Annotated in this window: 54 protein-coding genes and 1 riboswitch (1 of these 55 running past the window's edge); of the genes, 29 read left to right on the top strand and 25 right to left on the bottom strand. The window is 55.4% G+C overall.

Features of this window, described 5'->3' with window-relative positions:
• Together HFD87_RS20160 and tdh are read left to right on the top strand one after the other, a co-directional pair.
• On the top strand, positions 1-808 hold the 3' portion of the coding sequence (locus tag HFD87_RS20160; protein ID WP_031292635.1) for a glycine C-acetyltransferase. The gene continues 389 nt to the left of window position 1, outside the view; the window shows 808 of its 1,197 coding nt (coding positions 390-1,197); its start codon lies off the left edge, out of view; its stop codon occupies positions 806-808.
• A 10-nt stretch (positions 809-818) separates the two neighbouring features.
• Positions 819-1,847 carry an L-threonine 3-dehydrogenase gene (gene tdh, locus HFD87_RS20155; RefSeq protein WP_010258251.1) on the top strand — a complete coding sequence of 343 codons (1,029 nt, stop codon included), beginning with the start codon at positions 819-821 and terminating at the stop codon, positions 1,845-1,847.
• Between the two features lie 28 nt (positions 1,848-1,875).
• Here tdh and HFD87_RS20150 read toward each other — a convergent pair whose 3' ends face one another.
• From HFD87_RS20150 to envC, 4 genes are all read right to left on the bottom strand, one after another.
• Positions 1,876-2,787: a hypothetical protein gene (locus HFD87_RS20150; protein WP_132500029.1), complete on the bottom strand. Its 912-nt coding sequence runs from the start codon at positions 2,785-2,787 to the stop codon at positions 1,876-1,878.
• Positions 2,780-4,009 carry a glycosyltransferase gene (locus tag HFD87_RS20145; protein WP_010258244.1) on the bottom strand — a complete coding sequence of 410 codons (1,230 nt, stop codon included), beginning with the start codon at positions 4,007-4,009 and terminating at the stop codon, positions 2,780-2,782. Before HFD87_RS20145 ends, HFD87_RS20150 begins: the two co-directional genes overlap by 8 nt.
• A gap of 104 nt (positions 4,010-4,113) precedes the next feature.
• Complete coding sequence (locus HFD87_RS20140; RefSeq protein ID WP_052271778.1) at positions 4,114-5,016, bottom strand: divergent polysaccharide deacetylase family protein; 903 nt, start codon at positions 5,014-5,016, stop codon at positions 4,114-4,116.
• A 3-nt stretch (positions 5,017-5,019) separates the two neighbouring features.
• On the bottom strand, positions 5,020-6,321 hold the full coding sequence (gene envC, locus HFD87_RS20135; RefSeq protein ID WP_029519509.1) for a murein hydrolase activator EnvC: 1,302 nt from the start codon (positions 6,319-6,321) through the stop codon (positions 5,020-5,022).
• Between the two features lie 252 nt (positions 6,322-6,573).
• On the opposite strand from envC, the gene HFD87_RS20130 reads away from it, so the two are divergent.
• From HFD87_RS20130 to cysE, 5 genes are all read left to right on the top strand, one after another.
• Entirely contained in the window at positions 6,574-7,005 is a 432-nt protein-coding gene (locus HFD87_RS20130) for a rhodanese-like domain-containing protein (protein WP_010258234.1), read from the top strand.
• 19 nt (positions 7,006-7,024) lie between these two features.
• Complete coding sequence (gene grxC, locus HFD87_RS20125; protein ID WP_010258231.1) at positions 7,025-7,279, top strand: glutaredoxin 3; 255 nt, start codon at positions 7,025-7,027, stop codon at positions 7,277-7,279.
• 38 nt (positions 7,280-7,317) lie between these two features.
• A complete protein-coding gene (gene secB, locus HFD87_RS20120; RefSeq protein ID WP_010258229.1) occupies positions 7,318-7,788 on the top strand; it encodes a protein-export chaperone SecB in 471 nt (156 codons plus the stop codon).
• Complete coding sequence (gpsA, locus tag HFD87_RS20115; RefSeq protein WP_170933492.1) at positions 7,788-8,804, top strand: NAD(P)H-dependent glycerol-3-phosphate dehydrogenase; 1,017 nt, start codon at positions 7,788-7,790, stop codon at positions 8,802-8,804. The genes secB and gpsA overlap by 1 nt, the downstream gene beginning before the upstream one ends.
• A gap of 68 nt (positions 8,805-8,872) precedes the next feature.
• The gene (gene cysE / locus HFD87_RS20110) at positions 8,873-9,694 is read left to right on the top strand and encodes a serine O-acetyltransferase (RefSeq protein WP_010258225.1); all 822 of its coding nucleotides are present in this window, start codon (positions 8,873-8,875) and stop codon (positions 9,692-9,694) included.
• Here the strand turns inward: cysE and trmL are convergent.
• The 3 genes from trmL to cpxR are packed head-to-tail and all read right to left on the bottom strand — an operon-like array spanning position 9,691 to position 12,274.
• Positions 9,691-10,164 carry a tRNA (uridine(34)/cytosine(34)/5-carboxymethylaminomethyluridine(34)-2'-O)-methyltransferase TrmL gene (gene trmL, locus HFD87_RS20105; protein WP_010258223.1) on the bottom strand — a complete coding sequence of 158 codons (474 nt, stop codon included), beginning with the start codon at positions 10,162-10,164 and terminating at the stop codon, positions 9,691-9,693. The genes cysE and trmL overlap by 4 nt on opposite strands.
• A gap of 35 nt (positions 10,165-10,199) precedes the next feature.
• Entirely contained in the window at positions 10,200-11,579 is a 1,380-nt protein-coding gene (cpxA, locus tag HFD87_RS20100) for an envelope stress sensor histidine kinase CpxA (protein WP_010258221.1), read from the bottom strand.
• The gene (gene cpxR, locus HFD87_RS20095) at positions 11,576-12,274 is read right to left on the bottom strand and encodes an envelope stress response regulator transcription factor CpxR (RefSeq protein WP_009088062.1); all 699 of its coding nucleotides are present in this window, start codon (positions 12,272-12,274) and stop codon (positions 11,576-11,578) included. The genes cpxA and cpxR overlap by 4 nt, the downstream gene beginning before the upstream one ends.
• A gap of 148 nt (positions 12,275-12,422) precedes the next feature.
• On the opposite strand from cpxR, the gene cpxP reads away from it, so the two are divergent.
• From cpxP to HFD87_RS20065, 6 genes are all read left to right on the top strand, one after another.
• On the top strand, positions 12,423-12,932 hold the full coding sequence (gene cpxP / locus HFD87_RS20090; protein WP_010258214.1) for a cell-envelope stress modulator CpxP: 510 nt from the start codon (positions 12,423-12,425) through the stop codon (positions 12,930-12,932).
• A gap of 455 nt (positions 12,933-13,387) precedes the next feature.
• On the top strand, positions 13,388-13,543 hold the full coding sequence (locus tag HFD87_RS20085; RefSeq protein ID WP_010258211.1) for a general stress protein: 156 nt from the start codon (positions 13,388-13,390) through the stop codon (positions 13,541-13,543).
• 238 nt (positions 13,544-13,781) lie between these two features.
• Positions 13,782-14,684, top strand: coding sequence for a CDF family cation-efflux transporter FieF (gene fieF / locus HFD87_RS20080; protein WP_010672078.1), 903 nt, complete (start codon positions 13,782-13,784; stop codon positions 14,682-14,684).
• Between the two features lie 207 nt (positions 14,685-14,891).
• On the top strand, positions 14,892-15,854 hold the full coding sequence (pfkA, locus tag HFD87_RS20075; RefSeq protein WP_003851263.1) for a 6-phosphofructokinase: 963 nt from the start codon (positions 14,892-14,894) through the stop codon (positions 15,852-15,854).
• 143 nt (positions 15,855-15,997) lie between these two features.
• Positions 15,998-16,987, top strand: a complete 990-nt coding sequence (locus HFD87_RS20070) for a sulfate ABC transporter substrate-binding protein (protein ID WP_010258203.1) — start codon at positions 15,998-16,000, stop codon at positions 16,985-16,987.
• 162 nt (positions 16,988-17,149) lie between these two features.
• Entirely contained in the window at positions 17,150-17,923 is a 774-nt protein-coding gene (locus tag HFD87_RS20065) for a CDP-diacylglycerol diphosphatase (protein WP_010672077.1), read from the top strand.
• Positions 17,924-17,950: 27 nt separating this feature from the next.
• Here the strand turns inward: HFD87_RS20065 and tpiA are convergent, their stop codons facing one another.
• The gene (tpiA, locus tag HFD87_RS20060) at positions 17,951-18,718 is read right to left on the bottom strand and encodes a triose-phosphate isomerase (RefSeq protein ID WP_163763303.1); all 768 of its coding nucleotides are present in this window, start codon (positions 18,716-18,718) and stop codon (positions 17,951-17,953) included.
• Positions 18,719-18,838: 120 nt separating this feature from the next.
• On the bottom strand, positions 18,839-19,429 hold the full coding sequence (locus HFD87_RS20055) for a DUF1454 family protein (protein WP_163763304.1): 591 nt from the start codon (positions 19,427-19,429) through the stop codon (positions 18,839-18,841).
• A 98-nt stretch (positions 19,430-19,527) separates the two neighbouring features.
• On the opposite strand from HFD87_RS20055, the gene HFD87_RS20050 reads away from it, so the two are divergent.
• Positions 19,528-19,962: a DUF805 domain-containing protein gene (locus tag HFD87_RS20050; protein ID WP_010258192.1), complete on the top strand. Its 435-nt coding sequence runs from the start codon at positions 19,528-19,530 to the stop codon at positions 19,960-19,962.
• Here HFD87_RS20050 and fpr read toward each other — a convergent pair.
• The gene (gene fpr, locus HFD87_RS20045; protein WP_163763305.1) at positions 19,953-20,699 is read right to left on the bottom strand and encodes a ferredoxin--NADP(+) reductase; all 747 of its coding nucleotides are present in this window, start codon (positions 20,697-20,699) and stop codon (positions 19,953-19,955) included. The genes HFD87_RS20050 and fpr overlap by 10 nt on opposite strands.
• Before the next feature lie 273 nt (positions 20,700-20,972).
• Here fpr and emrD point away from each other — a divergent pair, with 273 nt between their 5' ends.
• Positions 20,973-22,166 (top strand): multidrug efflux MFS transporter EmrD, encoded by a 1,194-nt coding sequence (gene emrD / locus HFD87_RS20040; protein WP_159227300.1) that lies wholly within the window; start codon positions 20,973-20,975, stop codon positions 22,164-22,166.
• Here emrD and glpX read toward each other — a convergent pair.
• The 3 genes from glpX to HFD87_RS20025 all read right to left on the bottom strand — a co-directional run bounded on the left by glpX (position 22,156) and on the right by HFD87_RS20025 (position 25,659).
• Positions 22,156-23,166, bottom strand: a complete 1,011-nt coding sequence (gene glpX / locus HFD87_RS20035) for a class II fructose-bisphosphatase (protein ID WP_010258186.1) — start codon at positions 23,164-23,166, stop codon at positions 22,156-22,158. The genes emrD and glpX overlap by 11 nt on opposite strands.
• A 96-nt stretch (positions 23,167-23,262) precedes the next feature.
• Positions 23,263-24,774 carry a glycerol kinase GlpK gene (gene glpK / locus HFD87_RS20030; protein ID WP_010258184.1) on the bottom strand — a complete coding sequence of 504 codons (1,512 nt, stop codon included), beginning with the start codon at positions 24,772-24,774 and terminating at the stop codon, positions 23,263-23,265.
• Positions 24,775-24,804: 30 nt separating this feature from the next.
• Positions 24,805-25,659 (bottom strand): MIP/aquaporin family protein, encoded by an 855-nt coding sequence (locus tag HFD87_RS20025; protein WP_010258182.1) that lies wholly within the window; start codon positions 25,657-25,659, stop codon positions 24,805-24,807.
• Positions 25,660-26,064: 405 nt separating this feature from the next.
• On the opposite strand from HFD87_RS20025, the gene zapB reads away from it, so the two are divergent.
• Positions 26,065-26,304: a cell division protein ZapB gene (zapB, locus tag HFD87_RS20020; RefSeq protein ID WP_003851242.1), complete on the top strand. Its 240-nt coding sequence runs from the start codon at positions 26,065-26,067 to the stop codon at positions 26,302-26,304.
• 53 nt (positions 26,305-26,357) lie between these two features.
• Here zapB and rraA read toward each other — a convergent pair whose 3' ends face one another.
• The 6 genes from rraA to priA form a co-directional block, all read right to left on the bottom strand.
• A complete protein-coding gene (gene rraA, locus HFD87_RS20015; protein WP_009088032.1) occupies positions 26,358-26,843 on the bottom strand; it encodes a ribonuclease E activity regulator RraA in 486 nt (161 codons plus the stop codon).
• Between the two features lie 158 nt (positions 26,844-27,001).
• Positions 27,002-28,339: an HslU--HslV peptidase ATPase subunit gene (hslU, locus tag HFD87_RS20010; protein ID WP_010258177.1), complete on the bottom strand. Its 1,338-nt coding sequence runs from the start codon at positions 28,337-28,339 to the stop codon at positions 27,002-27,004.
• Between the two features lie 10 nt (positions 28,340-28,349).
• Positions 28,350-28,880, bottom strand: a complete 531-nt coding sequence (hslV, locus tag HFD87_RS20005) for an ATP-dependent protease subunit HslV (protein ID WP_010258174.1) — start codon at positions 28,878-28,880, stop codon at positions 28,350-28,352.
• An 88-nt stretch (positions 28,881-28,968) separates the two neighbouring features.
• The gene (gene ftsN, locus HFD87_RS20000) at positions 28,969-29,964 is read right to left on the bottom strand and encodes a cell division protein FtsN (protein WP_033778435.1); all 996 of its coding nucleotides are present in this window, start codon (positions 29,962-29,964) and stop codon (positions 28,969-28,971) included.
• Between the two features lie 152 nt (positions 29,965-30,116).
• Positions 30,117-31,154, bottom strand: a complete 1,038-nt coding sequence (gene cytR / locus HFD87_RS19995) for a DNA-binding transcriptional regulator CytR (protein ID WP_088234246.1) — start codon at positions 31,152-31,154, stop codon at positions 30,117-30,119.
• A 164-nt stretch (positions 31,155-31,318) separates the two neighbouring features.
• The gene (gene priA / locus HFD87_RS19990; RefSeq protein WP_010258167.1) at positions 31,319-33,514 is read right to left on the bottom strand and encodes a primosomal protein N'; all 2,196 of its coding nucleotides are present in this window, start codon (positions 33,512-33,514) and stop codon (positions 31,319-31,321) included.
• 225 nt (positions 33,515-33,739) lie between these two features.
• On the opposite strand from priA, the gene rpmE reads away from it, so the two are divergent.
• A complete protein-coding gene (gene rpmE / locus HFD87_RS19985; protein WP_003851227.1) occupies positions 33,740-33,955 on the top strand; it encodes a 50S ribosomal protein L31 in 216 nt (71 codons plus the stop codon).
• Between the two features lie 79 nt (positions 33,956-34,034).
• Here the strand turns inward: rpmE and metJ are convergent, their stop codons facing one another.
• Positions 34,035-34,352 carry a met regulon transcriptional regulator MetJ gene (metJ, locus tag HFD87_RS19980; RefSeq protein WP_009088019.1) on the bottom strand — a complete coding sequence of 106 codons (318 nt, stop codon included), beginning with the start codon at positions 34,350-34,352 and terminating at the stop codon, positions 34,035-34,037.
• 273 nt (positions 34,353-34,625) lie between these two features.
• Between metJ and metB the strand changes: the two genes are divergently transcribed.
• The 3 genes from metB to metF all read left to right on the top strand — a co-directional run bounded on the left by metB (position 34,626) and on the right by metF (position 39,326).
• Positions 34,626-35,786: a cystathionine gamma-synthase gene (metB, locus tag HFD87_RS19975; protein WP_022624922.1), complete on the top strand. Its 1,161-nt coding sequence runs from the start codon at positions 34,626-34,628 to the stop codon at positions 35,784-35,786.
• A 2-nt stretch (positions 35,787-35,788) separates the two neighbouring features.
• The gene (locus HFD87_RS19970; protein ID WP_010672066.1) at positions 35,789-38,224 is read left to right on the top strand and encodes a bifunctional aspartate kinase/homoserine dehydrogenase II; all 2,436 of its coding nucleotides are present in this window, start codon (positions 35,789-35,791) and stop codon (positions 38,222-38,224) included.
• Between the two features lie 202 nt (positions 38,225-38,426).
• Positions 38,427-39,326, top strand: a complete 900-nt coding sequence (gene metF, locus HFD87_RS19965; protein WP_010258148.1) for a methylenetetrahydrofolate reductase — start codon at positions 38,427-38,429, stop codon at positions 39,324-39,326.
• A gap of 67 nt (positions 39,327-39,393) precedes the next feature.
• Here metF and ppc read toward each other — a convergent pair whose 3' ends face one another.
• Together ppc and argE are read right to left on the bottom strand one after the other, a co-directional pair.
• Positions 39,394-42,045, bottom strand: coding sequence for a phosphoenolpyruvate carboxylase (gene ppc, locus HFD87_RS19960; RefSeq protein WP_022624923.1), 2,652 nt, complete (start codon positions 42,043-42,045; stop codon positions 39,394-39,396).
• 353 nt (positions 42,046-42,398) lie between these two features.
• Positions 42,399-43,547, bottom strand: coding sequence for an acetylornithine deacetylase (gene argE, locus HFD87_RS19955; protein ID WP_031292638.1), 1,149 nt, complete (start codon positions 43,545-43,547; stop codon positions 42,399-42,401).
• A gap of 167 nt (positions 43,548-43,714) precedes the next feature.
• On the opposite strand from argE, the gene argC reads away from it, so the two are divergent.
• The 4 genes from argC to argH all read left to right on the top strand — a co-directional run bounded on the left by argC (position 43,715) and on the right by argH (position 48,216).
• Positions 43,715-44,719, top strand: a complete 1,005-nt coding sequence (argC, locus tag HFD87_RS19950) for an N-acetyl-gamma-glutamyl-phosphate reductase (protein WP_033786462.1) — start codon at positions 43,715-43,717, stop codon at positions 44,717-44,719.
• Positions 44,720-44,733: 14 nt separating this feature from the next.
• Positions 44,734-45,510 (top strand): acetylglutamate kinase, encoded by a 777-nt coding sequence (argB, locus tag HFD87_RS19945; RefSeq protein ID WP_010258140.1) that lies wholly within the window; start codon positions 44,734-44,736, stop codon positions 45,508-45,510.
• Between the two features lie 24 nt (positions 45,511-45,534).
• On the top strand, positions 45,535-46,752 hold the full coding sequence (locus HFD87_RS19940) for an argininosuccinate synthase (protein ID WP_022624925.1): 1,218 nt from the start codon (positions 45,535-45,537) through the stop codon (positions 46,750-46,752).
• 90 nt (positions 46,753-46,842) lie between these two features.
• Complete coding sequence (argH, locus tag HFD87_RS19935) at positions 46,843-48,216, top strand: argininosuccinate lyase (protein WP_010672061.1); 1,374 nt, start codon at positions 46,843-46,845, stop codon at positions 48,214-48,216.
• Positions 48,217-48,334: 118 nt separating this feature from the next.
• Here the strand turns inward: argH and HFD87_RS19930 are convergent, their stop codons facing one another.
• Positions 48,335-49,069: a glutathione peroxidase gene (locus HFD87_RS19930; RefSeq protein WP_010672060.1), complete on the bottom strand. Its 735-nt coding sequence runs from the start codon at positions 49,067-49,069 to the stop codon at positions 48,335-48,337.
• A gap of 124 nt (positions 49,070-49,193) precedes the next feature.
• Between HFD87_RS19930 and oxyR the strand changes: the two genes are divergently transcribed.
• Entirely contained in the window at positions 49,194-50,111 is a 918-nt protein-coding gene (oxyR, locus tag HFD87_RS19925) for a DNA-binding transcriptional regulator OxyR (protein ID WP_010258132.1), read from the top strand.
• Here oxyR and sthA read toward each other — a convergent pair.
• Entirely contained in the window at positions 50,094-51,494 is a 1,401-nt protein-coding gene (gene sthA, locus HFD87_RS19920) for a Si-specific NAD(P)(+) transhydrogenase (protein ID WP_010258130.1), read from the bottom strand. The genes oxyR and sthA overlap by 18 nt on opposite strands.
• Before the next feature lie 192 nt (positions 51,495-51,686).
• Between sthA and fabR the strand changes: the two genes are divergently transcribed.
• Together fabR and HFD87_RS19910 are read left to right on the top strand one after the other, a co-directional pair.
• Entirely contained in the window at positions 51,687-52,334 is a 648-nt protein-coding gene (fabR, locus tag HFD87_RS19915; RefSeq protein ID WP_010258128.1) for an HTH-type transcriptional repressor FabR, read from the top strand.
• Between the two features lie 14 nt (positions 52,335-52,348).
• Positions 52,349-52,702: a YijD family membrane protein gene (locus HFD87_RS19910; protein WP_010258126.1), complete on the top strand. Its 354-nt coding sequence runs from the start codon at positions 52,349-52,351 to the stop codon at positions 52,700-52,702.
• Between the two features lie 39 nt (positions 52,703-52,741).
• Here the strand turns inward: HFD87_RS19910 and trmA are convergent, their stop codons facing one another.
• Positions 52,742-53,845, bottom strand: a complete 1,104-nt coding sequence (gene trmA, locus HFD87_RS19905; protein WP_010672059.1) for a tRNA (uridine(54)-C5)-methyltransferase TrmA — start codon at positions 53,843-53,845, stop codon at positions 52,742-52,744.
• Positions 53,846-53,955: 110 nt separating this feature from the next.
• Positions 53,956-54,139: riboswitch (cobalamin riboswitch) on the top strand.
• 68 nt (positions 54,140-54,207) lie between these two features.
• Here trmA and btuB point away from each other — a divergent pair.
• Both btuB and murI read left to right on the top strand, forming a co-directional pair.
• Positions 54,208-56,085: a TonB-dependent vitamin B12 receptor BtuB gene (gene btuB / locus HFD87_RS19900; protein ID WP_122889929.1), complete on the top strand. Its 1,878-nt coding sequence runs from the start codon at positions 54,208-54,210 to the stop codon at positions 56,083-56,085.
• A complete protein-coding gene (gene murI, locus HFD87_RS19895) occupies positions 56,030-56,881 on the top strand; it encodes a glutamate racemase (RefSeq protein WP_033759179.1) in 852 nt (283 codons plus the stop codon). The genes btuB and murI overlap by 56 nt, the downstream gene beginning before the upstream one ends.
• Positions 56,882-57,188 lie beyond the last annotated feature (307 nt).

Raw genomic sequence — 57,188 nt, 5'->3', positions numbered from 1 at the left:
CTCTGATGCGCTGAACCACGCTTCCATTATCGATGGCGTCCGGCTGTGCAAAGCGCAGCGTTACCGCTATGCCAATAACGATATGGCGCAGCTGCGCGCCTGCTTGCAGGAAGCGCGCGATAAAGGCGCGCGTCATATTCTGATCGCCACCGATGGGGTCTTCTCAATGGATGGGGTAATTGCGAATCTGCCCGCTATCTGCGATCTGGCCGACGAGTTCTCTGCGCTGGTGATGGTGGATGATTCCCATGCGGTGGGCTTTGTCGGGAACGCCGGACGCGGAACCCATGAATATTGCGATGTGATGGGCCGGGTCGACATCATTACCGGCACGCTGGGTAAAGCGCTGGGTGGCGCCTCCGGTGGCTACACCGCAGCAAAAGCAGAAGTGGTGGAGTGGCTGCGCCAGCGTTCCCGTCCCTATCTGTTCTCTAACTCGCTGGCCCCGGCCATTGTTGCCGCCTCGCTGCGGGTGCTGGATCTGCTCAGCGAAGGCGACGGGCTGCGTCAGCGTCTGTGGGACAACGCCCGTTACTTTCGGGAGCAGATGACGGCGGCGGGCTTTACGCTGGCGGGAGCCGATCACGCCATTATCCCGGTGATGCTGGGTGAAGCCAGCGTCGCCCAGGAGTTCGCCCGCCTGCTGCAACAGGAAGGCATCTACGTTACCGGCTTCTTCTATCCGGTGGTGCCAAAAGGTCAGGCACGCATTCGCACCCAAATCTCTGCGGCGCATACCCAGCAACAGCTGGAACGTGCGGTGGCGGCCTTTACCCGTATCGGCAAACAACTGGGCGTTATCGCCTGAGGAGTCCGTCATGAAAGCACTCGCCAAACTGAAGAAGGAAACGGGCATCTGGATGGTGACCGATGCGCCGGTTCCGGAGCCGGGCCACAACGATTTGCTGATTAAGATTCGCAAAACCGCTATCTGCGGTACCGATGTCCATATCTACAACTGGGATGACTGGTCGCGCAAAACCATTCCGGTACCGATGATTGTCGGTCATGAATATGTGGGGGAAGTGGTTGCGATAGGACAGGAAGTGAAAGGCTTTACGATTGGCGATCGGGTCTCGGGCGAGGGGCACATTACCTGCGGACATTGCCGTAATTGCCGTGCCGGGCGAACGCATTTATGCCGTAACACAATGGGTGTAGGCGTTAACCGCCAGGGCTGCTTTGCGGAGTATCTGGTTATCCCGGCCTTCAATGCGTTCAAAATTCCCGACAACATTTCCGATGAGCTGGCGGCAATCTTTGATCCGTTCGGCAACGCCGTGCATACCGCGCTGTCGTTCGATCTGGTGGGTGAGGATGTGCTGATATCCGGCGCGGGTCCTATCGGCATCATGGCCGCCGCGGTCTGTCGCCATGTCGGCGCACGTAACGTGGTGATCACGGACATCAATGAGTATCGTCTGTCACTGGCGCGCAAAATGGGCGTCACGCGCGCGGTCAATGTGGCGAATGAGGATCTGCGAGACGTGATGCACTCGCTGGGCATGACGGAGGGATTCGATGTCGGACTGGAGATGTCTGGTGCACCGCCTGCCTTCCGTTCATTGCTGGAGGTAATGAACCACGGAGGGCGGATTGCACTGCTGGGCATCCCGCCGGGTGAAATGGCGATCGACTGGAACCAGGTGATCTTCAAAGGGCTTTTTATCAAGGGCATTTATGGCCGGGAGATGTTTGAAACCTGGTATAAAATGGCGGCGCTGATCCAGTCCGGGCTTGATTTAACGCCGGTTATTACCCATCGCTATGGAATCGACGATTTCCAGCAGGGCTTTGATGAGATGCGTTCAGGACGCTCGGGAAAAGTGATACTGAGCTGGGATTAAAACAACGGCCGCCAGGGCGGCCGTATGATTAGCTTTGTTTTTTCTCTTCATCGGTCAGGTAGCGCACTTTGCGCGTGTAGTCCTGGCCTTTGAAGTTCAACGGCTGTTGCGGATCGGCGAGGTATTTTTGCCATTCCGACAGCGGAAAGCCGCCATGTGCGCCTACCACTTCAGGCGGGATCACCGCCGACTGACCGCCAATTTTCTTTGATACCGGCCAGTTAGCCCATTCGCCCAGATTGACGGTTTTAATATCCAGCATGTCCAGCAATACCGCGAGCGGCAGCTGGTCAGTAGGCGGCTGGCTGTCGTTCATTAAATTCCAGGTATCATTAAACAGCGTCAGCCACAGCGGTGAAATACGCTGCCAGACTTCACGGGTGGCAGCCAGGTAAGCCCCATTCACGTGATCCACCAGCCAGGGCCGGATACTGTGCGGGTAGTAGGCGGGAATCGCCTCTTCCGGCGCATCAGCCAGCTTGGCAATCATTTTCCCCTGACGAAAACTGGAATAGAGATGGCCGGGCTTCATCATAATCTCGGGCATCTTAAGCAGATTGAGGTCGGAATCGATCATCAGAATACCGTCGCCTTTTGCCTGTAAGGGCGCCTGCAATTTAATCAAACGACTGCGATAGATCTGCTTGTAGCGATAACTCTCTTCCCGATGCGGGACATCCAGCGTCGCGACGCGGGTTTTTACTGGCAGGCTGCCAAAGGCGTGAGCCGGCTGATCGCTGACAATTACGATCTCTTCAGCCTCTGTCGCAAAGCGCGCTGCAAAATCGGCACTGAGCAGGGCTTCTTCGATATAGTCCACGCCGGTGCAGGGGATCACGACAGAAGTGACCGGTACAGTGCCCTGAACCTCTTTCTGCGAATAAGGCAGGTTATGACTCGCCCTGATATGGCGATAACGGGGATTTAAAAAATTAAGCATGAGGTTTCTTTTTCACGACGCTTTGCAAAATATTCTCGACGCCGCTGATATAAGTTTCAATAGCGTACTGTTCACGTACGCGTTTCGCTGCCGCATTGATCAGGCGTTGACGTAAATCCGCATCCTGCCACAGCGCGGTCAGATGCTGGGTCAGTTGCACCACGTTGCCATAATCAAACAGCAGCCCGGTTTCGTCATGACTGATCAATTCGGCAGTGCCGACCACGCGGGATCCCACTACGGCGGTATTCACCAGCATCGCCTCCAGCACAACCCTTGGTAATCCCTCACTGCGTGAGGCAAGAATAAACGCATCAAAGGCGGTGAGGTAATCCAGCGCGTTGTTCTGAAAGCCGGTAAAGACCACGTGCTGCTGGATGTTCTCTGCAGTAGCGAGTTGCAGCAGATGCTGAAGTTCCGGACCCGCTCCGACCACCACCATCTTCCAGTCGGCATCGGGATTAGCACGTTTAAAACGGCCCAGTGCCTGCAGAATATGGTGATTAGATTTACGCAATATCAGCGAGCCGATCGTGCCGAACACAAAGGTCGAAGGGGAGAGTTTAAAGCGCTGGCGTACTTCAAGGCGGTCGGGCAGAGGCTGGTGGATGTCGATAGCATTATTGACGGTAAAACAGCGTTCCGCATCAACACCGTGGCTGCGCAGGGTGTTATTCACGCCCTGTGACACGGCAATGATCGCCTGGCAATCCTGATTGACCATGCTGACCAGCCGCGGTTCCAGAACCGGATCGATACGGCAGTGTTGCACTACCGCAACATCCAGGCTGCGCGCCGCCAGATAACCTTCCACATTGGTGCTGGGCTGGTTATTCATATAGAGCGTGTCAAACTTCCCCAGCTGCAGCAGTGAGTTGATTTTGCTGGCATTGGGCATAATGCGCCAGTGTGTATCAATCTGATCGATGGCGCGCTTCTTGAGCTTTTTATTAAAAAACAGCAGTGCCCGCGCGACTTCTTTAACAAACTTTGCCCAGCGTGGTTGCCTGATTTGCGGAATAAAAAAGACCGGGATAGCCAGCGCATTCAGCGTGGCCTCAATGGTTTCGTCGTTGCCACGGCTGTAGTTGTGATAGAAGCAGCAGGTGATATCAAACTTTTGACGATCGATACGCTTCAACAGCTCCAGCATACTGTTGGTGCCGCCGCCCCACTCTCTGCCGTTATCCAGCAGCAGGATTTTTTGTTTAATAATCGTCATCCCTATCACTGTTCCCGCACAGCACGTTATCGCCCGACCCAGGATTATAGTAATTTCTGCGTATAAATGAACGCTAAGCTGAACACTTAGCATTCATAGCAAATTCAGAACAGATTTTTTAGCGTGTTAAACAGCGGGCTGTTATTCACGCTTTCAGCTATTACCGTTAAGGCTCGGGTGGCAGGAACCGGCGCCAGCGGCTGTTTCGGTTTACACAGGTCTGCAGGCTGGAAGCGCGGTGTCACCGGTTTTGCCGGCGCCACAGGCGGCCGTGAGCCGCTGTGCAGTGATTCGTTCAGCAGCTGACTGGGACGAACCAGCGTAACGTCGGCTGGCAATGTGGGTAACATCTGCTGCAGCACCCGCACGGTGTTAGGGTGGGGATGACCAATGGCAATGGCGTAACCGTCGCGCTGCGCCAGTTTCACCGCCCGACTGAACTGCTGGCGGATGGCATTAATATCCTGGCTGTCATCCAGAAATACCCGGCGTTTTAATACCCTGACCTGGGTGCCCTGTGCGGCAGGAACAGCCTGACTGTTAGCGATGGTCATGCTATCCAGAAAGTAGAGATTGTAGTGGTTCAGCGCCTGCATCACTTTCTGCATGCCGGGCAGGCTGGAGGTCATCCTGCTGCCCATATGGTTGTTCAGACCTACGGCATAAGGCACGTTGTTAACCGCATTGCGCATGATGCGGGTAACTTCTTCGCTGCTCATCTCCGGCGTTAAGGTATCTTTTTCCAGCGGCTGCTTGCTCAGCGGCGCCATGGGCAGATGGATCAACACTTCGTGACCACTCTGGTGCGCTTTGGTGGCCATTTCACGGGCATGTGGCGCGTTGGGCAAAACCGCCACTGAAATGGCCTGCGGCATCTGCAGGACCTTGTTCTCTTCGGCAGGGCGATAGCCTACGTCATCGATGACAATGGCCAGTTTGCCCGCCTGCGCAGCGTAGCTGAACAGCAGGGCGCTCAACAGAACGGGGATTTTTCGAAGTTGCAGCAAAACCTATTTTCCTAACCACGGGAGTGGATTGACGGCCTGTCCCTGACGTCGGATTTCAAAATAGAGCGACGGGGTACCGCGGCCACCACTGGTGCCCACCAGTGCGATAGGCTGTCCTGCCTTCACCTGCGTACCCACGCTCACCAGCGCACTTTGGTTGTAGCCATACAGGCTCATATCGCCTTTACCATGTTCCAGCACGACCACCAGGCCGTAGCCCTGTAACCAGTCGGCCATCAGCACGCGGCCATCGGCGATAGCTTTCACCTCGGTACCTTCGCGCGCATCAATCACCAGTCCTTTCCAGCGCAGTTCACCCTGCAGCTGTTCACCAAAGCGATGTTCAATGCGTCCGCGTACCGGCCACAAGGCCTGCCCGCCGGCGCGACCGAGTCCACCGGTGCGCGCCACCAGTTCGCGTTCGCTCTGAGTCGGCTGATAGCTGGAGCCTTTGGCTTTCGCCTGCGCCTGACGCTGACGCACTTTTTCCGCCTCACGCGCTTCACGGGCGGCGCGCTCGCGCGCCTCGCGTTCCGCACGGGCGATCTTATCCTGCAGACGGCTTTCGTTCTGACGCATCTCGACCAGATCGGCCTGATCTTTTTCCAGCGCGCTTTCCAGTGTCGTCAGGGTTTTTTTCCGCGCTTCGCTCGCCTGTTGCAGCTTCTGCTGCTGGCCCTGCTGCTGCGCTAATAAGCCTTTCTGCTGCTGTTGCTTCTGCTCCAGCGTGGCGCGTTGCTGAGCCAAATCCTGACGCGTCTGTTGCAGCGATTCGATACTTTTCTGGCGCGCCGCATTCAGATAGCCGAAATAGGCCAGAATACGCTCGCTGCGCTGACTCTCTTCACCGCCCATCAACAGCTGTACACCGTTGTGCTTACCCTGACGAAACGCCGCATCAAGCTGCTCTGAAAGCAGGTTTTCCTGTTGGGTTTGCTGTTTTTCAAGGCGGGCGATGGAGGTGGCAAGCTGTTTGATTTCGTCATTCAGGGCGTTGAGGCTATTGCGGGTGTCACGCAACTGACGGCTCGCCTGAGCGATGATTTTTTCCTGGCTCTGCAACTGATCCAGTAATTTGCTGCGCTGCAACTTTTGCGCTTTAACGCTTTTCTCTTTTTCAGCGATGTTTTGCTGAATAGATTGCAGCTGAGATTTGCTGTCTTCTGCACTAACGGCGGCGGCAGGCAATAACAGTGCCCCCGCACAAAGCAGGCTAAGGGAGAGGCTGGACAAGTGTGTGAACAACGGCAGGTTATCGCCGTTGGGACGGGTCCTTGTGTGCGAAACGGTTGTTTTTCCCTTCATAGGCCAATGATTATTCCACGATGAACCGCCGCTTACCAGTGCTCCCCACTGGCATTTGCTTTTCCAGTTATGTCCACTTTCACAATGACATGGATTAAGCCTTACGCCATTTTTGCTATTCAGCCACTTTTTTTGGAAAATGAAGCACAAATCGATACTCTGGCCGCATAGCATCTGTACATGCGAAGTGGCGCAGGTATACTCAGAACCCTTGTTTTAGCTTATTAGCCCGGTCTGGAGTCGTTACCCCTCATGCAAGAAATTATGCAGTTTGCAAGCAATCACCCCATCCTGAGTCTGGCATGGGTCGTTTTACTCGTTCTGGTGATTGTGACTACCGTTAAAGGAATGTTCTCTAAGGTAAAAACGATCAGTCGCGGTGAAGCAACCCGCCTGATTAACAAAGAGGACGCGGTAGTTGTAGACGTGCGTTCGCGCGACGATTTCCGCAGAGGCCATATTTCAGGTGCGCTGAATGTCGCAGCCGCTGAGATTAAAAAAGGCAACATCGACGAACTGGCAAAGCATAAAGCGCAGCCCATAATTGTGGTGTGTGCAACCGGACAAAGCGCGGGTGATTCTGCTGCGCATCTCAGCGCGGCCGGCTTTGAGCGGGTTTCAGTGCTGAAAGATGGTATCAGTGGCTGGAGCGGCGAAAATCTGCCGTTAGTTCGCGGCAAATAATCTTACAGAGGTGCTGATCATGGCAAATGTTGAAGTGTATACCAAGGCGACCTGTCCTTACTGCCATCGGGCGAAGGCGCTGTTAACGCAAAAAGGCGTATCGTTTCAGGAGATCCCCATTGATGGAGACATGGCGAAACGCGAAGAGATGATCAAGCGTAGCGGCCGCACCACCGTGCCTCAGATTTTTATTGATGCGCAGCACATTGGTGGCTGCGACGACTTATTCGCACTCGATAATCGCGAAGGTTTAGATCCCTTACTGCAGGCGTAATTTTACGCCGGACAATCTCATACATAGGATTTGGTCACATGTCAGAACATAACACCAACGAAATGCAATTCCAGATTCAGCGCGTATTCACCAAAGACATCTCTTTTGAAGCGCCAAATGCACCACAGGTTTTCCAGAAAGAGTGGGAACCGGACGTTAAACTGGATCTGGACACTGCATCTTCTCAGCTGGCTGACGAAGTTTACGAAGTGGTACTTCGTGTGACTGTAACCGCCACCGTGGGCGAAGAAACCGCTTTCCTGTGTGAAGTTCAGCAGGCCGGTATTTTCACCATCAGCGGTATCGAAGGAACGCAGATGGCACATTGCCTGGGCGCATACTGCCCGAACATCCTGTTCCCGTACGCACGCGAATGCATTACCAGCCTGGTATCACGTGGTACCTTCCCGCAGCTGAACCTGGCACCGGTTAACTTTGATGCGCTGTTCATGAACTACCTGCAGCAGCAGCAAGGTGAAGAAGGTGCTGAACCACATCAGGATGCCTGATGACAACTCACGCTTCGATTAGCGTCATCGGTGCCGGTTCATACGGCACCGCTTTGGCGATTACGCTGGCCCGCAACGGCCATCCGGTGCTGTTGTGGGGACATAACCCGGCGCATCTGGCGCAGCTTCAGAGTGACCGTTGCAACACCGCTTTCCTGCCTGATGTCCCGTTCCCCGACCATCTTTCTCTTGAACCTGATCTGACTAAAGCTATTGCTGCCAGCCGCGATTTATTAGTTGTGGTGCCGAGTCATGTCTTTGGCGAGGTGCTGCAGCAGATCAAGCCTCATCTGCGATCCGACTCGCGCATTGTCTGGGCGACCAAAGGGCTGGAAAAAGAGACCGGCCGTCTGTTGCAGGATGTGGCGCGGGAAATTGTCGGCGATGACATTCCGCTGGCTGTAATCTCCGGACCGACCTTTGCGAAAGAGCTGGCAGCCGGATTACCGACGGCTATCGCGCTGGCCGCAACGGATGCGCAGTTTGCTGAGGATCTGCAGCAGAAGCTGCACTGCGGTAAGAGCTTCCGCGTTTATAACAACCCTGACTTCATCGGCGTACAGCTGGGCGGCGCGGTAAAAAACGTGATTGCTATCGGTGCCGGGATCTCTGACGGGATTGGTTTTGGCGCGAATGCGCGTACCGCACTGATCACCCGTGGTCTGGCTGAAATGAGCCGGCTGGGCGCCGCGCTGGGTGCCGATCCCACCACCTTTATGGGGATGGCGGGTCTGGGCGATCTGGTGCTGACCTGTACCGATAATCAGTCGCGTAACCGTCGTTTTGGCATGATGCTGGGCCAGGGCGAGGATGTAGATAGCGCGCAACGCATTATCGGACAAGTTGTAGAAGGCTACAGAAACACCAAAGAAGTCAAAGCATTGGCTGCCCGTTTTGGTGTGGAAATGCCGATCACCGAGCAGATTTATCAGGTGCTGTATTGCGAAAAGCCGGCGAGAGATGCAGCATTGAGTCTGCTGGGACGAACAAGGAAGGACGAAAACAGCACTGGCTAACGCAGGACGCGTAGCATCATCACCTGCAGCGCCCATTCAGGCGCTTTTTTTATCGGGAGAAAACAGCAATGTCGTCTGATGAGTTAGAACTGGTCTGGAATAATATCAAAGCAGAAGCGCGCGCCCTGGCTGATTGTGAGCCGATGCTGGCCAGCTTCTTCCACGCGACATTGCTCAAGCATGAAAATCTCGGTAGTGCACTGAGTTATATGCTGGCCAACAAGCTGGCTAACCCGATTATGCCCGCCATCGCCATTCGTGAAATCGTTGAAGAAGCCTACCGTGAAGATCCGTCGATGATTATGTCAGCGGCGTACGATATTCAGGCGGTGCGCCAGCGTGACCCGGCAGTCGATAAATACTCCACGCCGCTGCTCTACCTCAAAGGTTTTCACGCCTTACAGGCCTACCGCATTGGCCACTGGCTGTGGAATGAAGGCCGGCGCGCGCTGGCGGTTTATCTGCAGAATGAAATTTCCGTCTCCTTTGCCGTCGATATTCATCCCGCCGCCAACATCGGCCACGGCATCATGCTCGACCATGCCACAGGCATTGTGATTGGTGAAACCGCCGTGGTTGAGAATGATGTCTCGATCCTGCAATCGGTTACGCTGGGCGGAACCGGCAAAACCAGCGGCGATCGTCACCCGAAAATCCGTGAAGGGGTGATGATTGGTGCCGGTGCGAAAGTCCTGGGCAATATTGAAGTTGGCAAGGGAGCCAAAATCGGTGCCGGATCCGTAGTGTTACAGCCCGTGCCGCCGCACACCACTGCAGCAGGCGTACCCGCGCGAATCGTTGGTAAGCCAGGCAGTGAAAAGCCGTCGATGGATATGGATCAGCACTTTAATGGCAGCCTGGCGGGTTTTCAGTTTGGCGACGGCATCTAGTCTTTAATCAGCGCGCCCGCATAATCAAGCTGGCGCCACGCTTCATAGACCACCACCGAGACGGCGTTCGACAAATTCATACTGCGGCTTTCCGCTTTCATCGGGATACGGATTTTCTGCTGAGCCGGTAGCGCCGCTAATATCTCAGCCGGAAGTCCACGGCTCTCCGGGCCAAACAGCAGATAATCGCCAGCCTGGTACGCTACGGCACTGTGTGCGGGCGTACCTTTGGTCGTCAGCGCAAACAGACGCTCAGGCGACTCTGAGGCGATAAATGCCTGGTAGTCGGCGTGGAATTTAATGGCAGTGAATTCGTGGTAATCCAGCCCGGCGCGGCGTAAACGCTTGTCATCCCAGGCAAAACCAAGCGGCTGAATCAGATGAAGCTGAAAGCCAGTATTGGCACACAGGCGGATGATATTGCCGGTATTCGGCGGAATTTCTGGTTCAAACAAGACAATGTTAAGCATAAGGCCCCCGATGACAGGGGCCGAAGCATAACAAATTATTGACGAGCGGAGGAGTAGAGCGGCAACCAGAGGGTCAGACGCAGGCCGCCCAATGGGCTGTCATCCGCTTTAACCCAGCCGCGATGTTGCTGCACTGCCGTTTCAACAATCGCCAGGCCAAGACCGGTGCCGCCGGATTCGCGATCGCGTGCTTCATCGGTACGGTAGAACGGCCGGAAAATCTGTTCACGATCTTCCGGACTCACGCCAGGACCATCGTCATCAACGTGTACCGTGATGCCGGAAATATCGACGGAGAAGCTGACGCTGATATGGGTGTGTGAATAGCGCAGCGCATTGCGTACGATATTTTCCAGCGCACTCTCCAGCGCATGGGGGTTACCATAAAGCGGCCACGGGCCAGGCGGATAGGGAATATCCATCTTCTTGCCCATCTGCTCCGCTTCGAAGCGGGCATCTTCCAGCACCCCATTCCACAACTGATTCGCCTTCATCGCTTCGCTGACCAGCGCATTTTTATGCTGGGTGCGCGACAGCACCAGCAGATCGTTAATCATGCCATCAAGACGCTGTGCTTCCATCTCAATGCGGCCCAGCTCTTTGCCTTCACCCTGGCGCCGACGCAGCAGCGCGGTAGCCAGTTGCAGACGGGTAAGCGGGGTACGAAGCTCATGGCTGATATCCGATAACAGACGTTGCTGACCGGTCATCATCCGCTCCAGCGCACTGACCATCTGGTTAAAGCTGGAACCCGCCGCCAGAAACTCCTGTGGGCCCGATTCCAGTTCCGGATGCTGACGCAGGTTTCCGCTTGCGACTTCGTCGGCAGCATATTTCAGCTTACGTGCCGGACGAGCCAGGCTCCAGGCCAGCCAGAGCAGCAGTGGTGAGCTGATGAGCATGGTGACGATAAGCAGTAACAGGGGACGGTCAAACAGCAGATTCACGAAATCGAGCTGGGAACTGTTGGCGGGACGAATCATGTAAAGCTGGTAGTTATCTTCGCCATCCCGAACGGCGAAAGGCCCTACCAGCTCAACACGACCATATTTCTTCTTCTGCGGATGATCGGCATTGTCAGACTGGCCGATAAAATTGCGGATAACCTGCATTTCGTTATGTTGCGCGCCGATCACCCGACCTTCACTGGTCACTAACAGCAGCCGCTGACCCGGCGGTGCCCACTTCTCCACTGCCCGAAACAGACGACGCCACCACATCAGATCGTTAGGGGGATCCTGTGACAGCTCTGCTTCGACGTGTTGCTCAATCATGATGCCCTGCCGCTGTTCACTTTCCAGCAGCGAGGTCATCTGTCGTGAATCGAGCTTGGGCACCATTAGCACCAGCATCAACACCAGCGCCAGCGTCAACCAGAAGATGGCGAAGATACGGGTGGTCAGACTTCCAATCATGATGCCGAAACCATCAGATAGCCGCGGCCACGTAAGGTTTTGAACCAGGGATGGCCGTCACGGCGTTCAGGCAGCTTGCGACGCAGATTGGAGATATGCATATCAATAGCGCGGTCAAAAGGCGTCAGGCGTTTGCCCAGCACTTCCTGACTCAGATGCTCACGCGACACCACCTGGCCCAGATGCTGCGCCAGCAGATAGAGCAGGGTGAACTCCGTGCCGGTCAAATCCAGCGTGACATCATCGAAACTGGCCTCCTGACGGCCGGGATTGAGACGCAGGCAGTCCACTTCCAGCGTGGGCGAGCTATTGTCGTGTTGCTGCTGCTGTTCACTCCAGTTTGAGCGCCGCAGAATAGCGCGGATACGCGCCACCAGTTCACGATCGTTAAACGGCTTAGGCAGATAGTCATCTGCGCCCAGTTCGAGGCCCAGTACGCGATCCAGCTCGCTGCCGCGCGCCGTTAGCATGATGACGGGGGTTTGATGTTGCTGACGCAGTTCTTTCAGGGTGTCGATACCGTTTTTCTTCGGCATCATGACATCCAGTAAAAGCAGATCAATTGAGTTATCGAGCAGGTTCAGCGCTTGTTCACCATCGCTGGCTACCACCACTTCAAACCCTTCCATTTCTAACAGTTCTTTTAAAAGCGAAGTTAATTCGCGATCGTCATCTACCAACAGGATTTTATTCATTTTTGTAGCCCTCCGCAGGCAAAATACCGTGTTCCTGGCGCACCTATCCATCGCTTTACGTAGTTTTACACCCCCTGACGGATGTTTGCAGCTGTCGCCGTACACTGGCTCTCGTTGAATCGCAAAACGGAACGAACTGGAGTACACGATGCGCAAATTAACCGCCGTCGTCCTTGCCTCAGCGATGGCTCTGAGTGTCGCCAGCGCAGGTGCTAAAGATGCGACGACGATTGACGAGATGCATCATGGCGGATTGCCGACAGGCAGTATGACGCAAAATCCGCAAAGCCACATGTTCGATGGCATCGAGCTGACCGAAGAGCAACGTCAGCAGATGCGAGACCTGATGCAACAGGCCCGACATGAGCGCCCGGTCGTCCATATTGACGATATCGCAGCACTACATGAGTTAGTGACTGCAGACCAGTTTAACGAAGCGGCCATCCGCGAGAAGGCGGAAGTGATCGCCAGAGTTCAGGTTGAACAGCAGGTCGAGATGGCGCGCGTACAGAATCAAATGTTCCAGCTGCTAACGCCAGCCCAGCAGTCGGCGTTACAGCAGAATTACCAGCGGCGACTTAATGAGCTGCGACAGTTTTCGAATTTGCAGTCAGCGTCATCGCTGCAGGCAGTGAGTAGTACCAGCAGTAACCAGTAACATAGTATCCCTGTTTTCCTTGCCATAGACACATCCCTGTCTTCCCCCGCCATGATGGTGGGGGTTTTTTTTATCTTTTTTTCACTTTTTTTATTTTGACTGGAATCATCACCCCGCAATAAAACCCCTGTTTGATTAGCGCTTGTTGAGCTTTTATGGGTAAGCCTCACCGATTCCTTACTATTCAGGTCATGACTTAAATTTAAGCGTACCGGTAAGGGTTTTACCGCCTGTTAAATATTATAACTCACTGAAAGTGAATGAATTACAGGCAGGTATAGAAAGATTTAATTATATTTTTCAATGAGATAAATCCCCCGCGTTACGCTTGCCGGTTCAGGCACACCCTCTACACTTAATCCTGTCACTGCAGGGAAGTTAAGTGTCTTTGCGAAGTCTCAGGGAGCAGCAACCACATTATGTAGTCCTGAATGAATCTATTAACGGAGTAAGGTATGGCAGAGCATCGTGGTGGTTCAGGTAATTTCGCAGATAATCCGCAAAAAGCGTCTGAAGCCGGTAAGAAAGGCGGCCAGAGTAGCGGCGGCGGAAATTTCAAAAACGATCGTGAAAAAGCATCAGAAGCCGGGAAAAAAGGCGGCAAAAAGTAGTCGCCGCCCCTTTCTCAGCCCAGACCTGGGCCTGAATGTGGCCTGGTACTGATGTGTATGACACTTTGCCCCGACCTCCCACAGAGGCCGGGGCTTGTTTTTTTGTACCTGTCGCGCTTCCCAAAAAAGCCTGATCCGTTGATCGACCCGCTAAGCAGTGCCCGCCTCCCGATGTTAAACTTGAGTCATTCATTCATTTTGGTGCGCATCATCACTGATGCCGCACAGGGAACCTGGCATGCAACCCTCTTATGGCCGACTGGTAAAGCGTGCTGCGCTCGGCGCGACCATTCTTGCGTCTGTGCTGTTGCTCGTGAAAATTTTTGCCTGGTGGTACACCGGTTCGGTGAGTTTACTCGCTTCTCTGGTGGATTCACTGGTGGATATCGCCGCCTCGCTGACCAATCTGCTGGTGGTGCGTTATGCACTGCAGCCCGCTGACGAAGATCATACTTTCGGGCACGGCAAAGCGGAGTCGCTGGCAGCGCTGGCGCAAAGTATGTTTATTTCCGGCTCGGCGCTGTTTCTGTTTCTGACCGGCCTGCAGCATCTGGCGACGCCCAATGAGTTGCGGGCGCCCGGCGTCGGTATTGTAGTGACCGTGGTGGCGCTGAGCTCAACGCTGGTGCTGGTGGCCTTTCAGCGCTGGGTGGTTCGTAAAACCCGCAGCCAGGCGATCCGGGCTGACATGCTGCACTATCAGTCCGACGTCATCATGAATGGCGCTATTTTGATTGCGCTGGTGCTGAGCAGCTATGGCTTTGCCCGGGCGGATGCCCTGTTTGCGCTGGGCATTGGTATTTTTATTCTCTACAGCGCACTGCGTATGGGCTACGAGGCGGTTCAGTCATTGCTGGATCGCGCGTTACCGGAAGAGGAACGGCAGCAAATCCTGACGCTTGCGACAAACTGGCCGCAGGTGCAGGGCGTTCACGATCTGCGAACCCGTCAGTCCGGGCCGACCAAATTTATTCAGCTGCATCTGGAACTGGAAGATCAGCTGCCACTGGTGCAGGCGCATCGGGTAGCCGATCAGGTTGAGAAGGCGTTACGCAAAGAATTTCCCGGGTCAGACGTAATTATCCATCAGGATCCCTGTTCTGTGGTACCGTTCGAGAGAGAGGATTCTTTAGGTTTTTAACTTAAATGAATCAAATCGATACGGCAGGGATGACGTAACGCTAACATTGCTGCAAAAAATAGTGAAAAGTTGTCTGACCTGAATCAATTCAGCAGCAAGCCTTTGATATACTATCTGCCATCACGTGTCGCGCGAGTCGTAAAATGAGCTTCAGCAGCGATCGACAGGCAGGATTAACCCTTAGTTTTGAACAATCCAGAGGTTGTCATGATCAAAAAAATTGGTGTATTAACCAGCGGCGGTGACGCCCCAGGCATGAACGCAGCTATTCGTGGCGTGGTGCGTTCCGCGCTGAGTGAAGGACTGGAAGTTTTTGGGATCTATGACGGTTACCTGGGATTGTACGAAGATCGCATGATCAATCTTGATCGCTACAGCGTTTCCGACATGATTAACCGCGGCGGCACTTTCCTGGGCTCAGCACGCTTCCCTGAATTCCGTAATGAAGATGTGCGTCAGGTTGCCATTGAGAACATGAAAAAGCGCGGCATTGATGCGCTGGTTGTTATTGGTGGTGACGGTTCCTACATGGGGGCTAAGCGCCTGACTGAAATGGGCTTCCCGTGCATTGGTCTGCCAGGCACCATCGATAACGACGTTGCCGGAACGGATTACACTATCGGTTATTTCACTGCACTGGAAACTGTGGTTGAAGCGATTGACCGCCTGCGTGATACCTCTTCATCGCATCAGCGTATTTCGATTGTGGAAGTGATGGGTCGCTACTGTGGCGATCTGACTCTGGCGGCCGCCATTGCGGGTGGCTGTGAGTTCATCGTGCTGCCTGAGTTCCCGTATACTCGTGAAGAGCTGGTAGCGGAAATCAAAGCGGGCATCGCCAAAGGTAAAAAGCACGCTATCGTGGCGATTACTGAGCACATCTGCGATATCGACGATCTGGCGCGTTTCATCGAAACAGAAACCAAGCGTGAAACCCGTTCTACCGTTCTGGGCCACATTCAGCGTGGCGGTGCACCTTGTGCGTATGACCGTATTCTGGCCTCACGCATGGGGGCCTACTCTATTGAACTGCTGATGCAGGGCTACGGCGGCCGTTGCGTCGGTATTCAGAACGAGAAGATGGTGCATCACGACATCGTCGACGCCATTGAAAATATGAAGCGTCCGTTCAAACGCGACTGGCTCGACACCGCGAAAAAACTCTATTAATTCCTCTTCGGGGTGTGCGACCTGGCACGCCCCGGCATCCCGCCTCTATATTCCCCATGGTTATAACAGCTTATTTTTAATTCTTTTAGCTCTGTATAGGTTTATGTCACGCTTAGCCCATAACGACATTGGGAGAGTGCGTAATGAACAAGTGGAGTATCGGCGTTACCCTGTTGCTGGCCTCAACCAGCGTTCTGGCGAAAGACATTCAGCTGTTAAACGTTTCCTACGATCCAACGCGTGAGCTGTACGAACAGTACAACAAAGCGTTCAGTGCGCACTACAAACAGGAAACCGGCGATAATGTCGTGGTCCGTCAGTCGCATGGCGGTTCCGGTAAGCAGGCGACCTCCGTGATTAACGGCATTCGGGCGGATGTAGTCACACTGGCGTTGCAATCGGATGTTGATGCCATTGCAGAACGCGGCCGTATTGATAAAAACTGGATTCAGCGTCTGCCGGACAACTCTGCGCCCTACACCTCGACCATTGTTTTCCTGGTTCGTAAAGATAACCCTAAAGGCATCCATGACTGGAGCGACCTGACGAAGCCAGGCGTATCTGTTATTACCCCTAACCCGAAAACGTCCGGCGGCGCACGCTGGAACTATCTGGCGGCCTGGGGCTGGGCGCTGGATCATAACAACGGCGATCAGGCTAAAGCGCTGGCTTACGTCAGAGCGCTGTTTAAAAACGTTGAAGTGCAAGATTCCGGCGCACGCGGCGCAACCAACACCTTCGTTGAGCGCGGGATTGGTGATGTGCTGATCGCCTGGGAAAACGAAGCCTATCTGGCGGTTAACAAGCTGGGCAAAGACAAGTTCGAGATTGTCACTCCGAGCGAATCGATTCTGGCGGAACCGACCGTGTCGGTGGTCGATAAAGTGGTAGATGAAAAGGGGACGCGTAAGGTCGCCGACGCTTATCTGAAATACCTCTACTCGCCAGAAGGCCAGACTATCGCTGCACAGAACTACTACCGTCCGCGTGATGCTGAAGTCGCGAAGAAATTCGCCAGCACCTTTGCGCCAGTGAAGCTGTTTACCATTCAGGACAAGTTTGGTGGCTGGACACAGGCTCAGAAAGCCCACTTCGCCGATGGCGGCAGCTATGACCAGGTCATGAAACCGTAATGCGTTGCGGTCAGCGCATTCCTGCGCTGACCGCTTATCCTCCACAACCACGCCTTTTCTCCTTCTCCGCCCAGCCGCTGGGTTATCTGCCAGAATTCCCCGTGACATTTTTTTCTCGCCAGGCGAGGATGCAGGCTGCTAAGCCATTCAGGAAGCGTTGTTATGCCGACACATCGTCGTGCAACCCGCCTGGTTGCGGTTCTGCTGGTACTGGTCATTGCGGGGATGCTGGCTGCCGCACTGCATTTCAAAAAGAACAGTGATGCGTTGTGGCAGATCGTCAGCGAGAAATGTCTGCCTCACCAGCAGAGTGGTGGAGAACCTGCGCCCTGTCAGCGCGTCGATCAGCGGCATCGCTATGCCATGCTGAAAGATATGCACGGGCCGTTGCAGTATCTGCTGATCCCGCTCGACAGGATCACCGGCATCGAAAGCCCGCGGTTACTGCAATCCGCTACGCCCAACTACTTTGCCCTTGCCTGGGATGAGCGAACTCTGCTTGCGCAGCGACGCGGCTCACCTATTGACGATCGGGTCCTGTCACTGGCTATCAATTCACAGTATGGCCGCACGCAGAATCAGCTCCATATTCATATCTCCTGCCTGCGACCCGATGTGCGTCAGCAGCTTGATCAGCTGACGCCGCAGCTTAGCGGGCGGTGGCAGAGCATCACGCTGCGTAAGCACCGCTACTGGCTGCGTGCATTGACCCCGGACGAGCTGACCCGGCAGAGTGCGTTTATCCGACTGGCCGATGAGCGGCCAGAGGCACGCAGCGAGATGGGGAAATATGGGCTGGCACTGGCTGAATTAAGTGATGGACGACTGGTGCTGATGGCGATAGAGCGAAACTGGCTGCTGCTGAACAGCGGTTCGGCGGAGGAGGTACAGGATCACGCCTGTCAGCTGATAGCGCCCATAAAAAAGGCGGCTTAAGCCGCCTTTAATCGGTACGTTTACTGCTTAGGCGCTTTTTGCAGCCGCAGCAGCTTTAACGATCACAGCGAAAGCGTCCGCTTTCAGTGAGGCACCGCCAACCAGCGCGCCATCGATGTCGGGCTGGGTGAAGAGCTCAGCCGCATTTTTATCGTTAACTGAGCCGCCGTACTGGATGATGACCTGTTCTGCGATAGCCGCATCTTTCTTCGCGATATGGTCACGAATGAATTTGTGAACGGACTGAGCCTGAGCAGGGGTGGCAGATTTGCCGGTACCGATGGCCCAGACTGGCTCATACGCGATGACCGCATCTTTAAACGCTTCGGCGCCCTGAGTTTCCAGAACGGCATCCAGCTGACGAGCGCAGACCTCTTCGGTTTTACCCGCTTCGTTTTCCGCTTCGGTTTCACCAATGCACAGCACCGGTACCAGGCCCACTGACTTCAGCACTGCGTATTTCTTCGCGATGAATTCGTCGCTCTCTTTGTGGTAAGTGCGGCGCTCTGAGTGACCGATAATGATATATTTCGCGCCGATATCTTTCAGCATCTCTGCGGAAACTTCACCGGTAAACGCACCAGACAGGTTAACGTCTACGTTCTGCGCACCCAGTGCGATGTGGCTACCGGAGATGGCGTGTTTTGCCTGCTCGAGATAGAGAGCTGGCGGTGCAATGGCGACGCCACAACCCTCAACGCCAGACAGTTCCTTGCGCAGACCGGCGATCAGTTCAGCTGTGATCTGCTTGCTGCCATTCAACTTCCAGTTACCCATAACCAGTGGATGTCGCATTCTATCCTCCGCATAAAGCGATACATGAAAAATCGCTGCCAGCTGGCAGCGTTGTCTGCCAGACAGTATAGAGATCAAATGTAGCGATGGCTTTGCTTTTCGTCATTTTCGGCCTCATCATCAGGGGCTGGCGAGCGCCAGTTTGACCGGCTCAATGGCGAAGGTCAGCCCCTTGTCGCTGTTGTCAGCCACCACAAAACGCAACGCGCCCTCGACCTGCGCAAAGTAGGGTAAATCCTTACCTTGCTTCAGCAAACCCTCCAGCTTTTTACGTCCCTCATCGGCGCTCAGTCCCGGTACAAAGAAGCGCAACATGGCGGTCATGTAGGCCAGCGCTTTTTGCTGTGAGGCGTTCTGATCCGGGCCTGGCAACGGTAGCCAGGTAATCTGCAGCGTCTTAATTTTGCCGGTACCGGGCTCCAGCGCGGTAGACGCATAGAGGGTCTCGTTGATTTTGCTGGCGGCGCGCGTCAGGGTGCTTTTGTCGCCCCGATTATCAATGGCGCGATATTCCGGCAGCATCAGCGCCCCGTTGGCCTGATTATACTTTTCGCGGAACTGGCCGATAGTCATATCAAAGGTGGGGGCGCCCGCCAGCAGATAGGGGGCGGTGGGCAACGCATCGGCCCGATCCTGCGGTGGCGGATCGGCGGCAAAGACCGGAACCGTCAGCGCAAACGATAACAGCAGTGCGCCAGGCAAATTCTTCATTTTGTCGATCCTAACCCGTAAACTCAGGCGCAAATTAAAACGGTTTTTATCCGCGAGGTCAAAACCGCAGCGGTTCTCTTCTCTCTGGATGATAATGCATGACGTTACAACAATGGTGTTTTTCCTGGCGCGGCCGGCTGGGACGACGTGATTTCTGGATCTGGCAGGCGGTCTGGTTGCTGACAACAACCCTGTTATTCGCGTTAGCGGCTAACGACTGGCTTGATACTCAGATGGCGGCCTTTGGCGTGGTCTGCCTGCTGTGGCCCGCCAGCGCGGTTATCGTTAAACGGTTGCACGATCGTAATCGCCGCGGCTACTGGGGATTTCTGGTGATTGTTGCCTGGCTGCTGGTGGCAGGGAACTGGAGCATGCTGGACGGCATACTGCCCTGGCTGTTGGGTCGCGCCATTCCGTTTGTGTTACTGGCTGGCCTGCTGCTCGATCTCGGTCTCTTTCGCGGTACCCCCGGCGCTAACCGGTTTGGTACCGCGACTCAGCCGGTGAGATACCGGCAAACGGCTCACCAGTAATGTTCGCTGGTGATATGGCCCGGCTTACGCTTCAGGTGCTTGCGCATCTCGCGCGTTTCTTTCAGTAATTGCTGGGTATCACGCACCATCTGCGGGTTGCCGCACAGCATCACGTGGCTGCTGTCGGCATCCAGGCTTAACCCGGTGGCGCGCTCCAGCTCACCGTTTTCGATCAACGCCGGGACCCGGCCAGTCAGCGAACCGGCGATCTCTTCGCGACTCACCACCGTCTGGATGTGCAGCTTGCCTTGATAATGTTGTTGCAGCTGCTGCATCAGCGGCAAAAAGCTCAGGTCGGCCGCATAGCGGGCAGCATGGACCAGCACGATGTTTTCAAAGCGATCCAGCCCTTCGCCCTGCTGTAGCATCGACAGGTAGGGGCCAATAGCGGTGCCGGTTGCCAGCATCCATAAGGTTTTGCATTCAGGGACTTCATCCAGCACAAAGAATCCTGCCGCTTCTTTGGTGACCATCACCTGATCGCCAGGCCGAAGTGCCTGCAGATGCGGACTCAGTTTGCCCTCTGGCACGGTGACCAGGTAAAACTCCAGCAGATCATCTTTCGGCGCATTGACGTAAGAGTAAGCGCGCTGTACCCGCTCACCGCCGATTTCCAGTGCCAGCTTGGCAAATTGCCCGGCGATAAAGGGATCGATGGGCGCTTTTACCCGGAGACTGAACAGCGCATCCGTCCAGTTTTTCACTTCCTTTACTTCAGCATTGACCCACTCAGCCATAATCACTCCCTGGTTGTTGATTATTCAGGCAGGTCACTATTTTCGCGGCTGCCCGGTGAGATTGCCAGCCTGCGCCGGGGCAAAGGCTCTAATCGACAAACTGTTACTTTGTCTTTACAGGCTGGCCCATAAACTTGACAGGCGCAAGCCGGGACCTTTTCGCTTACCTCTCGCTTTGTCATCTAATCCTGATATTTTGCCCGCCATAACAAGATGACTGGCGGGTGAACCGCTGTTTTAACCTCCTTTCACAGAAAGAAATTTTGCATAATCATGATGACTAAACTCGAAAATCGCCCGCTGCTGGTGATGCTCATTGTGCTGGTGGCAGTAGGGCAGATGGCACAGACTATCTACGTCCCGGCGATGTCGGTGATGGCGGATGCTCTGAATGTGCGGGATGGCGCGCTGCAGCGTGTGATGGCGGCCTATCTGATGACCTATGGCGGATCCCAGCTGATCTATGGCCCGCTGTCAGACAGCATCGGTCGTCGTCCGGTGATTCTGGCGGGCATGATGATCTTTATGATCGGCGCAATTACGGCACTGATGGCGACGTCGCTCGATATGCTGGTGTTCGGCAGCGCTGTTCAGGGACTGGGCACCGGCGTAGCTGGCGTGATGGCCCGCACCATGCCGCGCGATCTCTACGAGGGGCACGCACTGCGCCGCGCTAACAGCCTGCTTAATATGGGCATTCTGGTCAGCCCGCTGCTGGCGCCAGTGATTGGTGCACTGCTGACGCAGCTCTTTGGCTGGCACGCCTGCTTTGCCTTTCTGCTGCTGCTCTGTCTGGCGGTAACCGTTTCAATGGCACGCTGGCTGCCGGAGACCCGACCGCAGAGTGCGGAAATGACACCTTTCTTTAAACGCTACGCCCGCCTGCTCAGCGACGCGAATTTCGTTCGCTACATTGTGCTGCTGATTGGCGCGCTGGCCGGGATTGCGGTATTTGAGTCGAGCTGTGGCGTTCTGCTGGGCGGCGTGCTCGGCCTGCACAGCCTGACCGTCAGCATCCTGTTCATCCTGCCGATTCCGGCAGCGTTTTTTGGTGCCTGGTTTGCCGGTCGCGAGCAGGGTTCATGGCACAGTCTGATGTGGTGGGGCGTAAATAGCTGCCTGCTGGCGGGCATCCTGATGTGGATCCCGGCATGGTTCGGCGTGATGAATATCTGGACGCTGCTGGTCCCGGCTGCGCTGTTCTTCTTTGGGGCTGGCATGCTGTTCCCGCTGGCGACTTCAGGCGCGATGGAGCCTTATGCCTGGCTGGCGGGTAGCGCGGGCGCGCTGATTGGCGGGATGCAGAATCTGGGATCGGGCCTGGTGGCGTGGCTGTCAGCCATGATGCCGCAGCGCGATCAGTTCAGCCTTGGCATGCTGATGTTCTTCACGGCGCTGGTGATGCTGCTCTGCTGGTTGCCGCTCTCACGTCAGCCGGAGCGCGGCAACCAGCCGGTTACAGGATAAAGGGATGGAGCGCCGGATCTTTACGGTCGAGATAGTGAATCGACTGAATACGGCGGATGGTGCGTGATTTACCGCGAATCAGCAGGGTCTCGCTGGTGGCGATATTGCCCTGACGCGTAATGCCTTTCAGTAGTTCGCCACTGGTAATGCCGGTGGCGGCAAACACCACGTTGTCATTGCGTGCCATCTCATTCAGCATCAGCTTTTTGCCCGCTTCAATCCCCATCTCTGCGCAGCGCTGCAGCTCCTGCTCACCCAGCAGACGGTTTTCAGCGCTGTCGCCTTTCACGTGGTGACGCGCCAGTAACCGGCCCTGCATATCCCCATCCAGCGCGCGGATCACCGCCGCAGAGACCACGCCTTCCGGTGCGCCGCCGATGCCATACATCACATCCACTTCGCTGTCCGGCATGCAGGTCAGAATGGAGGCGGCGACATCGCCATCCGGGAAGGTAAACACCCGCACGCCCAGTTGCTGCAACTGACTGATCACTGCGTCATGACGCGGCTTTGCCAGAATCGATACGGTTAGCTGTGATAGCGGCTTATTCATCGCGATGGCGATGTTACGCAGGTTGGTTTCCAGCGGCAGGTCAAGATCGATCTCTCCACGCGCTGCGGGGCCAACAATCAGTTTTTCCATGTACATGTCGGGTGCGTGCAGAAAGCTGCCCTTATCGCCTACGGCCATCACCGCCAGCGCGTTAGCCTGGCCAAGCGCCGTCATGCGGGTGCCTTCAATCGGATCGACCGCAATGTCGACCGCATCGCCGCGGCCGGTACCGACTTTTTCACCGATATAGAGCATCGGAGCTTCGTCGATTTCGCCTTCACCGATCACAATCTGACCGTCGATTTCAATGGAGTTAAGGACATGACGCATGGCATGGACAGCCGCGCCGTCAGCCGCATTTTTGTCGCCGCGTCCTAACCAGTGATAGCCTGCCAGGGCGGCAGCTTCGGTTACGCGGGAAAATTCAATGGCAAGTTCTCGTTTCATGGCATCTACCTGACAAAAAACAGGCAGGCAGTGTAACACAGCGGGGGAGTGGAGCGGGGAAAAGGCCCGCGACAGAAACGGTCGCGGGCATTGATATTACTCTTGTTCTTCCCACGCCTGGGCGCGGGCTACGGCTTTTTTCCAGCCAGCATAACGGAAGTTACGCTCGGTGGTTTCCAGGCTTGGACGGAATTCACGCTCAATAACTGCTTTAGAGCGGACTTCATCCAGATCCTGCCAGAAGCCGACAGCCAGACCTGCCAGATAAGCAGAACCCAGCGCGGTGACTTCACGCACTTCCGGGCGCTCAACACGGGTGCCGAGGATGTCCGACTGGAACTGCATCAGGAAGTTGTTGGAAACCGCGCCACCATCGACACGCAGCGCCTGCAGGCGGGTGTTGGCATCGTTCTGCATCGCTTCCAGCACGTCGCGCGTCTGATAAGCGATAGACTCCAGCGTCGCACGGATGATGTGGTTAGCATTAGCACCACGGGTCAGGCCGAAGATAGCACCACGGGCATACGGGTCCCAGTAAGGAGCGCCCAGGCCGGTGAAAGCAGGCACCATGTAAACGCCGTTGGTGTCTTTCACTTTCATCGCAAAGTATTCAGAGTCAGCAGCTTCACTGATCAGCTTCATCTCATCGCGCAGCCACTGAATAGAGGCGCCACCGATAAATACAGCCCCTTCCAGTGCATAGTTCACTTCACCGCGCGGGCCACAGGCGATAGTGGTCAGCAGGCCGTGCGTTGAGGTTACCGCTTCAGTACCGGTGTTCATCAGCATAAAGCAGCCGGTGCCGTAGGTGTTTTTCGCCATGCCAGGCTGAACACAGAGCTGGCCATACAGCGCAGCCTGCTGGTCACCGGCAATACCGGCGATTGGAATACGTGTACCGCCTTTACCACCGATGTTGGTCTGACCATAGACTTCAGAAGAGGACTTCACTTCTGGCAGCATTTCACGCGGGATATCCAGGATATCCAGCATACGCTGATCCCACTCCAGCTTATGGATGTTAAACATCATGGTACGGGAGGCGTTGGTATAGTCGGTGATATGCACCCGGCCCTGGGTCATTTTCCAGACCAGCCAGGTATCAACGGTACCAAACAGCAACTCGCCGCGTTTTGCACGCTCACGAGAGCCTTCAACGTGATCCAGGATCCACTTCACTTTGGTTCCGGAGAAGTAAGGGTTAATCACCAGACCGGTGGTGTGCTGGATATACTCTTCCAGACCCTCTTTCTTCAGTTTGTGACAGTAGTCGGCGGTGCGGGGATCCTGCCAGACGATGGCGTTGTAGATCGGCTTACCGGTCTCTTTTTCCCAGACGATAGCGGTTTCGCGCTGGTTGGTGATACCGATTGCCGCAATCTCATCAGAGCGGATGTCGGCATGGGCCAGCACTTCAACCAGCGTTGAGCTTTGTGAAGCCCAGATATCCATTGGATCATGTTCAACCCAGCCCGCTTTCGGGTAGATCTGGGTGAATTCGCGCTGCGATACCGCGACGATATTAGAGTCGTGGTCGAGAATGACGGCGCGGGAGCTGGTTGTGCCCTGATCGAGCGCGACAATATATTTTTTATCTGTGGTAGTCATAAATTCTGTCCTGATGATAAAAGGTGAAACTTACGCTTTACGCTGCTGAGCGCGTGCAACCGGTTTGTCTGCTGGAACGCTTGCAGGTTCCTGGGCGGTACCTGGCAGGTAGCGACCAATCAGTGTGCGATAACCTACTGCACCCAGGCAGGCACCGACCAGCGGGCCAAAAATCGGCACGAGGAAGTAAGGGATGTCACGACCACCGGTAAAGGCAACGTTACCCCAGCCTGCCAGCCATGCGAAGATCTTCGGTCCGAAATCACGAGCCGGGTTAAGGGCGAAGCCGGTCAGAGGACCCATTGAGCCACCGATAACCGCAACCAGCAGGCCAATCAGCAGTGGAGCCAGTGGGCCACGTGGAATGCCGTTGCCGTCATCCGTCAGACCCATAATGACCGCCATTAATACTGCAGTGATGACCATCTCAACCAGGAAGGCCTGGCCGACACCGATATGTGGATTAGGGTAGGTTGAGAAGATGCCTGCCAGGTCGAGACTTTCAACCGTGCCGCGCACCATCTGGTGGCTCTGCTCATAATCAAAAAACAGGCTGTAGTAGAGACCGTATACCAGCGCCGCGGCACAAAAGGCACCGGCAATCTGCGATACGATATAAGGCAGAACTTTACGTCCTTCAAAATTAGCAAACAGGCAGAGTGCAACGGTGATTGCCGGGTTCAGGTGCGCGCCCGAAATGCCTGCGGTAAGGTAGGCGGCCATGGAAACGCCAAGACCCCAGATGATGCAGATTTCCCACTGACCGAAGGCGGCACCGGCGAGTTTCAGTGCAGCCACACAGCCTGCGCCAAAGAAAATAATCAAGCCTGTCCCCAGAAATTCGGCAATACACTGACCTTTGAGCGTGTTAGTTGTCTGACTCATAATAGTGGTTCCTGAAGCGAGGTTAAATTTTATCAGTTTTTGTTCTCATTCCATGAGGCACCCAGCTTTAATGTAGGGCTGGTGTGAATTTATCGTTAACGAACATAAACGAGAAATAGCGAAATCGTTTTTTGTGTACTGCGTCATAAAAATGCGCGTTTTCGCGTATTCTGGCTTTCTTTAGCCAATATTCGCGCCTGAGGACGGGGATAACGCACCCGTACCAGAAAGCCGTCACAGTAAGCGCAGCGTAAATTCAGGGATTGGCTGAAAAGTGTTACAGACTACGCCCGCAGCGGCCGCGTTGCTGGACTTGCGGGGTGAGGCTACATACAATCGGGACAACGTTGCTGGCTTAAGCTGGCATCATCAACGCCTTGCAGGAATTTAGGAGAGGTCAGAAAGATGTCATTTGAAGTGTTTGAGAAACTGGAAGCGAAAGTACAGCAGGCGATTGATACCATCACCCTGTTGCAGATGGAAATCGAAGAGCTGAAAGAGCAGAACAACTCACTGCGTAACGATGCGCAACAAGTCGCGGGCAACCACGATGCGCTGATGCGTGAAAATCAGCACCTGAAAGAAGAGCAACACGTGTGGCAGGAACGTCTGCGTGCATTGCTGGGAAAAATGGAAGAGGTTTGAAGCCTCAGCTGATGTGAAAAACGGGTGCTCAGGCACCCGTTTTCATGTCTGGCCTATTCGAGGTCCAGCGCATCCTCTGACAGAATGATACCGGTGTTGTCTGCATAGAGATGGTCGCCGGAGAAGAAGGTGACGCCGCCGAAATTAACGCGCACATCGCTTTCGCCAATCCCTTCACCCGCAGCGCCTGCCGGAATCGCGGCAATCGCCTGAATGCCAATCTCCAGCTCTTCCAGCTCATCAACCTGGCGTACCGAACCGTAAATAACCAGACCTTCCCACTCGTTGGTTGCCGCCAGACGTGCCAGCTGCGCATCCACCAGTGCACGGCGCACTGAGCCGCCGCCATCAATCACCAGTACCCGACCCCGGCCATTCTCTTCCAGCAGATCGTAAAGTAAGCCGTTGTCTTCAAAGCATTTCACTGTGGTAATCTGACCACCGAATGAAGTGCGCCCACCAAAATTTGAAAAAAGCGGTTCAACAACATTCACTTCTTCATGGTAGATATCGCAGAGTTCAGATGTATCGTATTTCATAAGGGTTTCGTCTGTTTGCCACAGGAAGGGTAAGTATATCGCTATATGCAGATTGTTGGCAAAATCATCAGTATGAAAAAAGCATCGTTCGATCAAGAACATGCATAAAAAAGCCCAGCCGGGTGGGCTGGGCTTCTGAAAAGCGCTGAATCAGTGGATCAGAGAATGAAGCGGCTAAGGTCTTCGTCAGCCACCAGTTCATCCAGATGTTTACCGACATAATCAGCATCGATGGTAACGGATTCACCATGACGATCGCTGGCGTCATACGAAATATCTTCCATCAGACGCTCCAGCACAGTATGCAGACGGCGCGCACCGATGTTTTCGGTGGTTTCGTTGACCTGCCATGCGGCTTCAGCGATCCGGCGAATACCCTCTTCGGTGAACTCAATGTTCACGCCCTCGGTATTCATCAGGGCTTTGTACTGCACGGTAATCGAGGCATTTGGCTCGGTCAGGATGCGCTGGAAATCGTTCACGGTCAGCGCCTGCAGCTCAACACGGATGGGCAGACGACCCTGCAGTTCCGGGATCAGATCGGATGGGCTGGCAACCTGGAACGCGCCTGAGGCGATAAACAGAATGTGGTCCGTTTTCACCATACCATGCTTGGTGGAGACGGTGCAGCCTTCCACCAGCGGCAGCAGGTCGCGCTGAACGCCTTCGCGTGAGACATCCGGGCCGCCGGCATTCTGGCCGCCGCGCTTACAGATTTTGTCGATCTCATCGATAAACACGATACCGTGCTGCTCAACGGCATCAATGGCGTCCTGCTTAAGCTCTTCCGGGTTAACCAGTTTGGCCGCTTCTTCTTCGATCAGCAGCTTCATCGCTTCTTTGATCTTCAGCTTGCGGGCTTTCTGCTTCTGGCCGCCGAGGTTCTGGAACATCGACTGCAGCTGGCTGGTCATCTCTTCCATGCCCGGAGGGGCCATGATTTCGACGCCAGGGCTGCTGGCGGCCAGGTCGATCTCAATCTCTTTATCGTCCAGCTGGCCTTCGCGCAGCTTCTTGCGGAACGACTGGCGTGCTGCAGAGGGTTCAGCGCTCTGCTCTGACTGGCCCCAGTTGTTTTTTGCTGGTGGAATCAGCACATCAAGAATGCGCTCTTCCGCCATCTCTTCGGCACGATATTTGTTCTTTTCAATCGCCTGACTGCGCACCATCTTAATGGCCGAATCGGTCAGGTCACGAATGATAGAGTCCACTTCCTTACCGACATAACCGACTTCGGTAAATTTGGTCGCCTCTACTTTGATAAACGGCGCATTGGCCAGCTTAGCCAGACGACGCGCGATCTCGGTTTTACCGACACCGGTCGGACCGATCATCAGGATATTTTTAGGGGTCACTTCATGGCGCAGCTCTTCGTCGAGCTGCATGCGGCGCCAGCGGTTACGCAGTGCAATAGCCACGGCCCGCTTAGCGCTCTCCTGGCCGATGATAAAGCGGTTCAGTTCGCTGACGATTTCGCGAGGAGTCATCTCAGACATATTTATACCCTTACGACTTAGACGTTAATTCTTCGAAATTAACGTTGTGGTTAGTGTAGATGCAGATATCACCCGCGATATTCAGCGACTTTTCGACGATGTCGCGCGCGCCCATCTCGGTATTTTCCAGCAGCGCACGTGCCGCTGCCTGGGCGAAAGGCCCACCGGAGCCGATGGCGATCAGATCGTTTTCAGGCTGGATGACGTCACCGTTACCGCTGATGATCAGTGAAGCTGATTCATCTGCGACGGCCAGTAAGGCTTCAAGGCGACGCAGCATACGGTCAGTACGCCAGTCTTTAGCCAGTTCCACCGCAGCTTTCACCAGATGGCCCTGATGCATTTCCAGTTTACGTTCGAAAAGTTCAAACAGGGTGAAGGCGTCTGCGGTGCCGCCAGCAAATCCGGCAATCACTTTATCGTTGTATAAACGACGCACTTTTTTAACGTTGCCTTTCATCACGGTATTGCCGAGCGTAGCCTGGCCATCACCGCCAATCACTACCTGGCCGTTGCGTCGTACACTTACTATTGTTGTCACGGGCAGACCCCTTGTTGCAGTCGGAAAAGGACTCCGCGCACCGGGCGCGGAGTATCATGCAACAGATATGGGGCGGGTTTGACGGGTTTCAACCCCCGACGGAGAGCGGAATACAGCTGGAGTGTCCGGAACTGCGCAGGCGCTTCAGGGTGCTGTCAGCGGAGGCGCGGTCTTTATAAGGACCGATAACCACACGATTCCAGCCGCCACCGGTGGTAATACGGCTTTCAAATCCTTCAAAGGCTAAGCCTGCGCGCACCGATTCAGCCTGGTCAGTGCCTTTAAACGAACCACACTGCACCATCCAGCGCTGCGAAGAGGCTTTCTCCGCCGGTTTCGCCTTCGCGGTCTCCTGCGGTTTTGGCTGCACTTCCGGTTCACGCGTAACAGGTGCTGGCTGCGTCTGGCGCTGTACGTTTTGCTGCTGCTGCTGCTGCTGACGTTGCTGTTGTTGTAATTGCTGCTGTTGCTGGCGCTGTTGTTGTTGCTGCAACTGCTGCTGGCGTTGCTGTTGCTGCTGAGCCTGCAACTGCTGACGTTGCTGCTGAACCTGTTGCTGCTGCTGTTGTTGCTGAACCTGCTGCTGCTGACGTTGCAGTTGTTGCAACTGCTGCTGATGCTGCAGTGTCTGCTGACGTTGCGCCGGCGTCTGTTCGTTCCACGGCACTTCGTTGAGCTGCGTCGGCTGCTGACGCATATCCGCCTGCATCTGCTCCAGCAACTGGCGCTGCTCGTCGGTCAGCTGTGTCTGCGACTTCACTTCGCCACCCGAAGAGGGTTCGATAGGTGTCGGCACAGTGACCTGACGGTTCTCCAGCTCTTTAATATATTTCCAGCGCTCTTCGGGCTTCGGCGGCAGGCCATTGCCGTTGGCTTTATGATCCGTAATGACCGGCACGTCCTCTTTTTTGTGATGCGCCAGGAACCATAAACCACCGGCAAAGGTCACCAACACTGCGACCGCCAGTACAATCATCAGTTTAGATGTTCCCGAACCGCCTTTGCTCTTCTTGCCACGGCTGGGGCTTTTTTTGCGACGCGTCCCTGTTGAACGCCCGCGGCCTACGTAATCTTTTTGTGCCACTCTCGTTCTTATACCCTTCAAAAATAGTGCCAGATGGGCGAAATGATGATTTTTACGCGCCCGGCAAGGAGTCCGCCATGTTACTTAAGGGTCGGAACTTTGACCAGCAGTGTTCGCCTTAAGAATCTACTGAAAAAATCAGACAAATACGCTTATTTTTCACGCTTTTTTGCTCGCGCCGTGCTGCCACGAATGGTTAAACCGGCATCCAGCAGCCGCGATCCGCTAATGACCCGTTTGCCATTTAACTCATCCAGTAGCAGAAGCATCGCTTCCCGGCCTATCTGGTAACGTGGCTGCGTGACCGTGGTCAGCGGCGGCTCGCAGTAACGTGATAGCTCAATGTCATCGAATCCGACCACAGAGAGATCCTCCGGTATCCGCAGTCCGCAGCGCCGGGCCTGATTCATCGCCCCAAGTGCCATAATATCGCTGTGGCAGAAGAGCGCGCGCGGCGGTTGCGGCAGGGTCATCAGCTGATTCATGGCGGCAACGCCCGCTTCAAATGTGAAGTCACCGCGCACAATATAGGTGGGATCGACCGTCAGCCCGCTGCGACGCATCGCCTGGACATACCCCTGCAAACGATACTGGCAGAGCGGCATCTCTTCCGGCCCGGCGATACAGGCGATATGTGTGTGACCCAACTGCAGTAAATGATTTACCGCTTCAAATGCGGCGGTCAGGTTATCGATGTGGACAGTGGGCAGTGACATTTCCGGCGCAAACTCATTCGCCATTACCATAGGCGGCAAGTTGCGTTGCTCATCAATGCTGGCATCAAAAGGCAACTTTGAGCCGAGCAGCACCATGCCATCGATCTGTCGCGTCACCATCAGGTTGAGAAAAGTTCTCTCCTGCTGATTCTGATGCGCGCAGTCACCAATCAGCACCAGGTAGCCCTCTTCGGCTGCCGTAACTTCAACGCCTCGGATGATTTCACTAAAGAAGGGATCGCAGATGTCAGGGACAATGACCAGGATGGTACGCGTCTCATTACGACGGGCGTTGCGCGTGGGGCCATGTGCCGTGTAGCCGACGGCGGCAACCGCCTGCTCGACTTTCTGGCGGGTGGCCGCAGAAACCTTCTCCGGATTCATCAGCGCACGCGATACGGTGGCGGTTGAGACGCCCGCATGTTCCGCAACATCTTTCATCGTGGCGGCGGGCGGTTGTTGATTCTGCTCCAACACATGCTCCTGACGCGTTATGGCGCGTTCAATTCTGTTTCTGCCTGACCTGAAGGCAAACCGGGCAACATTGTTAACGATTGCCCGGCTGGTTGTTACTTAATTTGCATAAAAATTGTGACTTATGCGACATTTTTCGATCTGGCTCGCAGTGTCAGCTTAAATCAGCTCTCGGTAGGGTCGATATCCAGCGTCCATTTCACTTTGCGCGCCGCGGGCAGGGTTGAAACCAACGGCAACGAACTGCTCAGCAACTGTTGCAGACGCTGCCGGGAGGGATGCTGCAGCAGCAGTTGCCAGCGCCAGCGTCCACTGCGTTTTGGCTGCAGTGCAGGCAACGGACCCATAAACCACATCGCCTTATCGTTCAGCGGGCTTGCCTCCAGCAAATTACGGAGTTGTTGCAGGAATTCCGCTGCCTGCTGGTTATCCATATCTTCAGCGCGGAACAGCGCATGGCGGCTCCAGGGCGGCAGATGGACTGCCTGTCGCTCCAGCAATGCCTGCTGGGCGAACGCCGAATAGCCCTGGTGCAACAGCGTCTGCAGCAGCGGATGTTCCGGATGGTGAGTCTGCAGCAACACCTCGCCCTGTTTGCCGGCACGGCCAGCACGACCGGCGACCTGGGTGTAGAGCTGAGCAAAGCGTTCCGCCGCACGAAAATCGGCTGAGAACAGCGCACCATCGACATCCAGCAGCGACACCAGCGTAACATCGGGGAAGTGGTGGCCTTTGGCCAGCATCTGGGTGCCGACAAGGATTCGTGCACCGCCGCGATGAACGTCAGCCAGATGCTGCTCCAGCGCACCTTTGCGGCTGGTGGTATCACGATCGATTCGCGACACCGGCACGCCAGGGAAAAGTGTGCCGAGCTGCTGCTCCAGTTGCTCAGTCCCGACGCCTACCGGCAGCAAATGGGTTGAACCACACTGCGGGCATTGATTAGGCAGCGGACGCTGGCTGTCGCAATGGTGGCAGCGTAGCTGGCGATGGTGCTGATGCAGCGTGTAGTAGCGGTCACAGCGGGTACACTCAGCAATCCAGCCGCAATCATGACAGAGCAGGGCGGGCGAAAAGCCGCGGCGGTTAAGAAACAGCAGCACCTGATTATCGGCCTGCAGATGCTGGCGCATTTTACCAATCAGGCCCGGTGCCAGACCGCCGATCAACTGCACGCCTTTTAAGTCGATAAGCTGTTGCAGTGCCGGTCTGGCATTGCCGGCGCGTTTTGTCAGGTCGAGCTGGCGATACTTGCCGCTGCGGACATTGTGCAGTGTCTCCAGAGCAGGGGTCGCCGATCCCATAACAATCGGGATATCCTCTTCATGTGCGCGGAAGACGGCCAGATCGCGCGCCTGATAGCGCCAGCCTTCCTGCTGTTTATAGGAGCTGTCATGCTCTTCATCGATAATAATTACGCCAGGACGGGCCAGCGGCGTAAACAGCGCCGATCGGGTGCCAATCACAATCGCCGTTTCGCCGCGCCGCGCACGTAACCAGACCGCCAGCCGCTCACTGTCATTTAATGCGGAGTGCAGCACATCAATGGGCGCATCAAAACGTTCGCGAAAACGGGCGATAGTTTGCGGGGTCAGGCCAATCTCCGGCACCAGCACCAGCGCCTGTTTACCGCGTGCCAGCACATTTTCCAGCACGCTGAGGTAAACCTCGGTTTTGCCTGAACCCGTGATGCCCGCCAGCAGCCAGGCTGCATAATGTTCATCATCTGCCCGAATCGCACCCACGGCCATCGCCTGATCGGTATTCAGCCGCAGACGTTCGCCTTTTACGGCATAAGTGGTACGCCAGTCGTGCATCTGCGGCTGATGCTCATGCAGTTCGCATAACCCTTTGGCGCGTAGCGCCTGCAGCGTCGCATCCGTGAGGTCATGTTCACTGACCTGATGACGATAGAGCGGTTGCTGCCGCAGTGCAGCCAGCGCCTGCTGCTGTTTCGGTGCCCGCTTTAAACTTTCTGGCGCAGTCGCCCGACCCTGCTCGGTGATTTCCCAGCGCCATAAGGGATTGTCCTGCGCCGCTTTGCCCTGACGCAGCAGTACCGGAATAGCGTGACTCAGTACCTCTCCCTGCGGCGAATGATAATAGCTGGCGGCCCAGTTAAGGATGCGCCACAGCGACGCTGGATAGAGGGATTCACTATCCAGCACCTCAATCACGCGCTTGAGTTGTGCTTCCGGCAGATCGCTGCTCTCACGAAAGGCGACCACAATCCCGATCATCCTGCGATTGCCAAAGGGCACACTCACGCGACCACCAATGACCGGCTGCGCGCCCTGTGGCGGCAGATAATCAAACAGGCGGGGCAAGGGGACGGGCAGGGCGACCTGGACTACGGGCATAACTCTCTCTTTCCGGCTCAATGATCGGGGAAGCTAGTGTACACGCTGACCCTGATGGCGGGTATCTCAGCAGATATTTGCAGCAATCGAAACTTACCTGTATAATATGCCGCCTTCGGTGAGAAATATCTGGCCGGAGTACACCCTATAATGTTCAATCGCGTGTGGTGCTGTGCAGGTTAAAGCCTGGCACGGAGAGCGACACGGCCTTCAATGAGGTTTCCCATGAAACAAGGTATTCACCCGAAATACGAAGCAGTTACTATCAAATGTACCTGCGGCAACGAGATCCACACCCGTTCAACACTGACTCACGAACTGAACCTGGACGTTTGTGGCAAATGCCACCCGTTCTATACCGGTAAGCAGCGTGAAGTGGCAACTGGTGGCCGTGTTGACCGCTTTAACAAGCGTTTCAGCGTGCCAGGCGCTAAAAAATAAGATTAAAAGGCACCTGAACCTGCGGGTTCGGCGGCAAGAAAAAACCCAGCTTCGGCTGGGTTTTTTTATGGCTGAAAGATCAATACTCCCAGGTATCCGGATCGACACCCATCTGGCGCATGATTGCTTTTGCTTCTTCCGGAATCTCATCACTACGCTCTTTGCGCAGGTCGACGTCATCCGGCAGCGGTTGGCCCGTAAAGGCATGTAAAAAGGCTTCGCAAAGCAGCTCGCTGTTGGTGGCGTGACGCAGGTTGTTCACCTGACGACGGGTACGCTCATCCGTTAAAATCTTCAGCACGCTCAATGGGATTGATACTGTGATCTTCTTGACCTGCTCGCTCTTCTTACCGTGCTCAGCGTACGGGCTGATATATTCGCCGTTCCATTCAGCCATGGGTTACCTTAATTAATAAACGTTAAATGTTAGGAAATCAGCGGATTATGCCTGATTTTTTCCTGCCTGACCCCTGATATGGCGGGTTTTCTTCGCTCACTGCCTCTGTCTCACAGAGGGGAACGCCAGGCGATGACGCATAATTTTAGCGGTTATTGCGGTTTTGCTCAATCTATACGCAAAGACATTTAGATGTCCAGATGTATTGACGTCTAATTAGAGGGTGATATCCTGTGGCCTACATTTTATTCACTCTTCAGGAACAATTCGCTCATGACGCGTAAACCGGCAACCATCGCAGTGCGCAGCGGTTTGAATGATGACGAGCAATATGGCTGCGTTGTCCCGCCAATCCACCTCTCTACGACCTATAACTTCCTGGATTTCAATGAGCCTCGTGCGCATGACTACTCCCGGCGTGGCAACCCCACTCGTGATGTCGTACAGCGTACCCTGGCAGAACTGGAAGGGGGAGCAGGCGCGGTATTAACCAATACCGGGATGTCGGCGATTCACCTGGTCACGACGGTGTTTCTGAAGCCTGGCGATCTGCTGGTCGCGCCACATGACTGTTATGGCGGCAGCTATCGGCTGTTTGACAGCCTGAGCAAGCGTGGCGCCTATCGGGTGAAATTTGTCGATCAGGGTGATCCGGTAGCGCTGCAGGCCGCTCTGGATGAAAACCCAAAACTGGTGCTGATTGAAAGCCCCAGCAATCCGCTGCTGCGCGTGGTAGATATCAGCGCGATTTGCGCCGCTGCGCGTGCTGCGGGTGCCATCAGCGTGGTGGACAATACCTTTATGAGTCCGGCGCTGCAGAATCCTCTGGCGCTGGGTGCGGACCTGGTGATCCACTCCTGTACCAAATACCTCAATGGCCACTCCGATGTCGTGGCGGGCGCGGTCATCGCCAAAGATCCGCAACTCGCTACCGACCTGGCCTGGTGGGCAAATAACATTGGTGTGACCGGTGCAGCGTTTGACAGTTATCTGCTGCTGCGCGGGATTCGTACGCTTTCACCGCGGATTGCAGCCGCACAACGCAACGCACTCGCGATTGTAGAGTATCTGAAGCAGCAGAAACTGGTGAAAAAGTTGTATCATCCTTCGCTGCCGGAAAACGCCGGACACGAACATGCCGTACGTCAGCAGCGCGGCTTTGGCGCCATGCTGAGTTTCGAGGTCGACGGTGATGAGGCGCTGCTGCGTCGCTTCCTGAAAGCACTGCAGCTATTTACGCTGGCGGAATCGCTGGGCGGAGTAGAGAGTCTGATCTCCCATACCGCCACCATGACGCACGCGGGGATGTCGGCAGAAGCACGCGCGGCAGCGGGCATTTCCGATACGCTGCTGCGGGTTTCTGTCGGTATTGAAGATCACGAAGATTTAATTGCCGATCTGGATAATGCATTCCGGGTCGCAGCCGAGGGTTAAGCATGACGATTTCAGCAGGCGCGGGAACGCCGAACATCAGGCAGTTGCATAAGTTTGGCGGCAGCAGCCTGGCCGATGCGCGCTGCTATCAGCGCGTTGCCGGTATTATGGCGGACTACAGCCAGCCGGGCGACCTGATGGTGGTCTCTGCGGCAGGCTCAACTACCAACCAGCTGATTAGCTGGCTGAAGCTGAGCCAGAGCGATCGGCTTTCTGCGCATCAGGTGCAACAGGCCTTACGGCGCTACCAGAGCGAACTGATCAGTGCGCTGCTGCCTGCTGAGGTCGCAGAACCTTTAATCACCGCGTTTATCCGTGATCTGGAAAAGCTGGCCGCACTGCTGGATGCGCCGATCACCGATGCGGTCTATGCCGAAGTGGTCGGTCACGGTGAAGTCTGGTCGGCACGCCTGATGTCAGCGGTACTGAGCCAGCGTGACCTTCAGGCCTGCTGGCTGGATGCGCGTGAGTTTCTGCGCGCTGAACGTGCCGCACAACCGCAGGTAGATGAAGGGAAGTCCTGGCCACTGCTACAGACTCTACTGGCGCAGCATCCGCATAAGCGCATCGTGGTGACCGGATTTATCAGCCGCAACGACGCCGGTGAAACCGTCCTGCTTGGCCGCAACGGTTCCGACTATTCTGCCACGCAGATTGGCGCACTGGCGGGTGTCGGGCGGGTGACCATCTGGAGCGATGTGGCGGGTGTCTACAGTGCCGATCCCCGCAAAGTCTCTGATGCCTGTCTGCTGCCGCTGTTAAGGCTGGATGAAGCCAGCGAGCTGGCGCGCCTGGCGGCACCGGTTCTCCACACCCGTACTCTGCAGCCGGTTTCAGGCAGCGATATCGACCTGCAACTGCGCTGCAGTTATCAGCCGGAGCAGGGCTCAACCCGCATTGAGCGCGTGCTGGCCTCCGGGACGGGCGCGCGTATCGTCACCAGCCATGATGATGTTTGCCTGATTGAGATTCAGCTGCCAGAGCAGCATGACTTCGCCATCCTGCACAAAGAGATCGACCTGTTGCTGAAGCGCGCGCAGCTGCGTCCGCTGGCGTTTGGCGTTCATCCCGATCGTCAATTGCTGCAGCTCTGTTACACCGCCGAAGTGGTAAACAGCGCCTTTACGCTGCTACAGGATGCCGGTTTACCGGGCCATCTGCAGCTGCGCGACGGCCTGGCGCTGGTTGCGCTGGTTGGCGCAGGCGTTACCCGCAATCCGCTGCATACCCATCGCTTCTGGCAGCAGTTAAAGGATCAGCCAATTGAGTTCATCTGGCAGTCAGAAGAGCACATCAGCGTGGTCGCAGTGCTGCGCGTCGGCCCGACTCAGCATCTGATTCAGGGATTGCATCAGTCGCTGTTCCGGGCAGAAAAGCGCATCGGTCTGATGCTGTTTGGCAAAGGCAATATCGGTTCACGCTGGCTGGAGCTGTTTGCCCGCGATCAGGAAACGCTGTCAGCGCGGACCGGCTTTGAATTTGTGCTGGCGGGCGTCGCGGACAGCCGTCGCAGCTTGCTGAGCTATGACGGGCTGGAAGCCAGCCGGGCACTCGCCTTCTTTGATGATGAAGCGGTAGAGCGCGATGAAGAGTCGCTGTTCCTGTGGATGCGTGCTCACCCGTTTGATGACCTGGTGGTGCTGGATGTCACTGCCAGCACACCGCTGGCGCAGCAGTATCTCGACTTCGCCAGTCACGGTTTTCACGTTATCAGCGCCAATAAAGTCGCGGGAGCGTCTGACAGTCAGACCTGGCGCCAGATCCGCGATGCCTTTACCAAAACCGGACGTCACTGGCTCTATAACGCCACCGTTGGCGCAGGTTTGCCGATCAACTACACGGTGCGCGATCTGCGCGACAGCGGGGATACCATCCTGGCGATCAGCGGGATCTTCTCCGGCACGCTGTCGTGGCTGTTCCTGCAGTTTGATGGCACGGTGCCCTTTACCGAGCTGGTGGATCAGGCCTGGCAGCAGGGTTTAACCGAGCCCGACCCGCGCGCCGATCTCTCGGGTCAGGATGTGATGCGCAAGCTGGTTATCCTGGCGCGTGAGGCAGGCTACAACATCGAGCCGGATCAGGTGCGGGTGGAATCGCTGGTGCCCAGTAACTGTCAGCAGGGATCTGTCGACCACTTCTTTGAAAATGGCGAAGAGCTGAATGAGCAGATGCTGCAGCGGCTCGAAGCCGCGCAGGAGATGGACCTGGTGCTGCGTTACGTTGCCCGGTTTGATGCCAACGGCAAGGCGCGCGTGGGTGTTGAAGCGGTGCGTCCGGAACATCCGCTGGCCTCACTGCTGCCGTGCGACAACGTCTTTGCGATTGAGAGCCGCTGGTACCGCGATAATCCGCTGGTGATCCGCGGACCGGGCGCAGGCCGGGATGTCACCGCAGGCGCTATCCAGTCAGATATTAATCGCCTCGCACAACTGCTGTAACTCCTCCTCCTCAGGCGCTTCGGCGCCTGTTTTCAATGCGTTATCGCTCCCCTGTTGAATCGCCTTCATGTTGATTGAAAATTGATCACGACTGTTGACCATTTTTAAGTTGACGGCACAGTCAGATTACGTCATTTTGAACATCTGGACGTCTAAACGTGTAGATGTTCGCAGGCCGATTGTTAATCGATGAGGGTGCAGGATGAGTTTCTTTCATGCCAATCAGCGCGAAGCGCTAAACCAGAGCCTGGCTGAGCTGAACGGGCAAATTAATGTTTCATTTGAGTTCTTCCCGCCTCGTACCAGCGACATGGAAGAGACCCTGTGGACCTCTATCGATCGCCTGAGCAGTCTGAAACCGAAATTCGTTTCTGTGACCTACGGTGCGAACTCAGGTGAGCGTGATCGCACCCATAGCATTATCAAAGGCATTAAAGATCGCACCGGTCTGGAAGCTGCTCCCCATCTGACCTGTGTCGATGCCACGCGCGATGAACTGCGTACCATCGCTCAGGATTACTGGAACAACGGCATCCGTCACATTGTGGCGCTGCGCGGCGATCTGCCCCCAGGCAGCGGTAAGCCAGAAATGTACGGCAGCGATCTGGTTTCGCTGCTGAAAGAGGTAGGTGATTTTGATATTTCGGTTGCGGCCTATCCGGAAGTCCATCCCGAAGCGAAAAGCGCCCAGGCCGATCTGATTAACCTGAAGCGAAAAATCGATGCAGGTGCCAACCGAGCTATTACCCAGTTTTTCTTCGACGTTGAAAGTTATCTGCGTTTCCGCGATCGCTGTGTCGCGACCGGCATTGACGTGGAAATTGTGCCGGGCATTCTGCCGGTCTCTAACTTTAAACAGCTGCAACGCTTTGCCACGCTGACCAATGTGCGTGTGCCGGGCTGGATGAGCGCGATGTTCGCCGGTCTGGATGATGATCCGGAAACGCGGAAAATGGTGGGAGCCAATATCGCGATGGATATGGTGAAAATCCTGTCACGCGAAGGGGTGAAGGATTTCCATTTCTACACGCTGAACCGTGCCGAAATGAGTTATGCCATTTGTCACACCCTGGGCGTGCGTCCTGCTGCTGCGGCGGCTTAACCGCTCTGCTTCAGCCAATAAAAAAGTCGGGAGAGTCCCGACTTTTTCTATTTTTACTGCACCACCATTAACCGGTATTGCGCATGCCTGCCGCGACACCAGCAATGGTCACCATCAGCGCCTGCTCAACGCGGGCATCCGGTTCATCGCCATTCGCTTCCCGCGCGCGCGAACGATGCAGCAGTTCGGCCTGGAGTACGTTGAGCGGATCGGTATAGACGTTACGCAGTGCAATTGACTCGGCAATCCACGGCTGATCGGCCATCAGGTGTGAGTCATTGGCAATGGTCAGTACCGCTTTGATATCCGCATCAAGCTGATCGCGCAGCTGTTTGCCCAGCGGCCAGAGTGATTTCTCGACCAGACGCTGATCGTAATATTCCGCCAGCCACAGGTCCGCTTTTGAGAATACCATCTCCAGCATACCCAGACGGGTAGAGAAGAATGGCCAGTCGCGGCACATCGCTTCCAGCTGATCCTGATGACCGGCGGCCATCGCCTGTTGCAGGGCCGCACCGGCACCCAGCCACGCAGGCAGCATCAGACGGTTCTGCGTCCAGGCGAAAATCCATGGAATCGCACGCAGCGACTCTACGCCGCCGGTAGGTCGGCGCTTGGCGGGACGTGAGCCCAGCGGTAATTTACCCAGCTCCTGCTCCGGCGTCGCTGAGCGGAAATAGGGCACGAAGTCAGCATTTTCACGCACATAACCGCGATACATCGCACAGGAGTCGGCGGAGAGCTGATCCATAATGTCGCGCCATTCGCGTTTTGGCTCCGGCGGCGGCATCAGGTTCGCTTCCAGAATTGCGCCGGTGTAGAGCGACAGGCTGGCGATGGTGACGGCGGGTAAACCATATTTAAAGCGGATCATCTCGCCCTGTTCGGTCACGCGCAGACCGCCGCGCAGGCTGCCTGGTGGTTGCGACAGCAGCGCTGCATGGGCGGGTGCGCCACCACGGCCAATGCTGCCGCCGCGTCCGTGGAACAGTGTCAGTGAAATCCCGGCCTTCTCACAGGTTTTAATCAGGGCATCCTGTGCCTGATATTGCGCCCAGCTGGCGGCCATCACACCGGCGTCTTTCGCCGAGTCAGAATAGCCAATCATCACCATCTGTTTGCCCTGAATTAAGCCGCGATACCAGTCGATGCTCAGCAGCTGGCTCATCACGTCATTGGCGTTATTCAGGTCATCAAGCGTTTCAAACAGCGGTGCAACCGGCATGGCATAGCCGATGCCTGCTTCTTTCAGCAGCAGATGCACGGCCAGCACGTCAGAAGGGGTTTTCGCCATGGAAATAACATAGGCGGCGATAGAACCCTGTGGCGCTTCAGCCGCGACGCGACAGGTCTCCAGCACTTCACGCGTTTCATCGCTGGGTTCCCAGCTGCGAGGAAGCAGCGGACGCTTGGAGTTCAGTTCACGGATCAGGAAGGCCTGCTTGTCCGCTTCGGACCAGCTTTCATAATCGCCGAGGCCCAGATAGCGGGTCACTTCAGCAATCGCTTCGGTGTGACGGGTACTCTCCTGACGCAGATCGATACGCACCAGCGGCACGCCGAAACATTTCACGCGGCGCAGCGTATCAAGCAACTGACCGTTGGCGATAATGCCCATGCCGCACTTTTGCAGTGACTGATAGATGGTAAACAGCGGATCCCACAGCTGATCGTTGGAGACCAGCAGATCGGCCGGGCGCGGCAGACGTTCACCTTTCAGGCGGCGTTCCAGGAATGACTGGGTAGTCATTAACTGGCTGCGCAGGCGTTTCAGGATCATACGATAAGGTTCAAGTGCTTCCGGATCGCCGCTGAGTTCCCGGATCTCTTCAGTGCACTCTGACATCGACAACTCAGAGATCAGTACGCCGATATCGCGCAGGAACAGGTCAGTGGCTTTCCAGCGACTCAGCTGCATAACGTGGCGGGTAATCGCCGCCGTAACGTTAGGGTTACCGTCGCGGTCGCCACCCATCCATGAGGTGAACTGAACCGGCACGAAATCGACCGGCAGCTTAATGCCGAACGCCTCTTCTACCTGCTCGTTCAGCTCACGCAGGAAAGCGGGTACGCCTTCCCACAGGCTGTTTTCCACCACGGCAAAGCCCCATTTGGCTTCGTCGATAGGGGTCGGACGATATTTGCGGATCTCATCGGTGTGCCACGCCTGTGCCACCAGCTGACGCAGACGGCGCATAATCTGGTTACGTTCGTAGTCGGAGACGTCGCTGTGATCGAGCTGTTTCAGGCAGCTGTTAACTTCGACCAGCTTGTGAATCAGCGTACGGCGGGTGATTTCAGTCGGGTGAGCCGTCAGCACCAGTTCCAGCGACAGCGACTCAATGGCCGCAAGGATGTCGCTTTCGCTGATATCTTTCTGCTGCTTCAGGGTATCAAAGGTCTTTTTCAGCAGTTCGGGATGGTTCTCACCCTCGCCACTTTGCGAGATGGTCTGATACTGCTCAGCCACGTTGGTGAGGTTCAGAAACTGGCTAAAAGCGCGTGCAACCGGCAGAAGCTCCTCGTTGGAGAGGTTCTGCAGCGTATTGAGCAGTTCTTTACGATGAGTGTCATTTCCTGCACGGGATGACTTGGAGAGCTTACGGATGGTTTCCACCTGGTCGAGGATGTTCTCTCCCAGTGCATCCTTAATCGTATCCCCGAGCAGTTTGCCGAGCATACTGACATTACTTCGCATTGCGGAATATTGTTCGTTCATTGGACCCTGACACCCTTATCGTCTTGAAAAACTTCTACACCCGACCTTTCAGGCAGCAGAAAAATCAGCAACGCCATGTTCCCCCTAATCTACAGGGAACCGGCTCCGTTGCCGCCTGTCCACATTCTGAAACGCTCTGGATAATCACCCGGTGGGCATAACATCGTCTTTTATCTAGCCACGTAATGTTGCGTTCGTCAAATGCGTTAAAGTGCGCTGAAGGTGTGGCTAAATAACGGAAATTCGTAGAATTTATCGGGAACAAAGCGGGATAAGTTATTCTTATTGCTAAATCCCGCAGAATGAAGGGGCATTTTACTGTTAATGCAGTGAAATGCCCCATTTGCTGTTAATCAGTGGCAAAAATGCTGCACAACCTGACTGATAAGCGCCCTTGTCGGCTTAATAAATGCAGTATCAATAAATTCGTCTGGCTGATGTGCCTGCTCAATCGACCCCGGGCCCAGTACCAGCGTCGGGCAGAGCTGCTGAATAAAAGGCGCTTCGGTGCAGTAGTTCACCACCTCAGTGGGTATACCCAGCAATTTCTCGACCACACTGACCAGTTCATGATCTGCCGGACATTCGTAGCCAGGAATCGGCGGATGCAGTTCAGCCACCGTGACACGGCCCGGCCAGCGCGCACTGACCGGTGCCAGCGCCTCGTTCAGTAGCCCATCGAGGTCGTTCAGCGACAGGCCCGGCAGCGGACGGATATCCATATGCAGTTCACAGCAGGCGCAGATACGGTTAGCGGCGTCACCGCCATGAATATGGCCGAAATTCATGGTGGGGTAGGGGATGGCAAAGCCGTCATGATGATAACGCTCCTGCAGCGTATTGCGCAGTTGCATCAGATGGGTGATCGACTCATGCATCAGTTCAATGGCGTTAACGCCTCGCGCGGGATCGCTGGAATGGCCCGATTTCCCCTCAATACGGATCACATTCGACAGGTGACCTTTGTGCGCACGCACCGGTTTAAGCGAGGTTGGTTCACCGATGATGGCGCAGTCAGGACGCAGCTGCGTCGACTCAGAAAAATATTTGGCGCCAGCCATGGTGGTCTCTTCATCGGCCGTAGCGAGGATATAGAGCGGCTTGCTCAGCGTGCTGACATCCACATCGCGCAGTGTATCGAGAATAAAGGCGAAGAAGCCTTTCATGTCTGCCGTGCCCAGGCCATAGAGCTTATTGTCGTGCTCGGTCAGGGTAAAGGGATCGCGTGTCCAGCGGCCATCGTCAAAAGGAACGGTATCGGTATGACCTGCTAGCAGCAGGCCGCCCGCACCGCTTCCGGTACGCGCCAGCATATTAAATTTATTGCGGGTGCCGGGCACCGGCTGCACTTCAACGCTGAAGCCGAGGTCGCGGAACCAGCCGGCCAGCAAATTGATTAAAGTTTCATTACTCTGATCCAGTGCGGCATCGGTTGCGCTGATCGACGGTGTGGCGATTAACTGGCGGTACAGTTCAATAAAAGGCGGTAATTTTGTCTTCACTGTTGGCGGTCCTTGGGTTAGGATGTATCCATATTCATGCAGTAATAGTGAATAAAAATACATTAACGTCCTCTGCAAGGGAACCATAAATCACTGCAGATGACAGGGTGGGTAACGGGGCAAGGCCGCGACCCGGAACGTGCGACTGTAAAAAGGGTTACAGCCTGATGTTGAATACGCTGATCGTTGGTGCCAGTGGTTATGCTGGTGTTGAGCTTGCCACCTTCCTGAATCGCCATCCACATATCAACATAACCGCTTTGGCGGTTTCGGCGCAAAGCCCTGATGCCGGCAAGCGCCTCTCCGATCTCCATCCGCAGCTGAAAGGTGTGGTGGATTTGCCGCTGCAGCCGCTGAGCAGCGCGGCCGAGTGGGCAGACAAGGTGGATGTGGTGTTCCTGGCGACGGCCCACGAAGTCAGCCATGACCTGGCGCCGGAATTTCTCAAGGCTGGTTGTGTGGTGTTCGACCTGTCGGGTGCGTTCCGCGTTAATGACGCTGATTTTTATACCCGCTTTTATGGCTTCACCCATCAGCATGGAGACTGGCTGGACAAAGCCGTTTACGGCCTTGCCGAATATCAGCATGAGAAAATCCAGCAGGCGCAGCTGGTGGCTGTGCCAGGTTGCTATCCGACCGCTGCGCAGCTGGCGCTGAAGCCCCTGGTGGATGCCGGACTGTTAAACGAGGCGCAGTGGCCGGTAATCAACGCCACCAGCGGCGTGAGCGGTGCCGGACGTAAAGCCAATGTCGGCACCAGCTTCTGCGAAGTGAGCCTGCAGCCTTACGGCCTGTTCAATCATCGTCATCACCCGGAAATCGTCGCGCACCTTGGTACGCCGGTGATCTTCACTCCGCATCTGGGTAACTTCCCGCGCGGTATCCTGGCGACGATTACCTGCCGTCTGAAAGCAGGTGTCAGCCGTGAAGATATCGCCGCAGTTTTCCATCGCGCTTATGACAACAAGCCACTGGTGCGGCTCTACGAACAGGGCGTACCGGCGCTGAAAGCCGTTGTAGGTCTGCCTTACTGCGATATCGGTTTTGAAGTGCAGGGCGAGCATCTGATTGTCGTGGCAGCCGAAGATAATCTGCTGAAAGGCGCGGCATCGCAGGCGGTACAGTGCCTGAACATCCGGTTCGGCTTCCCTGAAACGCAGTCACTGATTTAACGGACAAATATACCATGACCAATCCATTGATTATCAAGCTGGGCGGTGTGTTGTTAGACAGCGAAGAAGCGCTGGCCCGCCTGTTTGAAGCGCTGCTGACCTACCGCAGCGCCCATCAGCGTCCGCTGATTATTGTCCACGGCGGCGGTTGCCTGGTGGATGAACTGATGAAAAAGCTGGCGCTGCCGGTGAAGAAGAAAAATGGCCTGCGTGTCACGCCAGCCGATCAGATCGACATTATTACCGGTGCGCTGGCGGGAACCGCGAATAAAACCCTGCTGGCCTGGGCAAAAAAATCGGGCATTAACGCGGTAGGCCTCTGCCTGGGCGATGCGGGCATCGTGAATGTCACACCGTTTGATGAAGAACTCGGCCACGTTGGCCACGCAATGCCGGGCGATCCGGCATTACTGAACACCCTGCTGGCGGCCGGTTATATGCCGGTGGTGAGCTCAATTGGTATAACTGACAGCGGCGACCTGATGAACGTCAACGCTGACCAGGCGGCGACCGCACTGGCCTCGACGCTGGGCGCTGATCTGGTCCTGTTGTCAGACGTCAGTGGTATTCTCGACGGCAAAGGTCAGCGCATCGAAGAGATGACCGCCGACAAAGCTGAGCAGCTGATTACCCAGGGCATTATTACCGACGGCATGATTGTGAAAGTGCACGCTGCGCTTGATGCAGCGCGTACCCTGGGCCGCCCGGTGGATATTGCCAGCTGGCGTCACGCTGAGCGGCTGCCTGACCTGTTTAACGGCGTGTCGATTGGCACCCGGATTCTCGCTTAACGACTCTGATTCAAGGATTACGAAATGCAAACGCAAAACATCAAAAAAATCGTTCTGGCTTACTCCGGTGGTCTTGATACTTCGGCCATCATTCCATGGCTGAAAGAGAACTACGGCGGCTGTGAAGTCGTCGCTTTTGTCGCAGATATCGGTCAGGAGCGCGGCGATCTGGAAGGTGTAGAGAAGAAAGCCCTGCAGTCCGGCGCATCTGAATGCCACGTGGTTGACCTGCGTGAAGAGTTCATCAGCGACTATGTCTATCCGGTGCTGCAGACTGGCGCCCTCTATGAAGGCACTTATCTGCTGGGCACTTCAATGGCGCGTCCTATCATCGCTAAAGCACAGGTTGAGCTGGCGCTGAAAGTGGGTGCGGATGCGCTGTGTCACGGCGCTACCGGTAAAGGGAATGACCAGGTGCGTTTCGAAACCACCTACACCGCGCTGGCACCGCAGCTGAAAGTGGTGGCTCCGTGGCGTGAATGGAACCTGCGTTCACGTGAAGCGCTGCTGGACTACCTGAAAGAGCGCAACATTCCGACCACCGCGTCACTGGAGAAAATCTACAGCCGCGACGAAAACGCCTGGCACATCTCCACCGAAGGTGGCGTGCTGGAAAGCCCGGCCAATGCACCGAATAAAGATTGCTGGGTCTGGACTGTCGATCCGCTGGAAGCGCCTGACCAGCCTGAAGAAGTGACCGTGACCGTGGAAAAAGGTCGGGTTGTGGCGGTTAACGGTGAAAAACTGAGTCCGTTCCAGTGCCTGGAAAAACTTAACGTGCTGGGCGCAAAACATGGCGTCGGCCGTATCGATATCGTTGAAAACCGTCTGGTAGGGATTAAATCGCGCGGCTGCTACGAAACCCCTGGCGGCACCATCATGGTCAATGCGCTGCGTGCGGTTGAGCAGCTGGTGCTGGATCGCGATAGCTTCAAATGGCGTGAGCAGCTCGGCCACGAGATGTCCTATGTAGTTTATGACGGCCGCTGGTTCGCCCCGCTGCGTAAGTCGATTCAGGCCGCTGCCGAATCGCTGGCGGAAGAGGTTAACGGTGAAGTGGTACTGCAGCTCTACAAAGGCCAGGCGACAGCCACCCAGAAGCGTTCCGCGAACAGCCTCTACTCGGAAGAGTTCGCCACCTTTGGTGAAGATGAAGTGTACGATCACCGTCATGCGGGCGGCTTTATCCGTCTGTTCTCGCTCTCTTCGCGTATCCGCGCCCTGAACGAGCAGAAGAAGTAATTTTCAGGCGAGGTGCGCCTCGCCTCACAGTTTCATTTCAGGGGCGGCATTTATGCCGCCCCTTGTTTAACGATTCAGAGGAGTTTTCACATGGCACTTTGGGGTGGACGGTTTACTCAGGCAGCGGATCAACGTTTTAAACAGTTCAATGACTCGCTGCGCTTCGATTACCGCCTGGCAGAGCAGGACATTATTGGCTCTGTTGCCTGGTCCAAAGCGCTGGTGACGGTAAATGTCCTGACTCAGGATGAGCAGCAGCAGCTGGAAGCGGCCCTGAATACGTTACTGGATGAAGTCCGTGAGGATCCTGAGCAGATTCTGCAGAGCGACGCCGAAGACATCCACAGCTGGGTTGAAGGCCAGCTGATCGACAAGGTGGGCGCGCTGGGCAAAAAACTGCACACCGGACGTAGCCGTAACGATCAGGTCGCGACCGATCTTAAGCTGTGGTGCAAGGTACAGATTGAGGCGCTGCTGGGTGCCACCCGTGATCTGCAGCAGGCGCTGGTGGTCACCGCTGAAGCCAATCAGGATGCGGTGATGCCGGGCTACACGCATCTGCAGCGTGCGCAGCCGGTGACGTTTGCGCACTGGTGCCTGGCCTACGTTGAAATGCTGGCGCGTGACGAGAGCCGTCTGCAGGATACGCTGAAGCGGCTCGATGTCAGCCCGCTGGGCTGTGGCGCACTGGCCGGTACCGCGTATGAGATCGATCGTCAGCAGCTGGCTGGCTGGCTGGGCTTTGCTTCTGCCACGCGCAACAGTCTGGATACCGTATCAGACCGCGATCACGTGCTGGAGCTGCTTTCTGACGCTGCCATCGGCATGGTGCATCTGTCGCGCTTCGCCGAAGATATGATCTTCTTCAACACCGGTGAAGCGGGCTTTATCGAACTGTCAGATAAAGTGACCTCCGGCTCATCGCTGATGCCGCAGAAGAAAAATCCGGATGCGCTGGAGCTGATTCGCGGCAAGTGTGGCCGGGTGCAGGGCGCGCTGACCGGCATGATGATGACGCTGAAAGGTCTGCCGCTGGCATACAACAAAGATATGCAGGAAGACAAAGAGGGGTTGTTTGACGCGCTCGACACCTGGCTCGACTGTCTGCATATGTCAGTTCTGGTGCTGGATGGCCTGCAGGTTAAACGCCCGCGCTGCCAGGAAGCGGCTGAACAGGGTTACGCAAACTCCACTGAACTGGCTGACTATCTGGTCGCCAAAGGCGTGCCGTTCCGTGAAGCACACCATATCGTCGGGGAAGTAGTGGTTGCCGCCATCGGTCAGGGTGTGGCGCTGGAAGCGCTGTCGCTGGCACAGCTGCAGCAGTTCAGTGCGGTGATTGGCGAGGATGTCTATCCCATTCTGGCGCTGCAATCCTGTCTGGATAAGCGTAATGCGCAGGGCGGCGTCTCGCCACAGCAGGTTGCGCGTGCCATCGGTGACGCAAAGCAGCGTCTGGCGTAATTAACAGGCAAAAAAAAGCGGGCACATTTAATGCCCGCCAACCTCTAGCTTCAGAATTACTCATTTTTATAGGCACATCATCAAAGCGCCTGCTCTCCCGGCCGACGCTCAGATTCTCTTACGCTGACAGCAGATATTGCTGCAGATCCTCACTGCCGCCAATGTGACGACCCCCCATGAAGATCTGCGGTACCGTCGCCCGGCCTGAAACGGCGCGCAGACTCACGGTTGTTGCATCCTGTCCCAGCACGATCTCTTCGTACTGAATACCATGATCCATCAGCATCTGTTTTGCCTGGGTGCAGAAGGTACAGCCAGGTTTGGTGAAGATTGAGACCGACTCCTGAGCTTTACACTCGGGCGCCAGATAGCGCAGCATGGTGTCGGCATCAGAGACCTCAAATGGGTCGCCCGGCTTGTTTGGCTCAACAAACATTTTCTCTACCACGCCGTTACGCACCAGCATCGAATAGCGCCATGAACGTGGGCCAAAGCCGAGATCGGCTTTCTCAACCAGCATCTCCATGCCACGGGTAAACTCGCCGTTGCCATCAGGAATAAAGGTAATGTTGTCTGCGCGCTGTTCTGCTTTCCAGGCGTTCATCACAAACGTGTCATTCACCGAGACGCACAGAATGCTGTCCACACCCTGCTGGGCAAACAGACCCGCTAATTCGTTGTAACGCGGCAGATGGCTGGAGGAGCAGGTCGGTGTGAATGCACCCGGCAGTGAAAAAACGATGACCGTTTTGTCTTTAAACAGTGCTTCAGTGGTGACATCGACCCAGCGATCGCCCTGACGTGTGTGAAAAGTCACTGACGGAATAGCTTTACCTTCCTGACTTGCAAACATTTTTTTCTCCTGACATACCGCGTTCCATTTGATGTGCGCATTATTCCCAACCACCCTTGATAGGGCCAATCGTTCATTGCTATTCTATCTATCGCCACGGGCTATCGTGGCTTGGAGGGTAATAATGAATATTCGTGATCTTGAATATCTGGTTTCGCTTGCTGAACACCGTCATTTCCGCCGTGCCGCGGATGCGTGTCATGTCAGTCAGCCGACGTTAAGCGGGCAGATCCGTAAGCTGGAAGATGAGCTGGGTGTGATGCTGCTGGAGCGCACCAGCCGTAAAGTGCTGTTCACCCAGGCAGGTTTGCTGCTGGTGGATCAAGCGCGTACGGTGCTGCGTGAAGTGAAAGTGCTGAAAGAGATGGCCAGTCAGCAAGGGGAAGCGATGTCAGGTCCGCTGCATATCGGCCTCATCCCGACTACCGCGCCCTACTTATTGCCACAGATTATCCCGACGCTGCACCAGACATTCCCGAAACTGGAGATGTATCTGCACGAAGCGCAGACGCAGCAACTGCTGGCACAGCTCGATAGCGGCAAGCTGGACTGCGCGATTATCGCGCTGGTCAAAGAGAGTCAGGCCTTTATCGAAGTGCCGTTGTTTGATGAGCCGATGAAGCTGGCAGTCTATGCCGATCATCCCTGGTGCGATCGCGACCGGGTACCTATGTCCGATCTGGCAGGCGAGAAATTGCTGATGCTGGAAGATGGGCACTGTCTGCGTGACCAGGCGATGGGGTTCTGCTTTGAGGCGGGCGCCGATGAAGATACCCATTTCCGCGCGACCAGTCTTGAGACGCTGCGCAATATGGTGGCGGCAGGCAGCGGGATTACGTTGCTACCGGCGCTGGCAGTCCCACCGGAGCGTATCCGCGATGGCGTCTGCTATCTCACCTGCTACAAACCGGTGCCACAGCGTACAATTGCGCTGGTCTATCGACCGGGTTCACCTCTGCGCAGCCGTTATGAACAGCTGGCAGAGGCGATTAAAACCCACATGCAGCACTATTTCGACGCTGCGTTAAAACAGGCGGTTTAAGCCGTTTAACGCCGCAACGCGATAGGCTTCGGCCATGGTCGGATAGTTAAAGGTGGTATTCACGAAGTACTCAATCGTGTTGCCACCGTTTTTCTGCTCCATGATCGCCTGACCGATGTGAATAATCTCGGCGGCACGTTCACCAAAGCAGTGAATTCCCAGAATCTCTTTGGTTTCCCGATGGAACAGAATCTTCAGGCTGCCAACGTTCATGCCAACGATCTGCGCTCGCGCCAGATGTTTGAACTGCGCGCGGCCCACTTCGTAAGGCACCTTCATTGCCGTCAGCTGCTGCTCGGTTTTACCCACGGAGCTGATTTCCGGAATGGTGTAAATCCCGGTTGGGATATCTTCAATCAGGTGCGCTGACGCTTCCCCTTTGATAATCGCCTGAGCGGCAATACGGCCCTGATCGTAGGCGGCTGAGGCCAGGCTTGGATAGCCAATGACGTCTCCGACGGCATAAATGTGCGGCTGAGCCGTCTGATACATGCTGTTCACTTTCAGCAGGCCACGACCATCCGCTTCCAGGCCCACATTTTCCAGCGACAGCGAATCGGTGTTGCCGGTACGGCCGTTGGCGTAAAGCAGACAGTCGGCTTTTACTTTCTTACCCGACTTCAGATGCATGATGACGCCATCTTCCACCCCTTCGATCTTCTCAAACTCTTCGTTGTGACGAATCACCACGCCGCTGTTCCAGAAGTGGTAAGAGAGAGAGTCAGACATCTCCTGATCAAGAAACGCCAGCAGGCGATCGCGGGTGTTAATCAGGTCAACTTTGACATTCAGTCCACGGAAAATCGACGCATATTCACAGCCAATCACGCCCGCGCCATAAATAATAACGTGGCCCGGTTCGTGGTGCAGATTGAGAATAGAGTCGGAGTCATAAACGCGTGGATGGGTAAAGTCGACATTGTCAGGATGGTAAGGTCGTGAACCACAGGCGATAACAAACTTCTCTGCCGTCAGCGTCTCACGCGTGCCATCCGGTTGCTCAATCTCAATGGTGTTGGCATCAACAAAATGCGCATCGCCCTGATAAAGTTCACAACGGTTACGCTCGTAGAAGCCCTGACGCATGGCTGTCTGCTGGCTGATCACGTTTTCAGTGTGATTGAGTATGTCGGCAAAAGAGGAGCGAAGCAGTCGGGTATGATCGCTGTAGAGCGGATTTTGGTTGAATTCAATAATGCGACTGACGGCGTGGCGAAGGGCTTTAGAAGGGATGGTGCCCCAGTGCGTACAACCGCCGCCGATGTTGTGGTAGCGTTCGATCACGGCGATGCGCGCTCCCTGTTTTACCAGCCCCATCGCCGCCCCTTCACCGCCGGGCCCTGAGCCAATCACAATGGCATCGTAATCGTAAGACTTTTGCATACCGATACGTCCTATTATTTATACATTTTTACAACGAGATTCTAACATCTCGTCGCGCACTTCTGAATTCTATCAGCGATTTTCATCACATTTTGACAAAGAGTGAGGTTCACAGGCGGTGACAAAGATTGCCAATCTGTACGCTGAAAATTTTGATATAGTGCCTGCTTAACACCGCTAAAGGCAGAGAGAATGGGCGTCAGAGCGCAACAAAAAGAACGTACACGACGTACACTGATTGAAGCAGCGTTCAGTCAGCTCAGCGCCGAGCGCAGTTTTGCCAGTCTGAGTTTGCGGGAGGTTGCCCGTGAAGCAGGGATTGCACCTACCTCCTTTTATCGTCATTTCAAGGATGTTGATGAGCTTGGCCTGACGATGGTAGATGAAAGCGGGCTGATGTTGCGACAGCTGATGCGCCAGGCGCGCCAGCGTATTGCCAAAGGCGGCAGCATCATTAAAACGTCGGTGTCGACCTTTATGGAGTTTATCGGCAACAATCCCAACGCTTTCCGCCTGTTACTGCGTGAACGTTCCGGCACCTCTGCCGCTTTTCGTGCCGCCGTGGCGCGTGAAATTCAGCACTTTATCGCTGAACTGGCCGATTATCTTGAGGTCGAAAATCGCATGCCGCGCAGTTTTACCGAAGCGCAGGCTGAAGCGATGGTGACCATTGTTTTCAGCGCCGGTGCAGAAGCACTGGATGTTGATGCTGAGCAGCGACGTAAGCTTGAGGATCGGCTGGTGTTACAGCTGCGTATGATCGCCAAAGGCGCTTATTACTGGTACCGCCGGGAGCAAGAGCGACTGGCGGCCACCCTGGAAAAACCCGAAGAGCAATGAGTAAGGATCAGTCCATGACCCACCCAGGTACTCGCGATAAAAGCACACTGGTACTGGCTTTTATTACCGGCTTAGCAATTAACGGCTCGTTTTCTGTGCTGTTCAGCGCCTTTGTTCCATTTTCGATTTTTCCGCTGATTGCGCTGGGTCTGGCGGCCTGGTGTCTGCATCAGCGTTACCTCAACACCAATATGCCGGACGGTATGCCAGGACTGGCAGCGGCGTTTTTCCTGCTGGGGATTCTGGTTTATAGCGCGCTGGTGCGGGCAGAATACCCGGATATTGGCTCCAACTTCGTTCCCACCGTTCTGATGGTAGCGCTGGTGTTCTGGATTGCGACGCGTTTTAAGCGCAAGCGTAATCAGTAGTGATAAAAAAAACGGGAACCTCAGGGTTCCCGTTTTTGTTTACGCTTTACGTGTCAGCAGGACACCGCATTCCATATGGTGGGTATAGGGGAACTGATCAAACAGCGCCAGCCGCGTCACATCGTGCGTTTCCGCCAGCGTCTGCAGATTGTCGCTGAGGGTCTGCGGATTGCAGGAGATATAAAGGATGCGCGGATACGCCTGCACCATTTTCACCGTCTCTTCATCCAGTCCGCTGCGCGGCGGATCGACAAAAATCGTCTCGCATTCGTAGCTGGTCAGGTCAATTCCTTCCAGACGATTAAAGCTACGCACGCCATTCATCGCCTGGGTAAACTCTTCCGCCGCCATACGAATGATCTGCACGTTATCAATCTGGTTCACGGCAATATTGTATTGTGCTGACGCAACAGAGGGCTTGGCGATCTCAGTTGCCAGAACGCGGCGGAAATTGCGTGCCAGCGCCAGCGAGAAGTTGCCATTACCGCAGTAGAGTTCCAGCAGGTCGCCCTGTGAATCCTGCGTCACATCCAGCGCCCACTCCAGCATCTGAATATTCATCGCCGCGTTAGGCTGGGTAAAACTGTTTTCGACCTGACGATAGATAATCTCGCGACCCGCTACCGGCAGACACTCATCAACGTAGTCGCGATCCAGACAGATTTTGGTTTTGGTGGCGCGTCCAATCAGCTGCACATCCAGCCCTTCCGCGCGAAGCTGGTCACGCAGCGCCACGGCTGCCTGCTGCCACTCATCATCCAGTTTGCGGTGATAGAGCAGCGAAATCACAATCTGATTGCTCAGGGTCGACAGATAGTCGATCTGGAACAGTTTATGACGCAGGGTACGGTTATCACGGATCGCGGCGATCATCTTTGGCATCAGCTGATTGATCAGCTGGCTGGCCGCCGGGAACTGATCAACACGGATCCGCTCGCGTGTCTGCTGATCAAAGATGATGTGATAGATATCATCGCCGTCGTGCCACAGGCGGAATTCGGCGCGCATCCGATAGTGGCTGACCGGTGAACGGAACACCTCCACGTCGGGCGCAGCAAACGGTGTCATCATCGTCTCTAAACGACTGACTTTTTCCGCCAGCTGTGCGTCATAGTCTTCAATGGGGAGATGTTCGGGTGTCATGAGCAATCCTGATTAATAGCTTACCAGCGGGCGATTGTAGGCATTCACTTGCTGATGTCCAGTCCCGCAGCGAGAAGATGTTTGGCAGTCTGGACTTCCGTATCTCCACTCCGTAGACTGCAGACGCCGGCCTCAAGCCCGAGTTAATAGGGAATCCAGTGTGAATCTGGAGCTGACGCGCAGCGGTAAGGAATGTCGTGATGAGTGCAATTGCAGACACTGTCCTGTGGGATGGGAAGTCATCATCACTTATGGTTCCCAGCCCGAAGACCTGCCGGTGTAACGTCGCTACTCGTACAATCATCGCGTGCTATTGATTGTCGGCCTGCGGCATCCTGCTTCGTCTTATGGATGCGATAAAAATGACAAAAAAAACTGCTTCGCTGTTCGCTCTGAGCGCAACGGCGATTTCTCTCTGGGCGCAATACGGTTTTGCTCAGGGGAATGATGATACGCAAATAGTCACCGCCAACCGTTTTGCTGAACCTGTTTCAGGTGTGCTGGCACCCACCACCGTTGTCACACGTGATGAGATTGATCGCTGGCAGGCCAAAAGCCTGACCGATGTGATGCGCCGCCTGCCGGGTGTTGATGTTGCGCAAAGTGGCGGGTTAGGGCAGCAGAGTTCGCTGTTTATTCGGGGCACCGAATCGAGACATGTACTGATCCTGATTGATGGTATCCGGCTTAATCAGGCGGGCATCACCGGTTCGTCTGACCTCAGCCAGATCCCGCTGTCACTGGTGCAACGCATCGAATACATTCGCGGTGCGCGTTCTGCAGTCTACGGTTCCGATGCGATTGGCGGCGTGGTGAATATCATTACGGGCCGATCGCAACCTGGCACCACGCTGACGGCGGGTGTCGGGTCCAACGGCTATCAATCCTACGACGGCTCAACCCAGCAGATGCTGGGCGATGCGACAAAGCTCACCTTGGCAGGCAACTACACCTATACCAAAGGGTATGACGTGGTGGCGGGTTATCCCAATGACTTTAGCCCGGCGCAGCACGATCGCGACGGCTTCATGAGCAAAACCCTGTATGGCAACCTTGAGCATCAGTTCAGCGATGAGCTCAGTGGTTTTGTGCGCGGCTACGGGTTTGATAACCGCACCGCCTACGACGGTTCATATACCTACGATAATAATTTCAATATTATCGGGCTGGCGGATACCCGCCAGCTCTACAGCCAGACCTGGGACACCGGGTTACGCTTCAATCGTGACTTCTACTCTACCCAGCTCATCGCCAGTTATGGCCATACCAAAGACATCAACTACGATCCGCGCAATGGTCGCTACGGTGCCGCGTCCACCTTTGATGATGTCACCCAGTACAATCTGCAGTGGGGCAACACCGTGCAGGTGGGGCAGGGGGCGATCAGCGCGGGTGTCGACTGGCAGAAAGAGACGACCGAGCCGGGCACGAACTATTTGTCAGATGGCTATGAGCAGCGTAATACCGGTCTCTACCTGACCGGCCAGCAGCAGTTTGGCAGCGTCACCCTTGAAGGTGCGGTACGCGGTGACGACAACAATCAGTTTGGCTGGCATAACACCTGGCAGACGGCGGCCTCATGGGAGTTTATCTCCGGCTACCGCGCGTTCGCCTCTTATGGCACCGCTTTTAAAGCACCTAATCTGTCGCAGGTTTACAGCCCGTTTTATGGCAATCGCGACCTCGATCCTGAAAAAAGTAAGCAGTGGGAAGGCGGTTTTGAAGGGCTGAGCGGACCGGTGAACTGGCGTGTGTCGGGCTATCGCAACGACATCGATAATCTGATTGATAGTGATCCGGCGACTTTCCGTTACTACAACATTAAGCAGGCTCGCATTAAAGGCGTTGAAGCGACCGCAGGATTCGACACCGGGCCGCTGGCGCATCAGCTCTCTTATGATTATGTCGACGCGCGGGATGGCAGCACCGATCAGCCGCTCGTACGCCGGGCTAAGCAGCAGGTGAAATACCAGCTCGACTGGACGCTGTATGAGTTTGACTGGTCAGTCACCTACCATTATCTGGGTGACCGTTATGATACGGACTTTAACAGCTCTCCCAGCCGTCGCGTGAAGTTAGGGGGCGTCAGCCTGTGGGATCTCGCCGTCTCATATCCTGTCACTTCACAACTCACGGTTCGTGGTAGAATTGCCAACCTGTTCGATAAAGATTACGAGACAGTGTATGGCTATCAGACACCAGGACGAGAGTATTACCTCAGCGGCAGCTACAACTTCTGATTTGCGTCCCACCGTGCTGGTGTTTGATTCCGGCGTCGGTGGGCTTTCTGTCTATGATGAGGTCCGTCAGCTGTTGCCGGATCTTCATTATCTTTACGCCTTCGATAACGCTGGCTTCCCTTACGGTGAGAAAAGCGAGACTTTCATTGTGGATCGGGTGGTCGCTATCGTTGAGGCCATTACCCGCAGCTATCCTCTCTCGTTAGTGATCATCGCCTGTAATACGGCCAGCACCGTTTCATTGCCCGCTTTACGTGAACGTTTTGCCTTTCCTGTCGTGGGGGTGGTTCCGGCGATTAAACCGGCCGCGCGCCTGACGCGAAATGGTGTAGTGGGCTTGCTGGCGACGCGTGCCACGGTGCGCCGTCCTTATACCCATGAGCTGGTGTCGCAGTTTGCCGGTTCCTGCAAGATAGAGATGCTGGGATCAGCGGAGCTGGTTGAACTGGCAGAAGCGAAGCTCCATGGTGCGGAGGTGGCTCTGGATGAGGTGCGCCGTATTGTTCAGCCGTGGCTGCGGATGGCGGAACCACCGGACACGGTCGTTTTAGGCTGTACGCACTTTCCTTTACTGCGCGAAGAGTTGCAGCAGGTGTTACCGGAAGGGACGCGTCTGATTGATTCCGGTGCGGCAATTGCACGACGCACAGCCTGGCTGCTGGAGCATGAAGCACCTGAAGTGCATTCATCGCAGCAGAACGTTGCATTTTGTACGGAGCTGGATGGCGAAGCAGTACAATTATCACCCGTTTTACGGCGTTATGGCTTCCCGTTGCTGGAAAAACTGGCGCTTTAGCGGCTTTTAGCTGAAAAAATCAGCACTCGGAATTTTATTTGAAATTAGCACTTGTCACCCTCCGAGAACTCCCTATAATGCGCCTCCACTGACACGGCACAACGGCTTACGAAGCGCCGGGTTGAGTAGGTTCGAAATCATACGAACCAGTGAGTTAAGCGAAAATAAATGCTTGACTGACAATGCGGAAAGCGTAATATACGCAGCCCGCGCCGCAGTAAATCGCGGCATGCTCTTTAACAATTTATCAGACAATCTGTGTGGGCACTCGCAGGATTGATATCAGCGTCTCCGGACGTAAAAAATA

The sequence above is a fragment of the Pantoea sp. EKM21T genome, from assembly GCF_011800405.1.
GTDB lineage: Bacteria > Pseudomonadota > Gammaproteobacteria > Enterobacterales > Enterobacteriaceae > Pantoea > Pantoea agglomerans.
This window is presented reverse-complemented; position numbering and strand designations above follow the sequence as displayed.

What these genes read in the sequence shown, in the direction of transcription:
- tdh (WP_010258251.1), top strand. Translation starts at nt 819, where the DNA reads ATGAAAGCACTCGCCAAACTGAAGAAGGAAACGGGCATCTGGATGGTG.
- HFD87_RS20150 (WP_132500029.1), bottom strand. Translation starts at nt 2,787, where the DNA reads ATGCTTAATTTTTTAAATCCCCGTTATCGCCATATCAGGGCGAGTCAT.
- HFD87_RS20145 (WP_010258244.1), bottom strand. Translation starts at nt 4,009, where the DNA reads ATGACGATTATTAAACAAAAAATCCTGCTGCTGGATAACGGCAGAGAG.
- envC (WP_029519509.1), bottom strand. Translation starts at nt 6,321, where the DNA reads ATGAAGGGAAAAACAACCGTTTCGCACACAAGGACCCGTCCCAACGGC.
- HFD87_RS20130 (WP_010258234.1), top strand. Translation starts at nt 6,574, where the DNA reads ATGCAAGAAATTATGCAGTTTGCAAGCAATCACCCCATCCTGAGTCTG.
- grxC (WP_010258231.1), top strand. Translation starts at nt 7,025, where the DNA reads ATGGCAAATGTTGAAGTGTATACCAAGGCGACCTGTCCTTACTGCCAT.
- secB (WP_010258229.1), top strand. Translation starts at nt 7,318, where the DNA reads ATGTCAGAACATAACACCAACGAAATGCAATTCCAGATTCAGCGCGTA.
- gpsA (WP_170933492.1), top strand. Translation starts at nt 7,788, where the DNA reads ATGACAACTCACGCTTCGATTAGCGTCATCGGTGCCGGTTCATACGGC.
- cysE (WP_010258225.1), top strand. Translation starts at nt 8,873, where the DNA reads ATGTCGTCTGATGAGTTAGAACTGGTCTGGAATAATATCAAAGCAGAA.
- trmL (WP_010258223.1), bottom strand. Translation starts at nt 10,164, where the DNA reads ATGCTTAACATTGTCTTGTTTGAACCAGAAATTCCGCCGAATACCGGC.
- cpxA (WP_010258221.1), bottom strand. Translation starts at nt 11,579, where the DNA reads ATGATTGGAAGTCTGACCACCCGTATCTTCGCCATCTTCTGGTTGACG.
- cpxR (WP_009088062.1), bottom strand. Translation starts at nt 12,274, where the DNA reads ATGAATAAAATCCTGTTGGTAGATGACGATCGCGAATTAACTTCGCTT.
- cpxP (WP_010258214.1), top strand. Translation starts at nt 12,423, where the DNA reads ATGCGCAAATTAACCGCCGTCGTCCTTGCCTCAGCGATGGCTCTGAGT.
- HFD87_RS20085 (WP_010258211.1), top strand. Translation starts at nt 13,388, where the DNA reads ATGGCAGAGCATCGTGGTGGTTCAGGTAATTTCGCAGATAATCCGCAA.
- fieF (WP_010672078.1), top strand. Translation starts at nt 13,782, where the DNA reads ATGCAACCCTCTTATGGCCGACTGGTAAAGCGTGCTGCGCTCGGCGCG.
- pfkA (WP_003851263.1), top strand. Translation starts at nt 14,892, where the DNA reads ATGATCAAAAAAATTGGTGTATTAACCAGCGGCGGTGACGCCCCAGGC.
- HFD87_RS20070 (WP_010258203.1), top strand. Translation starts at nt 15,998, where the DNA reads ATGAACAAGTGGAGTATCGGCGTTACCCTGTTGCTGGCCTCAACCAGC.
- HFD87_RS20065 (WP_010672077.1), top strand. Translation starts at nt 17,150, where the DNA reads ATGCCGACACATCGTCGTGCAACCCGCCTGGTTGCGGTTCTGCTGGTA.
- tpiA (WP_163763303.1), bottom strand. Translation starts at nt 18,718, where the DNA reads ATGCGACATCCACTGGTTATGGGTAACTGGAAGTTGAATGGCAGCAAG.
- HFD87_RS20055 (WP_163763304.1), bottom strand. Translation starts at nt 19,429, where the DNA reads ATGAAGAATTTGCCTGGCGCACTGCTGTTATCGTTTGCGCTGACGGTT.
- HFD87_RS20050 (WP_010258192.1), top strand. Translation starts at nt 19,528, where the DNA reads ATGACGTTACAACAATGGTGTTTTTCCTGGCGCGGCCGGCTGGGACGA.
- fpr (WP_163763305.1), bottom strand. Translation starts at nt 20,699, where the DNA reads ATGGCTGAGTGGGTCAATGCTGAAGTAAAGGAAGTGAAAAACTGGACG.
- emrD (WP_159227300.1), top strand. Translation starts at nt 20,973, where the DNA reads ATGATGACTAAACTCGAAAATCGCCCGCTGCTGGTGATGCTCATTGTG.
- glpX (WP_010258186.1), bottom strand. Translation starts at nt 23,166, where the DNA reads ATGAAACGAGAACTTGCCATTGAATTTTCCCGCGTAACCGAAGCTGCC.
- glpK (WP_010258184.1), bottom strand. Translation starts at nt 24,774, where the DNA reads ATGACTACCACAGATAAAAAATATATTGTCGCGCTCGATCAGGGCACA.
- HFD87_RS20025 (WP_010258182.1), bottom strand. Translation starts at nt 25,659, where the DNA reads ATGAGTCAGACAACTAACACGCTCAAAGGTCAGTGTATTGCCGAATTT.
- zapB (WP_003851242.1), top strand. Translation starts at nt 26,065, where the DNA reads ATGTCATTTGAAGTGTTTGAGAAACTGGAAGCGAAAGTACAGCAGGCG.
- rraA (WP_009088032.1), bottom strand. Translation starts at nt 26,843, where the DNA reads ATGAAATACGATACATCTGAACTCTGCGATATCTACCATGAAGAAGTG.
- hslU (WP_010258177.1), bottom strand. Translation starts at nt 28,339, where the DNA reads ATGTCTGAGATGACTCCTCGCGAAATCGTCAGCGAACTGAACCGCTTT.
- priA (WP_010258167.1), bottom strand. Translation starts at nt 33,514, where the DNA reads ATGCCCGTAGTCCAGGTCGCCCTGCCCGTCCCCTTGCCCCGCCTGTTT.
- rpmE (WP_003851227.1), top strand. Translation starts at nt 33,740, where the DNA reads ATGAAACAAGGTATTCACCCGAAATACGAAGCAGTTACTATCAAATGT.
- metJ (WP_009088019.1), bottom strand. Translation starts at nt 34,352, where the DNA reads ATGGCTGAATGGAACGGCGAATATATCAGCCCGTACGCTGAGCACGGT.
- metB (WP_022624922.1), top strand. Translation starts at nt 34,626, where the DNA reads ATGACGCGTAAACCGGCAACCATCGCAGTGCGCAGCGGTTTGAATGAT.
- HFD87_RS19970 (WP_010672066.1), top strand. Translation starts at nt 35,789, where the DNA reads ATGACGATTTCAGCAGGCGCGGGAACGCCGAACATCAGGCAGTTGCAT.
- metF (WP_010258148.1), top strand. Translation starts at nt 38,427, where the DNA reads ATGAGTTTCTTTCATGCCAATCAGCGCGAAGCGCTAAACCAGAGCCTG.
- ppc (WP_022624923.1), bottom strand. Translation starts at nt 42,045, where the DNA reads ATGAACGAACAATATTCCGCAATGCGAAGTAATGTCAGTATGCTCGGC.
- argC (WP_033786462.1), top strand. Translation starts at nt 43,715, where the DNA reads ATGTTGAATACGCTGATCGTTGGTGCCAGTGGTTATGCTGGTGTTGAG.
- argB (WP_010258140.1), top strand. Translation starts at nt 44,734, where the DNA reads ATGACCAATCCATTGATTATCAAGCTGGGCGGTGTGTTGTTAGACAGC.
- HFD87_RS19940 (WP_022624925.1), top strand. Translation starts at nt 45,535, where the DNA reads ATGCAAACGCAAAACATCAAAAAAATCGTTCTGGCTTACTCCGGTGGT.
- argH (WP_010672061.1), top strand. Translation starts at nt 46,843, where the DNA reads ATGGCACTTTGGGGTGGACGGTTTACTCAGGCAGCGGATCAACGTTTT.
- HFD87_RS19930 (WP_010672060.1), bottom strand. Translation starts at nt 49,069, where the DNA reads ATGTTTGCAAGTCAGGAAGGTAAAGCTATTCCGTCAGTGACTTTTCAC.
- oxyR (WP_010258132.1), top strand. Translation starts at nt 49,194, where the DNA reads ATGAATATTCGTGATCTTGAATATCTGGTTTCGCTTGCTGAACACCGT.
- sthA (WP_010258130.1), bottom strand. Translation starts at nt 51,494, where the DNA reads ATGCAAAAGTCTTACGATTACGATGCCATTGTGATTGGCTCAGGGCCC.
- fabR (WP_010258128.1), top strand. Translation starts at nt 51,687, where the DNA reads ATGGGCGTCAGAGCGCAACAAAAAGAACGTACACGACGTACACTGATT.
- HFD87_RS19910 (WP_010258126.1), top strand. Translation starts at nt 52,349, where the DNA reads ATGACCCACCCAGGTACTCGCGATAAAAGCACACTGGTACTGGCTTTT.
- trmA (WP_010672059.1), bottom strand. Translation starts at nt 53,845, where the DNA reads ATGACACCCGAACATCTCCCCATTGAAGACTATGACGCACAGCTGGCG.
- btuB (WP_122889929.1), top strand. Translation starts at nt 54,208, where the DNA reads ATGACAAAAAAAACTGCTTCGCTGTTCGCTCTGAGCGCAACGGCGATT.
- murI (WP_033759179.1), top strand. Translation starts at nt 56,030, where the DNA reads ATGGCTATCAGACACCAGGACGAGAGTATTACCTCAGCGGCAGCTACA.